49 protein-coding genes and 2 tRNA genes (2 of these 51 only partly in view) are annotated in these 57,394 nt (G+C 71.2%); 23 read left to right on the top strand and 28 right to left on the bottom strand.

Annotation, left to right across the window (positions count from 1 at the left end):
* From A4R43_RS39630 to A4R43_RS44485, 4 genes are all read left to right on the top strand, one after another.
* Window positions 1-1,497: the 3' portion of a fatty acid desaturase gene (locus A4R43_RS39630; protein ID WP_162788763.1), read on the top strand. Its footprint begins 303 nt before the window's first position; the window shows 1,497 of its 1,800 coding nt (coding positions 304-1,800); the start codon falls outside the window, past its left edge; the stop codon is at window positions 1,495-1,497.
* 344 nt (window positions 1,498-1,841) lie between these two features.
* Window positions 1,842-4,052 carry a hypothetical protein gene (locus A4R43_RS39625; RefSeq protein ID WP_162788762.1) on the top strand — a complete coding sequence of 737 codons (2,211 nt, stop codon included), beginning with the start codon at window positions 1,842-1,844 and terminating at the stop codon, window positions 4,050-4,052.
* Between the two features lie 10 nt (window positions 4,053-4,062).
* The gene (locus A4R43_RS39620; RefSeq protein WP_113696768.1) at window positions 4,063-5,406 is read left to right on the top strand and encodes an FAD-binding protein; all 1,344 of its coding nucleotides are present in this window, start codon (window positions 4,063-4,065) and stop codon (window positions 5,404-5,406) included.
* A 5-nt stretch (window positions 5,407-5,411) separates the two neighbouring features.
* A complete protein-coding gene (locus tag A4R43_RS44485) occupies window positions 5,412-5,546 on the top strand; it encodes a hypothetical protein (RefSeq protein ID WP_257791785.1) in 135 nt (44 codons plus the stop codon).
* A gap of 278 nt (window positions 5,547-5,824) precedes the next feature.
* On the opposite strand, the gene A4R43_RS39615 is transcribed toward A4R43_RS44485, so the two are convergent.
* The gene (locus tag A4R43_RS39615) at window positions 5,825-8,323 is read right to left on the bottom strand and encodes a helix-turn-helix domain-containing protein (RefSeq protein ID WP_113696767.1); all 2,499 of its coding nucleotides are present in this window, start codon (window positions 8,321-8,323) and stop codon (window positions 5,825-5,827) included.
* Window positions 8,320-9,633, bottom strand: coding sequence for an Hsp70 family protein (locus A4R43_RS39610; RefSeq protein ID WP_113696766.1), 1,314 nt, complete (start codon window positions 9,631-9,633; stop codon window positions 8,320-8,322). Before A4R43_RS39610 ends, A4R43_RS39615 begins: the two co-directional genes overlap by 4 nt.
* A 230-nt stretch (window positions 9,634-9,863) precedes the next feature.
* Between A4R43_RS39610 and A4R43_RS39605 the strand changes: the two genes are divergently transcribed.
* The 3 genes from A4R43_RS39605 (at window position 9,864) to A4R43_RS39595 (ending at window position 14,580) form a co-directional block, all read left to right on the top strand.
* The gene (locus A4R43_RS39605) at window positions 9,864-11,165 is read left to right on the top strand and encodes an IniB N-terminal domain-containing protein (RefSeq protein WP_113696765.1); all 1,302 of its coding nucleotides are present in this window, start codon (window positions 9,864-9,866) and stop codon (window positions 11,163-11,165) included.
* Window positions 11,166-11,302: 137 nt separating this feature from the next.
* Entirely contained in the window at window positions 11,303-13,141 is a 1,839-nt protein-coding gene (locus A4R43_RS39600) for a dynamin family protein (RefSeq protein WP_113696764.1), read from the top strand.
* Window positions 13,138-14,580: a hypothetical protein gene (locus tag A4R43_RS39595; RefSeq protein WP_113696763.1), complete on the top strand. Its 1,443-nt coding sequence runs from the start codon at window positions 13,138-13,140 to the stop codon at window positions 14,578-14,580. The genes A4R43_RS39600 and A4R43_RS39595 overlap by 4 nt, the downstream gene beginning before the upstream one ends.
* On the opposite strand, the gene A4R43_RS39590 is transcribed toward A4R43_RS39595, so the two are convergent.
* On the bottom strand, window positions 14,577-15,575 hold the full coding sequence (locus A4R43_RS39590; RefSeq protein WP_113696762.1) for an autoinducer 2 ABC transporter substrate-binding protein: 999 nt from the start codon (window positions 15,573-15,575) through the stop codon (window positions 14,577-14,579). The genes A4R43_RS39595 and A4R43_RS39590 overlap by 4 nt on opposite strands.
* Window positions 15,576-15,803: 228 nt before the next feature.
* Between A4R43_RS39590 and A4R43_RS39585 the strand changes: the two genes are divergently transcribed.
* Entirely contained in the window at window positions 15,804-16,193 is a 390-nt protein-coding gene (locus tag A4R43_RS39585; RefSeq protein WP_113696761.1) for a VOC family protein, read from the top strand.
* On the opposite strand, the gene A4R43_RS39580 is transcribed toward A4R43_RS39585, so the two are convergent.
* Both A4R43_RS39580 and A4R43_RS39575 read right to left on the bottom strand, forming a co-directional pair.
* Window positions 16,190-16,768 carry an LURP-one-related family protein gene (locus A4R43_RS39580; RefSeq protein ID WP_236808542.1) on the bottom strand — a complete coding sequence of 193 codons (579 nt, stop codon included), beginning with the start codon at window positions 16,766-16,768 and terminating at the stop codon, window positions 16,190-16,192. The genes A4R43_RS39585 and A4R43_RS39580 overlap by 4 nt on opposite strands.
* Before the next feature lie 20 nt (window positions 16,769-16,788).
* Window positions 16,789-17,736, bottom strand: coding sequence for an RNA polymerase subunit sigma-70 (locus tag A4R43_RS39575; RefSeq protein WP_113696760.1), 948 nt, complete (start codon window positions 17,734-17,736; stop codon window positions 16,789-16,791).
* Between the two features lie 89 nt (window positions 17,737-17,825).
* On the opposite strand from A4R43_RS39575, the gene A4R43_RS39570 reads away from it, so the two are divergent.
* The 3 genes from A4R43_RS39570 (at window position 17,826) to A4R43_RS39565 (ending at window position 20,791) form a co-directional block, all read left to right on the top strand.
* Complete coding sequence (locus tag A4R43_RS39570; protein ID WP_236808541.1) at window positions 17,826-18,389, top strand: TIGR03086 family metal-binding protein; 564 nt, start codon at window positions 17,826-17,828, stop codon at window positions 18,387-18,389.
* A gap of 76 nt (window positions 18,390-18,465) precedes the next feature.
* Window positions 18,466-18,588, top strand: a complete 123-nt coding sequence (locus tag A4R43_RS44480; protein WP_257791784.1) for a hypothetical protein — start codon at window positions 18,466-18,468, stop codon at window positions 18,586-18,588.
* A gap of 37 nt (window positions 18,589-18,625) precedes the next feature.
* Window positions 18,626-20,791, top strand: coding sequence for a hypothetical protein (locus A4R43_RS39565; protein WP_162788761.1), 2,166 nt, complete (start codon window positions 18,626-18,628; stop codon window positions 20,789-20,791).
* A 13-nt stretch (window positions 20,792-20,804) separates the two neighbouring features.
* Here A4R43_RS39565 and A4R43_RS39560 read toward each other — a convergent pair.
* Window positions 20,805-20,878: transfer RNA gene (locus tag A4R43_RS39560), tRNA-Pro, on the bottom strand.
* Between the two features lie 76 nt (window positions 20,879-20,954).
* Here A4R43_RS39560 and A4R43_RS39555 point away from each other — a divergent pair.
* Window positions 20,955-21,028: transfer RNA gene (locus A4R43_RS39555), tRNA-Gly, on the top strand.
* An 82-nt stretch (window positions 21,029-21,110) separates the two neighbouring features.
* Here A4R43_RS39555 and A4R43_RS39550 read toward each other — a convergent pair.
* From A4R43_RS39550 to A4R43_RS39530, 5 genes are all read right to left on the bottom strand, one after another.
* Window positions 21,111-21,557, bottom strand: a complete 447-nt coding sequence (locus A4R43_RS39550) for a nuclear transport factor 2 family protein (RefSeq protein WP_113696758.1) — start codon at window positions 21,555-21,557, stop codon at window positions 21,111-21,113.
* Complete coding sequence (locus tag A4R43_RS39545) at window positions 21,554-22,438, bottom strand: TIGR03619 family F420-dependent LLM class oxidoreductase (RefSeq protein ID WP_113696757.1); 885 nt, start codon at window positions 22,436-22,438, stop codon at window positions 21,554-21,556. The genes A4R43_RS39550 and A4R43_RS39545 overlap by 4 nt, the downstream gene beginning before the upstream one ends.
* A 21-nt stretch (window positions 22,439-22,459) precedes the next feature.
* Window positions 22,460-22,777: a transcriptional regulator gene (locus A4R43_RS39540; protein WP_113698191.1), complete on the bottom strand. Its 318-nt coding sequence runs from the start codon at window positions 22,775-22,777 to the stop codon at window positions 22,460-22,462.
* The gene (locus tag A4R43_RS39535; RefSeq protein ID WP_162788760.1) at window positions 22,774-23,403 is read right to left on the bottom strand and encodes a hypothetical protein; all 630 of its coding nucleotides are present in this window, start codon (window positions 23,401-23,403) and stop codon (window positions 22,774-22,776) included. Before A4R43_RS39535 ends, A4R43_RS39540 begins: the two co-directional genes overlap by 4 nt.
* Window positions 23,404-23,475: 72 nt before the next feature.
* Window positions 23,476-24,009 carry an AAA family ATPase gene (locus tag A4R43_RS39530; RefSeq protein WP_113696755.1) on the bottom strand — a complete coding sequence of 178 codons (534 nt, stop codon included), beginning with the start codon at window positions 24,007-24,009 and terminating at the stop codon, window positions 23,476-23,478.
* Between the two features lie 82 nt (window positions 24,010-24,091).
* Here A4R43_RS39530 and A4R43_RS39525 point away from each other — a divergent pair, with 82 nt between their 5' ends.
* From A4R43_RS39525 to A4R43_RS39515, 3 genes are all read left to right on the top strand, one after another.
* On the top strand, window positions 24,092-24,901 hold the full coding sequence (locus A4R43_RS39525; RefSeq protein ID WP_113696754.1) for a class I SAM-dependent methyltransferase: 810 nt from the start codon (window positions 24,092-24,094) through the stop codon (window positions 24,899-24,901).
* Between the two features lie 235 nt (window positions 24,902-25,136).
* Window positions 25,137-25,679 carry a C40 family peptidase gene (locus A4R43_RS39520; protein WP_418190784.1) on the top strand — a complete coding sequence of 181 codons (543 nt, stop codon included), beginning with the start codon at window positions 25,137-25,139 and terminating at the stop codon, window positions 25,677-25,679.
* A 120-nt stretch (window positions 25,680-25,799) separates the two neighbouring features.
* Window positions 25,800-26,579 carry a hypothetical protein gene (locus tag A4R43_RS39515; RefSeq protein WP_113696752.1) on the top strand — a complete coding sequence of 260 codons (780 nt, stop codon included), beginning with the start codon at window positions 25,800-25,802 and terminating at the stop codon, window positions 26,577-26,579.
* 4 nt (window positions 26,580-26,583) lie between these two features.
* On the opposite strand, the gene A4R43_RS39510 is transcribed toward A4R43_RS39515, so the two are convergent.
* Together A4R43_RS39510 and A4R43_RS39505 are read right to left on the bottom strand one after the other, a co-directional pair.
* Entirely contained in the window at window positions 26,584-27,393 is an 810-nt protein-coding gene (locus A4R43_RS39510; protein ID WP_113696751.1) for an Fpg/Nei family DNA glycosylase, read from the bottom strand.
* Entirely contained in the window at window positions 27,393-27,860 is a 468-nt protein-coding gene (locus tag A4R43_RS39505; RefSeq protein WP_205215166.1) for a ribose-5-phosphate isomerase, read from the bottom strand. The genes A4R43_RS39510 and A4R43_RS39505 overlap by 1 nt, the downstream gene beginning before the upstream one ends.
* Window positions 27,861-27,919: 59 nt before the next feature.
* Between A4R43_RS39505 and A4R43_RS39500 the strand changes: the two genes are divergently transcribed.
* Together A4R43_RS39500 and A4R43_RS39495 are read left to right on the top strand one after the other, a co-directional pair.
* On the top strand, window positions 27,920-28,684 hold the full coding sequence (locus tag A4R43_RS39500) for a 2-phosphosulfolactate phosphatase (RefSeq protein WP_113696749.1): 765 nt from the start codon (window positions 27,920-27,922) through the stop codon (window positions 28,682-28,684).
* Window positions 28,681-29,415: an MBL fold metallo-hydrolase gene (locus A4R43_RS39495; protein ID WP_113696748.1), complete on the top strand. Its 735-nt coding sequence runs from the start codon at window positions 28,681-28,683 to the stop codon at window positions 29,413-29,415. Before A4R43_RS39500 ends, A4R43_RS39495 begins: the two co-directional genes overlap by 4 nt.
* On the opposite strand, the gene A4R43_RS39490 is transcribed toward A4R43_RS39495, so the two are convergent.
* The 3 genes from A4R43_RS39490 to A4R43_RS39480 form a co-directional block, all read right to left on the bottom strand.
* Window positions 29,387-30,214, bottom strand: coding sequence for a CPBP family intramembrane glutamic endopeptidase (locus A4R43_RS39490; RefSeq protein ID WP_113696747.1), 828 nt, complete (start codon window positions 30,212-30,214; stop codon window positions 29,387-29,389). The genes A4R43_RS39495 and A4R43_RS39490 overlap by 29 nt on opposite strands.
* 71 nt (window positions 30,215-30,285) lie before the next feature.
* Window positions 30,286-31,572 (bottom strand): MFS transporter, encoded by a 1,287-nt coding sequence (locus tag A4R43_RS39485; protein WP_113696746.1) that lies wholly within the window; start codon window positions 31,570-31,572, stop codon window positions 30,286-30,288.
* Window positions 31,573-31,861: 289 nt separating this feature from the next.
* Entirely contained in the window at window positions 31,862-32,485 is a 624-nt protein-coding gene (locus tag A4R43_RS39480; RefSeq protein WP_113696745.1) for a mycothiol-dependent nitroreductase Rv2466c family protein, read from the bottom strand.
* Window positions 32,486-32,629: 144 nt separating this feature from the next.
* Here A4R43_RS39480 and pepN point away from each other — a divergent pair, with 144 nt between their 5' ends.
* Window positions 32,630-35,197, top strand: a complete 2,568-nt coding sequence (gene pepN / locus A4R43_RS39475; protein ID WP_113696744.1) for an aminopeptidase N — start codon at window positions 32,630-32,632, stop codon at window positions 35,195-35,197.
* A 54-nt stretch (window positions 35,198-35,251) separates the two neighbouring features.
* On the opposite strand, the gene A4R43_RS39470 is transcribed toward pepN, so the two are convergent.
* Window positions 35,252-35,749, bottom strand: coding sequence for a DUF5130 family protein (locus A4R43_RS39470; RefSeq protein ID WP_113696743.1), 498 nt, complete (start codon window positions 35,747-35,749; stop codon window positions 35,252-35,254).
* A complete protein-coding gene (gene ctaJ / locus A4R43_RS39465) occupies window positions 35,736-35,984 on the bottom strand; it encodes an aa3-type cytochrome oxidase subunit CtaJ (RefSeq protein ID WP_205215165.1) in 249 nt (82 codons plus the stop codon). Before ctaJ ends, A4R43_RS39470 begins: the two co-directional genes overlap by 14 nt.
* 373 nt (window positions 35,985-36,357) lie before the next feature.
* Between ctaJ and A4R43_RS39460 the strand changes: the two genes are divergently transcribed.
* On the top strand, window positions 36,358-36,858 hold the full coding sequence (locus A4R43_RS39460; protein WP_205215164.1) for a hypothetical protein: 501 nt from the start codon (window positions 36,358-36,360) through the stop codon (window positions 36,856-36,858).
* 46 nt (window positions 36,859-36,904) lie between these two features.
* On the opposite strand, the gene A4R43_RS39455 is transcribed toward A4R43_RS39460, so the two are convergent.
* Window positions 36,905-37,624 carry an HNH endonuclease gene (locus tag A4R43_RS39455; RefSeq protein ID WP_236808539.1) on the bottom strand — a complete coding sequence of 240 codons (720 nt, stop codon included), beginning with the start codon at window positions 37,622-37,624 and terminating at the stop codon, window positions 36,905-36,907.
* 213 nt (window positions 37,625-37,837) lie between these two features.
* Between A4R43_RS39455 and A4R43_RS39450 the strand changes: the two genes are divergently transcribed.
* From A4R43_RS39450 to A4R43_RS39440, 3 genes are all read left to right on the top strand, one after another.
* The gene (locus A4R43_RS39450) at window positions 37,838-38,848 is read left to right on the top strand and encodes a mechanosensitive ion channel family protein (RefSeq protein ID WP_418190783.1); all 1,011 of its coding nucleotides are present in this window, start codon (window positions 37,838-37,840) and stop codon (window positions 38,846-38,848) included.
* Between the two features lie 13 nt (window positions 38,849-38,861).
* Window positions 38,862-39,266 carry a globin gene (locus tag A4R43_RS39445; protein WP_113698189.1) on the top strand — a complete coding sequence of 135 codons (405 nt, stop codon included), beginning with the start codon at window positions 38,862-38,864 and terminating at the stop codon, window positions 39,264-39,266.
* Between the two features lie 67 nt (window positions 39,267-39,333).
* Entirely contained in the window at window positions 39,334-40,935 is a 1,602-nt protein-coding gene (locus A4R43_RS39440; RefSeq protein ID WP_113698188.1) for a glycoside hydrolase family 13 protein, read from the top strand.
* Window positions 40,936-41,014: 79 nt separating this feature from the next.
* On the opposite strand, the gene A4R43_RS39435 is transcribed toward A4R43_RS39440, so the two are convergent.
* Window positions 41,015-42,406 (bottom strand): LVIVD repeat-containing protein, encoded by a 1,392-nt coding sequence (locus A4R43_RS39435; protein WP_236808537.1) that lies wholly within the window; start codon window positions 42,404-42,406, stop codon window positions 41,015-41,017.
* A gap of 175 nt (window positions 42,407-42,581) precedes the next feature.
* On the opposite strand from A4R43_RS39435, the gene A4R43_RS39430 reads away from it, so the two are divergent.
* Window positions 42,582-43,271 carry a DUF305 domain-containing protein gene (locus A4R43_RS39430; RefSeq protein ID WP_113696739.1) on the top strand — a complete coding sequence of 230 codons (690 nt, stop codon included), beginning with the start codon at window positions 42,582-42,584 and terminating at the stop codon, window positions 43,269-43,271.
* On the opposite strand, the gene A4R43_RS39425 is transcribed toward A4R43_RS39430, so the two are convergent.
* The 8 genes from A4R43_RS39425 to A4R43_RS39390 all read right to left on the bottom strand — a co-directional run.
* Window positions 43,259-43,543, bottom strand: coding sequence for a hypothetical protein (locus A4R43_RS39425; RefSeq protein ID WP_113696738.1), 285 nt, complete (start codon window positions 43,541-43,543; stop codon window positions 43,259-43,261). The two genes, A4R43_RS39430 and A4R43_RS39425, sit on opposite strands and share 13 nt — an antisense overlap.
* Window positions 43,544-43,612: 69 nt before the next feature.
* Window positions 43,613-44,257 (bottom strand): DUF8010 domain-containing protein, encoded by a 645-nt coding sequence (locus A4R43_RS39420; protein WP_113696737.1) that lies wholly within the window; start codon window positions 44,255-44,257, stop codon window positions 43,613-43,615.
* Window positions 44,250-44,675, bottom strand: a complete 426-nt coding sequence (locus A4R43_RS39415; protein ID WP_113696736.1) for an acyl-CoA thioesterase — start codon at window positions 44,673-44,675, stop codon at window positions 44,250-44,252. Before A4R43_RS39415 ends, A4R43_RS39420 begins: the two co-directional genes overlap by 8 nt.
* On the bottom strand, window positions 44,675-49,684 hold the full coding sequence (locus A4R43_RS39410; RefSeq protein ID WP_113696735.1) for an NAD-glutamate dehydrogenase: 5,010 nt from the start codon (window positions 49,682-49,684) through the stop codon (window positions 44,675-44,677). Before A4R43_RS39410 ends, A4R43_RS39415 begins: the two co-directional genes overlap by 1 nt.
* A gap of 238 nt (window positions 49,685-49,922) precedes the next feature.
* Window positions 49,923-53,009, bottom strand: a complete 3,087-nt coding sequence (locus tag A4R43_RS43070) for a hypothetical protein (protein ID WP_162788759.1) — start codon at window positions 53,007-53,009, stop codon at window positions 49,923-49,925.
* Window positions 53,010-53,080: 71 nt separating this feature from the next.
* On the bottom strand, window positions 53,081-54,757 hold the full coding sequence (gene ettA / locus A4R43_RS39400; RefSeq protein ID WP_113696734.1) for an energy-dependent translational throttle protein EttA: 1,677 nt from the start codon (window positions 54,755-54,757) through the stop codon (window positions 53,081-53,083).
* Between the two features lie 74 nt (window positions 54,758-54,831).
* The gene (gene ssb, locus A4R43_RS39395; RefSeq protein WP_113696733.1) at window positions 54,832-55,287 is read right to left on the bottom strand and encodes a single-stranded DNA-binding protein; all 456 of its coding nucleotides are present in this window, start codon (window positions 55,285-55,287) and stop codon (window positions 54,832-54,834) included.
* A gap of 113 nt (window positions 55,288-55,400) precedes the next feature.
* On the bottom strand, window positions 55,401-57,394 hold the 3' portion of the coding sequence (locus A4R43_RS39390; RefSeq protein ID WP_418190782.1) for a bifunctional copper resistance protein CopD/cytochrome c oxidase assembly protein. Its footprint extends 37 nt past the window's final position; 1,994 of the gene's 2,031 nt are visible here — the last part of the coding sequence; its start codon lies off the right edge, out of view — the gene reads right to left on this strand; it ends in the stop codon at window positions 55,401-55,403.

Genomic DNA, 57,394 nt, shown 5'->3' with positions numbered 1-57,394 from the left:
GTCCGCCACCTCCACCTGGAGCACCACCGCAGCCCCGGGAGCCACGGCGACGTGGCCGGGTGGACCGCCCGCGCGCCCGGCTGGCAGCTGCCGCTGCGCTGGCTGACCGTCGACTTCTGGTTCATGCGCCACTACCTCGGCCGGATGCCCCGCCGCCCGGCACGCGAGGTGCACGAGACCACCGCGGTCGCCACGCTGGCCATCGGCGCGCTCTGCACGCTGGTCGCCGGCGGGTACGGCGTGGAGCTGCTGGTGGCCTACCTGATCCCGCAGCGGATCGGGCTGGCGCTGGTGGTGGTGCTGTTCGACTGGTTCCCGCACCGGGGACTGCCGGACTGGCCCGGCCCCGACCGGCTGCGGGTGGCCTGGGCGCACGTGGGGCTGGAACGGCTGGCGAGCCCGCTCACCCTCGGCCAGAACTACCACCTGGTGCACCACCTGCACCCGGCGATCCCGTTCTACCGGTACCGGCGGGTGTGGCGGCGGAACGTGGAGGCCTATCTCGGCCTGGGCGTGCCGGTGCGCGCGCTCGGCGGGCGTGAGCTGAGCGCGGCCGAGTACCGGGCCTCGCGCTGGTTCCCGCCGCGACCGGCCGCCGAGCCGCCCGCCGAGCCACCACCGCGGCGGCTGCGGGTGTTCCACTCGCTGCTGGTGACCGAGGTCGAGCGGATCGGCTCGGACGCGGCGGCGGTCCGGTTCGCCGTGCCCGACGAGCTGACCGACGCCTTCGAGTACGTGGCGGGCCAGCACGTGACGGTGCGCGCGCTGGTCGACGGGGTGCCCTTGCGCCGGAGCTACGCGCTGTGCCCGGCGCCGCGCGGAGAACTGCGGATCGCGGTGAAGCGCGTCGAGCGGGGGCCGTTCTCCACGGTGGTGACGAACACGCTGCGGCCGGGCGACCGGCTGGACGTGCTGCCGCCGACCGGCGAGTTCACCCTGGAGCCGGACCCGCGGCGGTCGCGGCACTACGTCGGGCTGGCCGCGGGCAGCGGGCTGCCGCCGATCCTGACCATGTTCACCCGCGCGCTGGAGACCGAACCGCACAGCCGGGCCACGCTGCTCTACGTCAACCGCAGCGGATCGACCACGATGCTGGCCGACGAGGTTTCGGCACTGGCGAAGCGATTCGACGGCAGGCTGCGCGTGGTGCACTACCGCACCGACGAGCAGGACCCCGAACTGCGGCGGGGGCGCGACTTCCAGCCGGTGGACGCGATCAGCGAGGTGCTCGCGGTGACGCACGAGCAGTTCGTGCGCGGACGGCTGGACACCGCGAGGCTGTCGGCGCTGCTGGAAGGACGGCTGCACCCGGCGAAGGTGGACGAGTGGTTCGTGTGCGCGCCGCGGACGCTGGCGGAGCACACGCTGCGGGTGCTGGCGGAGCACGACGTGCCGTCGGAATGCGTGCACCACGAACTGTTCGATGTGGACACCGAGCCGGTGCCGGCCGCGGAACTGTCGAACCGGCGGGCCGATCCGCCCATCCGCCTCGCCTGAGGGAAGCCGCGCGGCCGGCGGCTTCGGTCGCGCCAGTGTCACGAATGTGGCTTTCGAGACGCCAAACGTCTCGAAAGCCACATTCGTGACACCGCGACCCCGCCCCAACTTTTCGGCGAATGGAAACGAGGTGATTCAGTAACCGCGACCGGCAGCCGCGTGGTGAATTGCCAAGAATGCCACCGCTTCACGAAAAACCGCTGGTCAACTGGGCCATCCGGGTACATACCGGCGGGTTTCGCCGCCGCCGGGGTGAAACAGTCGTAATCTCACTCCGCCATGTCGGCGCTCAATTGTTCTACGCCCTGGCGCTCATGCTCATCCTGCCCAGGAAGGGGCGCATCATGCTGGGTATCTCCGATCCGACGGTAGGCGGTGCGAACACCGAAACCGGCGTCATCGACCGGCCAGTGGAGGCCGAGCCGGAGGTGATGGCCACCAACGGCCACGGCACGGCCGCGGCGGACGGAACGCGCGCCCCCGCCGCCGAAACCGAGGACACCGCGGCGGCGCCGCCGGTGCCCATCCCGATCCCGCCGATCGTCATCCGCAAGCGGCTGGTGCGCGGCCGCTACCGCAGCACGAGCGGCAGCTGGCAGCTGGCGCTGCGGGTAGACGTGGACGGCAACCGCCCGACGCGCCGGGTCAGCGGCGACTTCTTCACCGTTTCCGGTGCCACCACCACCTATTTCGGTTCCTTCATCGTGCATTCGCCGACGGTGACCACCACCGCGAGCCAGGTCAAGATCGAGGGCACCGGCACCTTCACCTGGTCCGCCGGCGCGCCGAAGATCCGGCTGACCATCGGCCGCGCGAATCTCTTCGAATCGCCGAAACCGGGCACGCTGGAATTCCTGACCGCGTCGAACAGCCCCGGCGCCACCTATTTCTGCCCGTTCGAGTCGGGATTCTTCCGCACCGTTTCCTACGAGCAGGACTCCGTCGCGGGCACCGTGCCGTTCCTGTCCTACAACACCGGTTCGCTGCCGCAGCCGGCCGGTAGCCCGGCCCGCGTGCTCACCGTGCCCGGCGCGTTCGCCGAAGCCGGGATCGAGCTGCTCACCACCGGCGGCACGAACGTCATCCCGGTCGGCGCGGCGGGCGCGAACGCCAAGTGGAACGACGCCGAACTGCACGCCGCCATGGTCAACCACTTCAGCGGCTTCACCAACACCCCGCGCTGGCAGGTGTGGATGCTGGTGGCCACCTCCCACGACGGCGGCTACCGCGGCATCATGTTCGACTACGGCGACGCCTTCCAGCGCCAGGGCGCGGCGGTGTTCTACGACGCCATCGGCGGCGCCGACGCGGCCACCCAGCGCTCGCAGCTGCGCACCTACGTGCACGAACTGGGCCACGCGTTCAACCTGCTGCACTCGTGGCAGAAGAACCTGGCGAACCCGCCTGCCCCGCTCGGCCCGAACGGCGGCCTCGGTGACCTGTCCTGGATGAACTACGACTGGAAGTACCAGCAGTCGGCGAACGGGCCGGGCGGCGCGGCCGCCTACTGGGCCGCTTTCCCGTTCCAGTTCACCGAAAACGAGCTGGTGCACCTGCGGCACGGTTACTACCGCAACGTGGTGATGGGCGCGAACGCGTTCGGCACCGGGGCCGCCGAGGTGGATCCCGACCTGTTCGACACCCCGCTGGTGGACAACTCGGGGCTGGCGCTCGACCTGCGCTCGCCGAAGTCCGGGTTCGCCTACGGGGAGCCGGTGGTGGTCGAGCTGAAGCTGTCGGGCACCGAGCTGCGTGGCCGGGACACCCACGGGTACCTGCACCCGAACGACGACCTCGTCTCGATCGCCGTGCAGCAGCCGTCCGGCCGGACCGTGCGCTACCGCCCCATGCTGCGTCACTGCGTGGACGAGGACCGCGCGGTGCGGGTGGGCGTGGACAAGCCCGCGCTGTACGAGAGCGCGTACATCGGGTTCGGCGCCGACGGGTTCCTGTTCGAGGCACCGGGCACCTACCGGCTGCGGGCCACCTACATCGCCGGTGACGGCTCGCGGATACTTTCGCCGGTGCTGCGGCTCCGCGTGCGCCCGCCCGCCACCCGTGCCGACGAGGCCGCGGCCGAACTGCTGCTCGGCGAGGAGCAGGGCCAGCTGCTGGCGTTGCTCGGGTCGGACGCGAGCCAGCTCGGCAAGGGCGTCTCCGCGATCGAAACGCTGCTCGACCGCTTCCCCGACCACCCGCTGGCCGTGTACGGCAGGCTGGTCAAGGGGATCAACCAGCAGCGCGACTTCAAGGAGCTGACCACCGACAAGACGCTCCGCGTCCGGGAGGCGAACGGTACCGAGGCGGCCAGCCTGCTCGGCCAGGTCGCCGAGGCTTCGCTCGCGCCGGAGGACGGCGTGGACAACGTGACGCTGAACCTGGCCATGCGGACGCAGGCCATGGCCGAGGCGAAGGCCGGGCACCCCGAGCAGGCACACGACGTGCTGCGCCAGCTGGTCCGGACCTTCGAGAACAAGAACCTCAACCCCTTGGTGCTGGACGGAATCCGGCAGCAGGCACGCGAAACGGCGGAAGCCATCGACGCGGCCGGGTAATCTGCCCGGTATGCAGCCAGGACAGCCAGGCGACCACGGTTCGGGGCCGATCATCGCCTGGCTGTCCGTCCCGGACGGCGAAGTCGACCGGACAGACTGCGCGCTCGCCGCTGCCGCGCAGGACTTCGGCCACCTGGTGCATTCCCGCCCGGCCGCGGTGGTGCGCCCGGCTTCACTCGCCGACGTCTCCGCCGCGATCACCTTCGCCACCGAGCACGGCCTGCCGGTGTCCGCCAGGGGCGCCGGGCATTCGCCGTTCGGCCAGGAGCAGGCCGAAGGCGGCATCGTACTGGACGTGCGGAGCCTGCCGCCGATCCGCGAGGTCGACGGCACCGAGGCGATCGTCGACGCGGGTGCGCGCTGGCGCGAGGTGCTCGACCTGACGCTGCCGCTCGGGCTGACCCCGCCGGTGCTCACCGACTACCTGGAGCTGACCGTCGGCGGCACGCTGGTGGTCGGCGGGATCGGCGGCGCCGCCCCCCACCACGGCACGCAGACCGACAACGTCACCGAGCTGGAGGTGGTCACCGGCACCGGCGAGGTCCGCACCTGCCGCCCCGGCGACGACCTGTTCGACGCGGTGCGCGGCGGGCTGGGCCTGTGCGGGGTGATCACGCGCGTGAAGCTCCGGCTGGTGCCCGCGCCGCCGACCGCGCGGCGGTGGAAGCTGTACTACCGCTCGCTTCCCGCGTTCCTGGCCGACCAGCGCACGGTCGTGCGCGACGGCCGGTTCGACTACGTGGAGGGCCAGCTGATCCTCGACGAAGGCGACTGGACGCACATGCTCGAAGCGGTCACCTATTCGACCGCTTCGCTCGACGACCTGCGCTTCGACCGGATGGAGGTCGAGGACACCACCTACTTCGACTTCCTGAACCGGATGGAGGAGGGTGAAGCGGCCCTTCGCGCGGAGGGCAGCTGGTTCCACCCGCACCCGTGGCTGAACGTTTTCCTGCCGGACGAGGTGGCCGGCGGGGTGGTGGCGGAAACACTGGCGAAAACCCGCCGGGAGGACCTCGGCGGCAGCGGGCTGGTGATGCTGTACCCGGTCCGCGCGAGCGCGTTGCACACCCCGCTGCTGCGGGTGCCCGATGGCACGCTGGTGTGGCTGTTCTCCTTGCTGCGCACCGGAAAACCCGCCGACCCGATGGAGAACGCACGGCTGACCGAACTGAACCTCCAGCTGTACCGGCAGGCGAAGGCACTCGGCGGCACGGTGTACCCGTCGAACGCGCTGCCGATGTCACCGGCGGACTGGGCCGAGCAGTTCGGCCCGGCCTGGGAAAGCCTGGAACAGGCCCGCCGCCAGTACGACCCCCACCGCATCTTCGGCGCCGGGCAAGGGCTCCGCTGACTGGGATGTCCACTTCGGACGTCCCCGCGCATTTCGCGGAAGTGGGCCAGCAGTTCCGCCCAGCCTGGGAACGCATCGAGCACGCCCGCCGCCAGTACGACCCCCACCGCATCTTCGGCGCCGGGCAAGGGCTCCGCTGACTGGAATATCCACTTCGGACGTCCCCGCGCATTTCGCGGAAGTGGGCCAGCAGTTCCGCCCAGCCTGGGAACGCATCGAGCACGCCCGCCGCCAGTACGACCCCCACCGCATCTTCGGCGCCGGGCAAGGGCTCCGCTGACTGGAATATCCACTTCGGACGTCCCCGCGCATTTCGCGGAAGTGGGCCAGCAGTTCCGCCCAGCCTGGGAACGCATCGAGCACGCCCGCCGCCAGTACGACCCCCGGCGCCGGGCAAGGACTCCGCTGACCCCGCTGTCTACTTCGGACGGTCCCCGAGCAGCTCGCGGAGCTGCGCCAGCAGTTCCGCCCGGCTCCCCGCACCCAGCCGCTGCCGCATCCGCGCCATGTGGTGCTCGACCGTCTTCGCCGAGATAAACAGCCGCGCGCCGACCTCCTTGTAGGTCATGCCGCCCAGCACCAGCTCGGCCACCTGCAGCTCGCGGTCGCTCAGCCGCGCCGCGCCCGGGCTGTCCTCGGTGGCGGCGCCTTCGGCGGGCGGTGACGGCGAAGCCGCCGACGTACCCTGCAGCATCCGCGCGCAGTCGAGCAGCGCGACCATCGCCTTGCGGTCCGTGGTGCGGATCGCCGCCTGCCCGGCCAGCCGCGCGCCGTCCCACCAGAGCCCGCTGCCGCGCAGCGCGTGCGCCGCCGCTTCGACCTCTTCGGCGTCGATGTCGCCCGCGAGCACCTTCAGCCAGCACGCGGCCGCGTCCGCCACCGCGGTGAAGTACGCGCCGTGCCCGGCGCAGGCGGCCAGCGCGGCGGCGTGGTCCTTCGCCTCACCGGCGCGTTCGGCGATGATCGCCGCGTGGAGTTCGCTCCAGTGCAGGGAAGCCGCCCACAGCGGCGGGTCGCCGAGGCCCCTGAGCACGGCGTGCGCCTGCGCGAGGTGCGGGGCGAGGCGGTCGCGTTCGCCGAGCCGGGCGGCGGCCATCGCGAACTCGCCGAACGGCAGGAACGAGAACAGGTCCACCGGGTGCCGGATCACCGCTTCGCAGGCCACGCCCCAGATCCGGCGCAGGGCGGTCAGGTCGCTGGTGCGCCGCGCCAGGCCGACCTCCAGCCCGACCGCGAACAGCCAGTCACGCGGCTGCCGGACCTCCTCGGCGGCGTTCAGCCGTTCCGCGGCCAGCGCCGCGTCCCCGCGCACCATCGCGATCCAGGCCAGCAGCAGCTGGTGCCGTGCCTGCAGGGTGACCCCGCCGGTGCGCGCGGCCAGCGCGCGTTCCAGCAGCGGTTCGGCGATGGTCAGCTCCCCGCTGTGCAGCGCGACCAGCGCGCCGAGCGCGGCCGGGCTGTCCGGCAGCAGCACCGCGCGGCCCACCGGCTCCAGCATCTCCGCCGAGCTGACCAAAGTGGACAGTGCGGCGGTCGGCGCGCCGCCGACCGACTCCACCACCCCGCGTGCCACCGCGGACAACGCCCCCGAGAGCAGCGTCGGCGGCTCGTCGCCGTCGCCTTCGGCGGCCTTCTCCAGTTCCCGCTCGGCTTCGGCACGACGGCCGGTGGCGATCAGGCTGATCGCGGCGAACGCCCGCGACCGCCGGGTGCCCGACCACTGCAGCAGTTCCGCGCTCCGGCCCAGCTGACCGCGGTGGGTCAGCGCGGTCGCCGCCACGCGTGCGCCGTCGGCCCGGCCGGTCGCCGCCGAAGCCGCGATGACCTCGTCGGCCAGCCGCAACGCCCCGTCCAGGTCACCGGCCAGCGCCACCGCCTCGGCCCGGCGGGCCCCCAACTCGGCGGCTGGGCGCCCGGCCGCGACCGCCGCCTCCAGCAGCCGGGCCGCCAGCGCCGGGTCCGACCCCAGTGCCTCGTCGGCCGCCGCCTCGAACGCCTTCGCCACGCTCGGCCCGGCGATCGCCTTCCCCAGCCACGGCCGCACCAGCCGCAGCACCGGCGCACCGCGCTCCAACTGCAGTTCGACCAGCCGCTGCCGCACCGCCGCGTGCCGTTCGGCAGGCACGAGCGCCCGCAGCGCGGCGAGGGTGATCGGCAGCAGCGTGCCGTCGGCGCCGAACAACCCGGTCGCGCGCGCGAGGTCGATCACCGTGCTCACGCCCTCCGGGTCGCGCCCGAGCAGCCCGCCGAGCAGGTCGATGTCCGGCCCGGCACCCGCCTCCACGGCGAGCAGGAAGCGCAGCACGCCCGGCTCGGCGCGGTCGAGTTCCTGCCGGATCCCGCCGAACGCGGCGGGCGGCAGCTCCCCGCGCTCGGACGGCGGCACCGCGGCCAGCGCGGTCACCACCCGGTGCACGTGGCCGGGCACACCGCCGGTCTGCGCGCGGACGAACTCGGCCAGCTCGATGGACACGCCGTACGCCGCCAGGTGCTCGGCGACCTGCGGCCTTTCCAGCGGGCGCAGCAGGATCTGGCCACGCAACCGGCTCAGCACCGCGTTCAGCCCGGCCGGGCGCGGCCGCGGGCGCGCGGCCACCACCACCCCGGTCCGCTCGTCACCGAGCAGCCGGGCCAGCGCGGCCAGCTCCGCTTCGCCGTAGGTGTGCGCGTCGTCGGCGAGCACCAGGTCGACGGGCTCGTCGTCGGCACGCGCCGGGTCGAACCGCGCCACGGTCAGCCCGGCGGCCGTGCACAGCGCCCGCAGGTGGTCCAGCAGCGCGGTCTTGCCGTGGTCCCCGGCCGCGACCACGGCCAGGCGCACCTGCGTGAGCCGGCGCTCGGCGATCGCGGCGCACAACTGCCGGGTCGGCTCGTCCAGCACCGGTTCGGCGCCCCGGGTCGACGCGGGTCGGGTCAACGGCTGTCCTCTCGCTCGGGTTCTCGCTCGGACCGCCGTCGCAGCGGGTTGGTGAACCGCTTCGGCGCTTCCAGCGGGGTGACCTCCACCGGCGGCCGGGGCGGCGGCGGGCCCAGTTCGTCGTCGTCCACCCCCGCGAGCAGCGGCGGTTCCAGCGTCCGCGGGATGAGCGCGGTCGACTCCTCCACCGGCGCCCCGCGTGGCCGCGGTGACGGCCGGCGGCCCTCTCCGGCCAGTCGCGGCCGGGCGACCAGCGCCGCGCCGCGGCACACCGCCGCGGCCGGATCCGGATCGGCCAGCACCGGGCAGCCCAGTGCCGATTCGGCGAGGAAGGTGACCAAGGGTATCCGCGCGCCCCCGCCGACCAGCAGGGCGGCGGCCAGCTCCCCGTCCGGCACCGGCTCGGCCAGCCGCTTCAGCTGCGCCACCGCGGCGGTCAGCACCGGCCTGGCCAGCTCCTCCAGCTCGGTCCTGGTCACGTGCACCTCGGGCGTCTCCACCCCGGGCAGCGGCACGGTCAGCGAAGCCGACGGGGCCACCGACAGCCGTTCCTTGGCCAGCACGCCCGCCATCCGGAACCCGGCCATCGGGCCACGCAGCGCGGGCTCGGCGTGGGCGGGCAGCTTGGCCCCGGACCGCGCGAGCACGTGCTCGGCGAGCAGTTCGTCGATCCGCGCGCTGCCCCGGCCCGGCGCGCTGCCGGTGTGCGCGAGCAGGTCGAACCCGGCGTGCGTGCGGCGCACCAGCGCCGAGTCCACGTGCTCACCGCCGATCCGGCAGACCGCCAGCACCGAGCCCGGCTCCAGCTCGTCCCCGGCTTCGCCCGCCACGTGGTTCTCCGCGGCGGCGACCGGCTTCGGCAGCAGCAGCACCCCGGGCAGCCCGGCGGCCTCCAGTCCGGTCCGCAGCGCCGCGCGGCGGTGGGGACCCCAACCGGCGGGGTGCGCCACCACGATCCGGTCGGCCGGGCCACCGAAGGACTCCGCGACCTGGTCGGCCACCCACCCGGCGAGCGAGGCCGTCAGCACCTCGGCGGTGTAGAGGTGCTGGCCGAGCACCAGCGGCACCGCGTCGCCGGTCCGGCCGAGGAAGCCACGCGCCGCGCTCTGTGGCTCGGCCAGCGCGCGCCGGGCGGCTTCCTGGCCGAACACCACCGAACCGTCCTGGGCCACGTGCAGCACCGACTCCACCCAGCGGGCGTCGCCGTCGAGGGCGACCACCTGGGGCTCCCCCCACGCGGCCCCCACCCGGCGGCAGACCGCGGCGGTGGTGCGGGTGTGCCCGAGGTCGATCCCCAAGACGTACGGCATGCGGGCTGAATCCCTCACGAGCTTGCGCGGACAGTAGTTCTTCCTACCAAGAACACACCGCGTGCAGGGGTCCCCCATGCGAAAGAGTGAAACGGCCCCTAATCCCCTAACCGCCGGGCGGGCGTCCGAAGTGCGGGTTAGGGCGGCGCGACCGGTGTCATCCCCGATGCGCCGGGCCGCCCCCCTTACCTAGCGTGAACCGCAGCACCCCCCGCCCTAGGAGTAACGAGTTGTCCCCCACCGGCCAGACCCTGCACGACTTCGTGCTGAACCTGCTCACCGACGACGCCGCGCGGTCCGCCTTCGGCGCCGACCCCGCCGCGGCCCTGTCCGGCGCGGGCCTGCAGGACATCACCGCCCAGGACGTCCAGGAGGTCGTCCCGCTGGTCCTCGACTACGCGCCCGGCGGGCTCACCCCGGAGTCGCTCGGGTCCGGCCTGCCCACCGGTGACCTGGCCGGCACCGACGCCATCGGCCAGCTGCAGGCGCTCGCGCAGGTCGCCGACGGCGGTTCGCTGCCCGAGCTGCCCGTGCTCGGTGACCTGACCGCCTCCTCCTTCGCCGAGGAAACCCCGCTCGGCTCGGTGGCCGGCGCGCACCAGGTCTCCCCCGAGGGTTTCGCCGCCACCGGCACCTACGCCGGTGAGCAGCTCACCGGGACCGCCAGCGGCGAGGCCAGTGCCGAAGGCGCCGCCGCCTCGCTCGCCACCGACAGCGACGCCGCCGACCTCGGCGGCTCGGTCTCCGGCACCACCCAGGGCGCCGCGGCGGCCGGTGGCTTCGCCAGCGAGCAGCTGTCCGCCGGTGCCGTCGGCGCGGGTGGCCTCGACGGGGTCAACGGCGCCTTCGGTGCCGCCTCCCCGGCCGGCGAGTTCGGTGGCGACCTGTTCGCCTCCACCGACGGCTTCGCCGGTTCGCTGAACATCGCGGGCCAGCACTACTCGGTCGACAGCGACCAGCTCGCCGACCTCGGCGGCAACCACCTCGCCGGTCTCGGCGAGCCCGTCGCCCTCGACGCCGCCATGCCGCGCAGCGGTGAGGAAGCCGCGTCGGCCACCTCCGGCACGCTCGCCGGGTACGTCACCACCGGTGGCGAGGTGCTGGCGGACGGCGTGGCCACCGGGGGCACCACCCTCGGCGGTTACCTGACCGGCGCGGCCCCGGCCGACCAGGTGGTCACCGACGGCGCCGCCTCCCTGTCCGACCAGATCGCCACCGGCACCGGCCAGCTCGCCGGCCAGCTGGAGAACCTGCCGATCGAGGTGCCCGAGGCGGACCTGCCCGCGGAGCTGCCCGCCGAAACCCCGGTGGACACCCCGGCCGACCTGCCGACCGACCTGCCCGCGGACGTGCCGTCGGACCTGCCCGCCGAGCTGCCGGTGGACCTGCCCGAACTGCCCGAGCTCCCGGTGGCGAACCCGCTGCCCGGCGGCAGCACCGGCGGTGCCTCCGAAAGCCCGCTCGGCCAGCTGAACCCCGGTCACTCGCTGCCGGACGTGGGTGACCTCACCGGCGGCCTGCTCGACTTCTAGATCACGGCGACTACCTCCCCTGTCGAGCCCGCGCCAGCTACACCCGCTCGGCGGTCGCCTCCCCGTGGCCCGGTCCGTTCACCTGAACGGACCGGGCCACTTTTGCATTTCGATTCGGACACGGCACACTCCTCCGGGTGATGGCTCCGCCCTGGCTCCAGCTGATGGACGACACCATCCGGGCCTGCGCCGCGCACGGAACCCCGGACCTGCTCCGCCGGCTGCGCGAAAGACGCGCCCAGCTGGTGGACCCGAAGCTGCGCATCCTGGTCATCGGCGAGACCGGGCAGGGCAAGAGCCAGCTGGTGAACGCGCTGGTCAACGCGCCGGTGTGCGCCACGGGTGACGACCTGACCACCACCGTGCCCGCGGTGGTGGAGTACGCCGAAGCCCCCACCGCGGCGGTGGTGCTGAGCGCTCCGCGCAACGACCGGATGATCGAGAGCGGCCCGTCGAACCAGCTGGTGCCCGCCGCGGTCGACTCGGTGACCGCCGACGCCAACCGCGAGGCCGCCCAGCCGGGCACCGAGATCGCCCGCGCGCACATCGGCCTGCCGCGGGCGCTGCTGGCCACCGGCCTGGTGCTGATCGACACCCCGCCCGCCGGGCACGCCGCCCGCTCGGCGCACGCGCTCTCGGAGATCCTGCAGGCCGACGCGGTGCTGATGGCCACCGACGCGACGAGCGAGTTCACCCCGAGCGAGCTGGACCTGCTCGGCCAGGTCTCCCGGGTCTGCCCGACGGTGATGGTGGCGCTGACCAAGATCGACATCGTGCCGGGCTGGCGGGTGGTGGCCGAGCGCAACCGCGCGCGGCTGGCCAAGGCCGGGGTGAGCGCCACGGTGGTGCCGGTCTCAGCCGCGCTCCGGCTGGCCGCGGCGAAGGCGGGCGACCGCGACCTCAACGCCGAATCGGGCTTCGAGGAGCTGCTGCACCGGCTCAAGCACGAGTGGCTGGACCAGGCCGACGTGCTGCACACCCGGTCGGTGGCCGCGCTGGCCGGGATGACCGTGGACCAGCTGGTGCCGCCGCTGCACGAGGAGTTCGCCACCACCCAGCGCGGGGACTCGCCGGAGGTGGTCGCCCGCTGGCAGGCCGCCGGCCGCAAGCTGGAGCAGCTCCAGCAGGACTCGGCGCGCTGGCAGACGCTGCTCGGCGACGAGATCGCCGACCTGATCGCCGACCTCGAGTACGACCTGCGCGACCGCACGCGGCAGATCCTGCGCGACGTCGACGAGTACTTCGACACCGCCGACCCCTCGCGCGACTGGGACACCTTCGAGGACTGGCTGCAGGACAACCTGGCCACCGTCGCCGAGACCAACTTCAACTGGCTGCTGGAGCGGTTCGACTGGATCGCGCACAAGCTGGCCAGGCAGGTCGCGCCGGGCGACGAGAACCTACTGCACGAGCTGCTGGTCGCGGACGCGCCGCCGGACCACGCGAGCGGCATCCGCAAGCCGCGGGTCGAGCGGTTCACCGTCGGCCAGAAGCTCTTCGTCGGCATGCGCGGGTCGTACACCGGCCTGCTGATGTTCGGCCTGGCGACCACGGTGGCCGGCATGCCGCTGATCAACCCGATCTCGCTGGGCGCCGGTGCCGCCTTCGGTGCGAAGAGCGTGTTCGAGGAGCGCGGCAACCGGCTCAAGCGGCGGCAGGCCACCGCGAAAACCGCCGCGCAGCGCCACGTCGACGACTTCTTCCTGGCCTACGGCAAGGAGAGCAAGGACGCCGCGCGACTGCTGCAGCGCGCGCTGCGCGACCGGTTCACCGCCTACGCCCAGCAGCAGCGGCAGGAGATCACCGCGTCGGCCAAGGCGATCAAGCAGGTCATCGACAACGAGGCCGCGCAGCGCAAGCAGCGCGCGCAGGAGATCAGGACCGCGGTGAACGAGCTGGCCGCGATCAAGCAGCGGATCAAGGCCCTGTCGGCGACGCGGATCGTGCCCAGTTCCCCGCGGGGGCTGATCGCGTGATCGCCGAGGCCGCCGGCGAACTGCTCCAGCGCGCCCTCTCGCTCTACCAGGACAACGCCCGCGCGACGAGCTGGCTGGAACGGCACCTGGCGCGGTTCGCCGAACCGCTGCGGCTGGCCGTGGTCGGCTCGTCCGGTGCCGGGAAGTCGAGCCTGCTCAACGCGCTGGCGGGGGACGAGGTGGCGCCGCTCAAGCTCGGTGACCGCCAGGTGATGACCTGGTACCAGGGCGGGTCGGCGCCGCGTGCGCTGGCCTATCCGCCGGGTGGGGCCGCGCCGTGGGAGCTGGGCGCCGAGCGCACCGACCGGCGGCTGCGCGTGGACCTGTCGCCGCTGTCGGGGCAGCAGGTGGACCGGCTGGTGGTCGATTGGCCGAGCCGCCAGCTGCGTGACCTGGTGCTGATGGACACGCCCGCGCTGGATCCCGAGGCCGGACCGCAGGCGCTGGCCGGTGGGCTCACCGACGCCGACGCCGTGCTGTACCTGGTGCGACGGCCGCACGGCCCCGAGCTGGACGCGCTGCGCTCGCTGCACGGCCCGCCGAGCGGCTGGGCCCTGCCGGTGCACGCGATGGTGGTGTTGTCCAGGGCGGACGAACTCGGCGCCGGCCGGGTCGACGCGTTGATCTCGGCCCGGCAGGTGGCTCGCCGCTACCGCCGCACCGACGAGGTGCAGGACCTGTGCCAGGACGTGATCGCGGTCGCCGGGCTGGTGGCGAGCGCGGGCCGCACGCTGAGCGAACCGGAGTTCGCCGCGCTGTCCGCGCTCGCGCAGGTCCCCCGGCCGGATCTGGAAAGCAGGCTGCTGTCGGCGGACCGGTTCGTCCGCGCCGACGCGCCACTGCCGCTGAAGCCCAGCGCCCGCGAATGGCTGCTCGGCCGGTTCGGCCTGTTCGGGCTGCGCCTGGCGACCACGCTGATCCGCCGCGGCGCGAACACCGTGCCCGCGCTGGCCGGTCAGCTGGTGCAGCGCAGCGGGCTCGGCGAGCTGCGGGACGCGATCGGGCTGCAGTTCGCCGCCCGCGAGGACGTGCTGAAGGCCCGCGCGGCGCTGCTCGGGCTGGAGGTGCTGCTGCGCCGGGAACCACGGCACGGCAGCGAGCAGCTGGCCGCCGAGCTGGACCGCCTGGTGTCCGGCGCGCACGCGTTCGCCGAGCTGCGCGTGCTGGCGGCGTTGCGCGGTGGCCGGACCGAGCTGCCGGACGAACTGGCGGAGGACGCCATCCGGCTGACCGGCGGCCACGGCGTCGGCCTGCTGGAACGACTGGGCATCGAGGAGGAGGTCTCCCCGGCTGAACTGCAGGAGGCCATCCAGGACGCGCTGTGGCACTGGCGGGAGCAGGCGGTCAACCCGGCGCTGAGCGGCGTCGCCCGGCGGGCCGCCGAGGTGGTGCTGCGCAGTTGCGAGGCGATGCTGGCGCGGGATCCGGTGGCGCCCTAATAGTCGAACTGGTCCACGTTGTCGTTGGTGATCAGCAGCGGGTCGCCCAGGACCAGGGTCTTGTCGGCGCCGCTGTAGCGCACGGCTGGCAGTTCGGGGCTGACGTTGTTCATCGGCTCCGGGACCTTGCCGTCGGCGGCCAGCTTCGCCGCCCACGCGGTCAGGTAACCGAGGTTCTCCACGTCCCACAGCACCGACGCCGACGCCGAGCCGTCACGCAGGTACTCCTTCATCGACTGCGGGGTGCCGACGCCCACGGTGAAGACCTGCCCGATGCGCCCGGCCTCGCGGACCGCCTTCGCCACGCCCGGCGCGGAGGTGGTGCACTCGCCGACCAGCCCGGTGAGCTGGGGGTGCGCGGCCATCAGTTCTTTGGCCTTGGCGGCGGCCGCGTTCTGGTCCTCGCCGACGTAGACGATGTCGACGATCTGCGCTTCGGGGTAGTTCTGCGCGGTGTAGGCCTTCTGCACGGCGATCCAGGCGTTGAGGTTCGCCGCGGCCGGACCGCAGGACACGATCGCGTACTGCCCGGCGCCGCCGGTCTTGCGCATCAGCGCGTCGGTCAGCGCGCGGCCGACGCTTTCCGCGCCCGCCTGGTTGACGAAGAGTTCGCGGCCGGAGTTGGGCGCGTCGGTGTCGGTGGTGAGCACGCGGACGCCCCTGGCCTTGGCCTCGGCGACCACCGGGGCGAAGGACTCCGGGTCGTTCGGGGCGACCACCACCACGTTCACCCCGCGGCCGACGAACTCGCGCACGATGGCCGCCTGCTCGGCGGCGTCCGCGGTGAGCGGGCCGCGGTAGGTCCAGTTCACGCCGAGCAGCTGCGCCGCGCGCCTGCCTCCCTCGTTCATCGCGTCGAAGTAGGCGATGGACTGCACCTTGGGCACAAAGGCGACCTCGACCGGCCGCGCCTGCTGCTCTGGCGGCGGCTCAGCCCCGCACGCGGCCAGGAGCAGGCAGGCCGCGATCGCGGCGAGCCGTCTCGGCAGCCTCATCGATGGGTCCTTTCGTCGGGCGCACGCGCAGGACAGAACGAACGTCCACCACGTGGGTTGCGGGCGAGTAACCAAACCGCCGCGTTCTGATCAGGGTTGCGGGTCCGCCGGGCCGGGCGTGCGCGAACACGGAGTGTACGCGGACGGGCTCGTACCGCCGTCAACGGGCCGCGTTCCGGACGTGACCGGCGTCACGCCCATCCGGGCGTACCGCCTACCATCGGGCGAATGCTGAGAGACGCGCGGATCGAAGCCCGCATCCCCACGCAGGACCTCGAACGAGCACGACGCTGGTACGCCGAAAAGCTCGGCCTCGAACCGGTCGAGGAGCGCGAGGGCGGCCTCCGTTACGAAGGCGCCGCCGGGGTTTTCTGCCTGTTCGCCTCGGCCGGTGCCGCCGACGGCTCGTTCACCCAGCTGGCGTTCAACGTCGACGACATCGACGCCACCGTCGCCGCGCTGCGTGCCCGCGGGGTGGTGTTCGAGGAGTACGAGGGCACCGTCGGCGGCATCATCGAAATCGACGGCAACTATCCGAGCAAGGGCCGCGGCGAGCGCGGTGCGTGGTTCCGCGACAGCGAGGGCAACATGCTCGGCATCGGCCAGGCGGTGCGCTAGCGGGCCTGCAGCGCGTCCACCGCCACCGCCTGCGCGATCACCAGCCGGTGGTCGATCCCGGCGTCGGCGATGTCGATCCGGTAGTGGTCGCGCAGCCAGGTCTTCTTGTCCACGCTGAACACCGGGCCGTTTTCGCCGGCGAAGTCGAAGTGGTAGCGGAACGGGAACGGGATGTTCTCGATGATCGGCAGGAAGTTCCACACCCGCCGCAGCACGGCGATGCCGCCGTGGCGCTCGCGGCCGGTGACCGTGGGCCTGCCCGGCTGGTCGAGGTGCCAGGTCGAGTTGACCAGCGACTTGCCGAAGTCCTTGCGGAACAGGCCGATCGACCGGCCGTCGGCGTCGGTGACGTCGTAGCCGCTGCCGAGGTCGATCACCTTGCGGGCCTTGAACCTGGCCAGCACGGCGCGCTTCGACGAGTCGGTGTAGATGGTCACCTCTTCCTTGAACTTCAGCCGTTTCTGCTCGACGAACGCGATCAGCTCGCCGGGCTCGCCGCCCTGGTCGGCGAAGATCTGGTAGCGGTTCACCGCGAAGGTGACCTTCTGGTGCATGTGCAGCGTGGCTTGGGTCACAACCGCAGTCTCTCACCCGGTCAGGTGACGGTCGCGGGCAGGCCGAACCGCGGCCGGAGACCGTCGTGGAGGAACCAGGTCAGCGCGCTGATGCCGTCGCCGGTGGGGGTCAGCACAAAAAGCCCGGCCGGTTTGCCGTCGAGGTAACAGCCGAACGCGGGCTGGGTGTTCGCGCGCGTCGGCACCAGACGGCGGATGCGCGGCCCGCACCAGGTGGCGAACGTGGTGAACAACGCGGCGATCCCGTCGCCCTGGTATTCGTGCGGCGCGGGTGGCATGGACAACCACGCGTCGTCGGTCAGCAGGGCGAGAATGCCGTCCACGTCACCGGCGGTGAACGCGTCGGCGAAGCGCCGGGTCAGTTCGCGCTCAGCCGGGGAGTCCGGTAACGGCGTGTGGTCGGGGTCGGCGGGCCGGTCGAGCTGGGCGCGGGCGCGCTGCAGGGCGCCCTTGACCGCGGTCGGGCTGGTGCCGAGCAGTTCGGCGGCCTCGGCGGTCGAATAACCGAGCACGTCACGCAGCAGGAGCGTGGCGGTCTGCCGCGGCGGCAGCCGTTGCAGGGCCGCGATGAAGGCGAGTTCGACGGTTTCCCGGCGGTGGTAACTGGTTTCCGGGCCCAGCACGGCGTCCGGGCACGGCTGGAGCCACGTCACGTCCGTGCGGCGACTGGGCTCCGGCGGCTCGAACGACGGCGTCGGCTCGGGCGGGCGCCGACGGCTGGCGTCCCGCATGGCGTTGAGGCAGCGGTTGGTGGCGATGCGGTAGAGCCAGGTCCGCACCGAGGCGCGGCAGGCGTAGCCGTCCAGCCCGCGCCAGGCCGCGAGCAGGGTTTCCTGCAGCACGTCCTCGGCGTCGGTGAGGGAGCCGAGCATGCGGTAGCAGTGGACGCGCAGCTCGTGGTGGTGCGGTTCGGTCAGCTCGCGGAAGGCCCGCTCGTCCCCGCGGCGGGCGCGGTCCAGTACGTCCACGCGCGGATCTTCGCACGGCGGACCGTTCCGTCCGGGGCGCGAGTGGTGTCAGCACAGGAGTCCACCGATGATCAACCCAGGAGGAACCCGTGACCGACCCACTCGACGACCTGACTGCCGCCACCGCCCGCGTGGCCGAGCTGATCGACGGCATCCGGCGCTGGGACGCGGAAACCCCGTGCCCGGCGTGGAACGTGCGCGACGTGGTCAACCACCTCGTGCTCGGCAACCGCCTGTTCACCGGCATCCTGCGTGGTGAGGCAGCCGTGACGCCCGAGGCACTGGACCCGGCCAAGTCCGACGCGCTCGGCGACGCCCCGGCGGACGCGTATCGGAAGGCCACCGGCGAACTGCGCACCGAATTCCGGCAGCCCGAGATCCGGACGCGGATCTTCGAGGTGCCGGTCGGCGCGGTGCCGGGAGTCGCCGCGATCCTGCTGCGCACCACCGAAGAACTCGTACACGGCTGGGATCTGGCCCGCGCCACGGGACAGCCGCCGGGGTTCCCGGAGGACGTCGCGGAGCGCGCGCTGGAGTTCAGCCGGGCCAAGCTCGCCGACGTCCCGCCGGACCGAAGCCCGTTCGCGCCGCCGAAGCAAGTGCCGTCCGGGGCTCCGGCCATCGACCGGCTCGCCGCGTTGCTGGGCCGCTGACGCGGTGGCGAGATCTTGGCGGTAGTTGTCGTCGGCGTCCGTGTTGCCTGCCGTGTTTCCCCGTCATTCTCGGGAAATGCGCAAAGCCATCGTTTCCTTGACCACCTTCTGCAAGGACTTCGCCTACGGCATCCACGCGGGCAACGCGATCCGCCACGGGCTGGCGGTGCCGCGGCGCAGGCGGAAGATCCGCCGATAACAACGCGGAACCGGGCGGGATGCTCGACGATGGGCGGGTGACCGACGTCGAGCCCGTGCCCGTCCTGACCGAGCTGTCGGCGCGTGAGCGCGAACTGGTGCGCGCCGCCCGCCACGGCGACGAGCTGGTGTGCGGCGAGGTGAGCAGCAACCTTCTCGCCGCCACCAGCGATCCGGATCAGCAGGTCCGGGCCCGGCTGATCCGTGAACTGCTCCGCGGGGAGCACGGCGAACTCGATCCCCACGGGGTCCGGCTCCGGGGTGCCCGCATCGTCGGGCACCTCGACCTGGACCACCTCGAAACCAGCGCCGGGCTCGAGCTGACCGGTTGTGCCTTCACCTGGCCGATCACCGCGTTCGGCGCTCAGCTGCCCCGGTTGATCCTGACGGGCAGCCGCATCATCGGGCTGTACGCGCGCGGCCTGCGCGTCACCGGAGACCTGGTACTGGAAGACGGTGACGTGCGGGACTCGGTCCAGTTGTCTGGCGCGCACATCGACGGCGCGCTCCGAGCCTCGCGACTGCGCGGTGGCACCTTCGACGCCGACGATGCGAAGGTCGACGGCGACCTCCGCCTGGCGCACGCAAACATCATCAGCACCAGCGCACACGGCGCGATCCGCCTGCACGGCGCGCACATCGGCGGCCAGCTCTCCGCCGAGCACCTGCGCTGCGACAACCCCTCCGGCATCGCCGTGAACGCCGAGCACCTGGACATCGGGGGTGGTCTGTACCTGGACAACGCGCACCTCACCGGCCACAGCCCGCTCGGCGCGATCCGCCTGCACAGCGCCCGCATCGGCGGCCAGCTCAACCTGACGCGCCTGAACTGCGCCAACGCCGGCGGGCCGGCGCTGAGCGCCGAGCGCATCCAGGTGACCGGGAGCCTGCACCTGGCCGGGGCACGCTACGCCGGCCGCGGCGAGAACGGCACGGTCCGCCTCGTCGACGCGCACATCGGAAGCCAGGTCAACGCCGAGCACCTGCACTGCGACAACCCCTCCGGCGTCGCGCTGCTCAGTGACGACCTGAAGGTTGACGGTGATCTGCACCTGACGCACGCGCGGCTCACCGGCAACAGCGCACAAGGCGCGATTCGCCTGCACAGCGCGCACATCGGCGGTCAGCTCAACGCGGAAGGCCTGCACTGCGACAATCCCGGCGGCAGCGCGTTCGTCGGTGCGAACCTGACCGTGCTCGGCAATCTGTACCTGATCAGCGCGTGGTTCACCGCGAACAGCGAGCACAGCGCCGTCTGCCTGCACGACGCCCAGATCAGGGGTTTGCTGAACGCGCGGTGGTTGCGTGGTGAGAACACCAGCGGGTCCGTGCTGTGCGCGGATCGCCTTCGCGCGGAGCGGAGCGTGACGCTGCGGCACGCGCGGCTCACCGGCGATCGCCAGGCAGCGGCCGTGCACCTGCTCGGCGCGCACATCAGCGGTCAGCTCGTCCTCCGCGACACCGGGATCGACAACGGGTCGGCGATCGGGCTGGATCTCGAAGACACCCGGGTCGACGGCACGGTGTTCTTCCCGGCCGAGCTGGTCTGCCCCGAGCCGTGGGGCGGTTCGTGCCGGTACTCCCGATCCGTTGGGCTGGACGGTTTCACCTTCGACGCACTGTCCGATGTCGACTGGCCGGAGTGGGTGCACCTGATCCGCTTCCACACCGGTTACTACGCGCCGTCGCCGTACCAGAAGCTGGCCGTCGCGGAGCGGGCGGCGGGGCACGACAGCAACGCCCGGCACATCCTGATCGCGCAGCAGCGGGACCTGCACCGGCGGTCACCCGGGGCGCTGGGCGGGCCGCTGGCTCGCTGGGGTCACCGGCTGTGGGGCGCGCTGACCGGTTACGGCTACCGCACGCGCCGCACCGCCGCCGCACTGCTGCTGGCGCTCATCGCGGCGGGCGGCTTCGGCCTCTGGGCGGGTCACGTCGACACACGGCCCGGCTACGCCGCGGAACGCACCGCCGCCTCGGGAACGCCCGGGCAGCAGTGCACGCCTGTCGAACTCATCGGTTTGGGCCTGGACCGCGGGCTGCCGCTGGCCCCCACCGGCCTCCGCACGCGCTGCGATCTCGACACCGCGACCACGCCGGGACAGTGGTTCACGGTGGCCATCTGGCTCGTCCAGGCGGCGGTCTGGGGCCTGGCGACCCTCGCCGTCGCCGGCTACACCGGCCTCGTCCGCAAAACGGCCTGATCGCGGCCTGCGGTCGGGATGACAGGATTTGAACCTGCGACCCTTCGCTCCCAAAGCGAATGCGCTACCAAGCTGCGCCACATCCCGTAAGCCACCCGGGTGGCTTGCACCCAGCTTAGCGGCAACCGGTAAGCTGCCTGTGCACCCGGTACCACGGGCGCACGCGGGCGTAGCTCAATGGTAGAGCCCCAGTCTTCCAAACTGGCTACGCGGGTTCGATTCCCGTCGCCCGCTCCAACCACGAAAACCGCAGTTCAGGCACAACAGTGAAGCGGCGGCCCCGGCCAAGGGAGCCGCCGCTTCCGCCGTTCTACCGGGGTCAGTCCTTGACCTCACGCGCCGTTGCCATCGCGCGGTCGGTTTCCCAGAAGGCACGCATCGAGCGGATCAGGCCGTCTTCGCCGACGCGGTAGACGAAAACGCCGTCCGTGTCGACGCGGTAGTTGCCGGGCAGGTAGGTGGTGATGGTGCCGACGTTGGCCACCTCGTCCCCCGCCGCGTGGGAGTCGCGGATGGTGAATTCGAAGCGCTCCACCTGCCCGATCGTCTTGTCCCAGAACGCCGAGATGCCTTCCCGGCCGTGGTGCCCCTTGCCCTCTTCGTCGAAAAAGGACGGGCCGACCGGGTCCTCCACGGTCGCGTCGTCGGCGAACAGGGACAGCCACTCCTCCTTCGCCCCGCGCACCACCGCGTTCATCGACCGCCACGCCGCCACGCGCGCCGGCGGCTGCTCGGCCTCGGGATCCCAGCTGACCGTGATGCTCATCCTCGCTCCCCTCCGACCACCGCGATGACCTCATCCCCGAACCGGCGGATCGAATCCTTCTTCGCCGACAGCTCACCGTCGAAACCGATGCCGTCGAACATCCACGGCATGGTGATCACGTCCGTCACGCCGATGTCCGCCTGCGCGCGATACCCGTCCACGCCGAAGCTGTCGATGCACACCGCCTGGTATTCGAACGGCGCATCCGCCCGGCCCGCCTCCGCCAGCAACTCACGCAGCCGCCCGATCGTGGACCGCAGGTCGTCGAACTTCATCATCGCCGACGACCAGCCGTCCGCGTACTTCGCCGCCCGCTTCAACGCCACCTCGGTGTGCCCGCCCACGTAGAACGGCACCCGCTTCGGCGGCGTCGGGCTCATGCGCAGCTTGCCGAAGTCGAAGAACTCCCCGTGGTACTCGACCATCCCGCCGTCGAGGATCAGCCGCAGCACCTCGATCGCCTCGTCCACCCGCTTGCCGCGCCGGGCGTACGGCGCGCCGCACCATTCGAACTCCTCCGGCGACCAGCCGACACCGAGCCCCAGCCCGAACCGCCCGCCGGTCAGCGCGGCCACCGAGTTCACCTGCCTGGCCAGCAGCACCGGGTTCCGCGACCCCAGCTTCAGCACCGACGTGTAGAACTCGATCGTCGAGGTGACCGCGCCCATCGCCGCGGTGGCGACCAGCGGATCGGCCCACGGCGTCTCCTCGTTCCAGAACCTGTTCCCGTCCGGCGTGTACGGGTAGTCCGCCGACACCTCCTCGGAATAGAACAGCGAGTCCGGCAGCACGACCGAGGAAAAACCGCTCTGCTCAGCCGTGACCGCCAACTCGGTGAGCTGGTCCAGCGGGCTCATGGCAATCGAGAGGGAGAACTTCACAGCGCAGAACTATAACGTGTTCTAGTCGCGCTGGCTATCCCGTCCACTTCCGTTCAGCAGCGCCTTCAGCGACGCCGTGTAGTCCTCGAAGGCCAGCCGCCCGCGCCGGGTGAGCGACACGTACGTCACCGGCGTGCGGCGCTGGTGGGTCTTGGTGATCTCGACGTACTCCGCGTCCTCGAGCTTGCGCAGGTGCGTGGACAGGTTCCCGGCGGTCATGCCCAGCAGTTCCTGCAACCGCGGGAACGAGATCGAGTCACCGTCGGCCAGCGCGGCGAGCGCGACCGTCACCCGCAACCGCGCCTGCGCGTGGATCACCGGGTCCAGTTCCACGCTCATCGGCACCGCCGCTGCTCGACCAGCCACGCCGACCCGAACGAGAGCAACCCGCCGACGGCCACCACCGCGTTCTGGTAGTCCACCCCGGCCAGCACCGCGCCGACCGCGGTCAGCAGGAGCACCACCCCGGAGCCGTAGAACAGCACGTCGCGGTACATCGCGCCGCCCGCCAGGCACAACGCCCCGGCCAGGCCCATCATGGTGCCCGCCCACAGCGGCGGGATCAGCTCCTCGGGCATGCCCTTGGCCATCAGCAGCAGGTTCACCGCGATCACCGTGGCGAAGGCGATCGGCCAGCTGAAGCCGTACATCGCCCCGGCCTTCGAGGACGTGCCGCGCACACCCCGGCCCGAGCGAATGCCGACCACCGCGCTGGTCACCGAGCCGGTCGCGAACAACACGGTCATCACCACCCCCGGCACCCAGAGCGGGAAAACCGGCCCCGGCCAGCCGTTGCCCGCCAGGTGGAAGGTGCCGAAGGCGAGGAACCACAGCACGGCCCACAGGCCGGGCAGGTGCCTGCCCCCGCCGTGCAGCCGCTTCGCGGCCACCGCCGACTCCCGGTTGATCAGTTCCAGCGACTCCCGCGCCGACAACGGCGGGCTCTCTCCGGACATCGTGGTCACGTCCCCTCCAACTTTGCGATTCAAAGTACTTGGACTTTGTATCGCAAAGTTGTTGGCCGGAGCAACCCTCGGTTACCGCACCTGACCCTCGGTCCAGCCGCGCGCGAGGATCTCGGCGGCAGTCTCCGCGGGGGTCTGCCGCGAGGAATCCAGCCAGAGCCCGACCTTCGGGGTGTTGCGGCGAAGTTCGTCGTCGAGCATCTGGGGCGTATAGCCCACGTACGCGCTTTTGGCCCGGCCCCGCTCACGCTCCGCGACGACCGCCGGATCGGGCGCGAGCACCACGACGATCAGGGGACGGCTGCGCAGCAGGCCGATCACCTCCGGCAGGTACTCGCCGAGGATCACGTCCTGGAAAACCACGTCGAACCCGGCGTCGAAGTAGCCGTCGGCACAGGCCGCGGCCAGGCGGTACCGCAGCCGCAGCTGCGCGATCGCCTCCGGGGTCGGCTCGGCCGACATCTCGTGGCGGCCGGTCACCACCATCCTGCGGAAGGTGTCACCCCGCAGGTGCACCGCGGCGGGCAGCGAGGTGGCCAGTTCCTGGGCCACCGTGGACTTCCCGGCGGCGGAGATGCCGGTGATCAGGTAGACGGCTTTCGACATGGCGGCGATGCTTCCAGCCCCGCCGCTCGCCCGCAGCTGAATTTGTTGCCGCCGCCCGATTCCGCCGACCACAATCCCACGCATGGGTACAGCTGGGGTATTCGACGGGGACACCGCGGACAACTACGCCGAATACCGGCGCGGATATCGACCGGCCGAGATCGAATTCCTGGCCACCCGGTTCGCGTTGGGCGAACACGCGAAGGTGCTCGATCTCGGGTGCGGTACCGGGCAATTGACCATCCCGCTCGCCGGGCACGCCGGCTGCGCGATCGGCCTCGATCCATCCGCCGACATGCTCACCCACGCCCGGCGGAAAGCCAAAGAAGCCGGGGTGGGCAACACGGCGTGGCTGGTCGGTTACGACAGCGACATCGGTGACCTCGAAGCACTGCTGGGCGAGGAAAGCCTGCGCCTGGTCACCATCGGGCAGGCACTGCACTGGATGGCTGCGGAAACGGTGTTCACCGCGCTCTGGCCACTGCTCGAACCGGGTGGCGGCATCGCCGTCGTCGCCAACGGGACGCCGGTCTGGACCCAGGACGCACCCTGGGCGCCGGCGCTGCGCGAAACCGCGTCGAAATGGCTCGGCCCGCTGAGCTTCCCGACCTGCGGGACCAGCCGCGCCGAACGCGACCGGTATGCGGAACTGCTGGTCAGGACCGGGTACACCGAGGTCGGCGAGCATCGGGCCGACTACCGCGAAGTGTTCGGCATCGACGAGTTCATCGGGTCCTTCTACTCGGCCGCGCCCCGGGACCGGCTGGCCCCGGAGCAGTGGGATTCCTTCGACCAAGATCTTCGCCAGGCATTGGCCGCCGCGCAACCGGACGGCCGGTTCACCGAGGCGGTACCGGTACGAATACTGACCGGCCGTAAACCGAAAGGGTGAGCCAAAACACCTCCCGCACTGTGATCTGCGTCACAGCGATTTCTTTATCGGTGTGCAAGTTCGGTCCCCTGGAGCTGGGAATTCACCCTGATATCCGGTCGTGATCTGTAGCCCGCATCACCTGAACCGGGAATCCCCATATTTCGAAATCCGGGGTCAGTCGTGTTTATCGTCCCGTGATCGGTCGTTTCGGCCGATGTCCCCGACACGCACGAAACACCCTGGAGGACGAATAGTGTCCACCGCATCGCTGCCGCGCCGCACCCGGCGGCTCGGCACCGTGACCGCAGCTTTCGTGGCCGGCGCGGGAGCGCTTCTCACCCTGCCCGGCACCGCGTCCGCAGCGGACGCCCCCGCCGTCCCCGTCCCGGTGGAAGCCCCCGACCACCGCGGGGTCACCCACACCGAAGCCGCGCCGCCCAAGCCGGCCGGGCAGAGCCTGGTCGAGAAGGCGGCCGAGCAGCAGGGCAAGCCGTACAGCTACGGCGCCACCGGCCCGGACAGCTTCGACTGCTCCGGCCTGACCCAGTTCGTGCACCGCCAGCTCGGCATCGAGCTGCCGCGCACCTCACGCGACCAGCGGGCCGCCGTGGCCTCGGTGGACAAGTCCGCCATGCAGCCCGGCGACCTGATCTTCTTCGCCAACTCCGGCGGCAGCGTCTACCACGTGGGCATCTTCGCCGGTGACGGGCAGATGTGGGCCGCGCCGGAGTCCGGCGACGTGGTCCGCCTGCAGAAGATCTGGACCGACTCCTACACCGTCGGCCGCGCCTGGTGACCACCTGACCACTGGCCCGGCTCACCATCCCCCGGGTGAGCCGGGCCACCCGTCAGGGGGAACCTCCGCGGTGACGTCCGCGTTGTCCGGTTCAGGAGACCGACAACCCAGGGAGTCACCATGGGCACCGCGATCGTGCTGATCGTTCTCGTCGTTCTGGTGGTCGGCGGCGGGGTCTACCTCGCCAGGAAGAACGCGGCGGCCAAGCAGCAGCGCCTCGACGACGCCAAGGCCGACGCCCGCCGCCTGCTCGAACGCCTCGGCGGGCAGGTGCTCAACCTCACCGGCTCGGACACCGCCTCGCAGCAGGCGCTGGCCGACGCCGCCGAGCGCTACAACGCGGCCGGCTCGCAGATGGAGCAGGCGCAGACCGAGGAACAGGCCAGGCTGGTCAAGGAAACCGCCGTCGAAGGCCTCTACTACGTGCGCGCGGCGCGCCTCGCGATGGGCATGGATCCCGGTCCGGACCTGCCGCGCGACCCCGAGCGCGAGAACGCGGGCAAGGTCACCGAGTACCGCTCGGTCGACGTCGAGGGCCAGCACTACGAGGCCTCGCCCGACCCGACTTCGAACACCCCGCACTACTACCCCGGCGGCCGCGTGGCCGGGCGCCCGGTGCCGCAGGGCTGGTACAGCGAGCCCTGGTGGAAGCCGGCGCTGGTCGCGGGTGCCTGGGGTCTCGGCTCGATGCTGCTGTTCAGCGCGATGTTCTCCGGCATGGCCGGGATCGCCAGCGCGTCGGCGTGGGAGTCCGGTTACGACGCCGGTCAGGAGGACGCGGCGGCCGAGGCCGACGCGGGCGGCGGCGACATGGGCGGCGACGCCGGTGGTGGCGACTTCGGCGGCGGCGATTTCGGTGGTGGCGACTTCGGCGGCGGGGACTTCGGCGGCGGTTTCTGACCGCTCACGAAGGCTGGCAGGCCGGGCACCAGTACAGCTTGCGGCCCGCCAGTTCCTGGAAGGCCACGGGCGTACCGCAGACCAGGCACGGCTGACCGGTGCGGCGGTAGACGTAGACCTCTCCGCCGTGCCGGTCCCGCCGCGGCGCGCGGCCGGTGACCTCGGGCAGGTGCTCGTCGGCCACCGTGTCGATCCGGCCGGTGCGCACGCCCTCGCGCATCAGCACCACCAGGTCCGCCCACATCGCGTCCCAGAGCGAGCGGTCCAGCGTCTTCCCGGGGAGCATCGGGGCCACGCCGTGCCGGAACAGCACCTCGGCGCGGTAGACGTTGCCGACCCCGGCCAGCACCGACTGGTCCATCAGCAACGCGGCGATCGAGGTCCGCGAACCGGAGATGCGCTGCCACGCCAGTTCCGGCTTGGCGTCGCGGCGCAGCGGGTCCGGCCCGAGCCGTGCCTTGATCGCGTCGGCCTCGCCCTCGGTGAGCAGCTCACAGCGCGTCGGCCCGCGCAGATCGGTCCAGTGCGTGCGGCCGACCAGCCGCATCCGCACCTGCCCCACCGGTTCCGGCGCGGGCAGCTTCGCCTCGCCGAAGGTGCCGTACAGCCCGAGGTGGACGTGCACCACGCCCGCCGGTCCGTAGTCGTGGAACAGGTGCTTCCCGTACGCCTCGGCGGTTTTCAGCACCTGACCGTCCACAACGGACGCTTCGGCGGCGAACCGGCCCTGCGGGCTGGACACCTCGACCGGGGCACCGCCGTAGCGCCGCTTGTGCAGCCGCGCCAGGCGGTGCAGGGTGTGCCCCTCCGGCATCAGGGCAGCGCCGGGGGCGTTCCGGTGCGCTCGTAGTCCAGCAGCTGCCGCACCCGCCGCCCGTGCCGCTCGTCCGGCGACGGCTCGGTGGCGAGGAACGCCTCGACGATCTCGACGGCCTGCTCGGTGGTGTGCATCCGCGCGCCGACCCCGATCAGCTGGGCGTGATTGTGCTCACGCGTCAGCTTCGCGGTCTCCACGCTCCACGCCAGCCCGGCGCGGGCGCCGGCGACCTTGTTCGCGGCGATCTGCTCACCGTTGCCGGAGCCGCCGATGACGATGCCGAGGCTGCCCTCGTCGGCGACCACCCGGCGGGCGGTCTCCACGCAGAACGCGGGGTAGTCGTCGGCCGGGTCGTACTCGGCCGGACCGACGTCGGTCACTTCGTGGCCCTGCTCGCGCAGGTGCTGGACCAGGTGGTTCTTCAGGTCGAAGCCCGCATGGTCGGCTCCAAGGTAAACACGCACGGGGTCAGAGTCTGCCATCCGGCGGAGCACGGGGCGCGCCCGCCCGGCATGCTGTGACGATGAGCATCTTCGGGCAGCCGGGGCACGACATCAGGCTCGAATGGGGCGAGTCGGGGATCACCGCACTGGGCGCGGAATGCGCGGTGCTGATCATCGTGGACGTGCTCTCGTTCTCCACCACCGTGGACATCGCGCTCAGCCGCGGCGCCCGCGTGCTGCCGCTGCGCTGGCGCGACCAGCGCGCGGTGGAGGCCGCACGCGAGGCGGGGGCCGTCCCGGCCGGTGAATGGGAATGGAACCTGCGACCGGCGTCGGTGCTGACCATTCCGGCGGGCACGCTGCTGGCACTGCCGTCCCCGAACGGCGCGACGCTGTGCGCGATGGCGGCCAGCGCGGGCACCCAGGTGCTCACCGGCTGCCTGCGCAACGCGCGCGCGGTGGCCAGGATGGCGCGCGTGCTGGCGCAGGGCGGGCCGATCGGCGTGGTGCCCGCCGGGGAGCGCTGGGGCGTCGACGTGCTCACCGATCTCGGGTCCAGCGGGCCGCTGCGGCCGAGCGCGGAGGACCTGCTCGGCGCCGGGGCCATCGTCGACGCGCTGATCACCGCGGGCGCGCAGTGGCCGTCGGCCGAAGCGAGCCTGGCCGCGCGCGCCTACCGGGCCGCGGGCGCCGACGTCGGCGCGGTGGTGGCCAGTTCGTCGTCGGGCAAGGAACTCAGCCAGGCCGGGCACATGCGCGACGTGGATCTGGCGATCGCGGTGAACTCGTCCAAGATGGCGCCCTATCTCGACGAAGGCGTCTTCGTCGACGTGACCCCGAAGTGACCGTGCGCTGGGACGAGGTCGCGGACGGCGTGTACGCCCGCCGCTACCGCGAATGGGACCTGACCGTCGGGCTGGTCGTCGGCGACGGCGCCTGCCTGGTGATCGACACCCGCGCCAACGCGGAGGAAGGCGCCGAACTGGCGGGCGCGGTGCGCGAGGTGACCCCGCACCCGTGGACCGTGGTGCTCACGCACGACCACTTCGACCACTCGTTCGGCGTCCCGGCGTTCCTGCCGTGCGAGGTCTGGGCGCACGAGAACTGCCACCGCGAGCTGGCCGCGCGCGGCCGGCTCGCGCTGCCCGACCGGCTGCTCAGCGACCGGGCCGAGCTGCACGTCGGCGGCCGCCGGGTCGAGCTGGTCCACTTCGGGCCCGCCCACAGCGACAACGACGTGGTGGTGCACGTGCCGGACGCGTCCGTGGTGTTCGCCGGCGACCTGGTCGAATTCGCGCCGCCAGGCTCGTTCACCGCGGAATCCTTCGGCACGGACACCACGCTCGGAGGCTGGCCGGGCGCGCTCGACGGTGTGCTCGGGCTCGGCGCCGAGGTGATCGTGCCCGGTCACGGTGCGCCGGTTGACCGCGACTTCCTGGTGGCGCAGAAGGAGATCCTGCGTCGTCTGATCACTTTGGACAGTGCCGTGCGCGCCGGTGAACTCGACGCGGCGGCGGCCATCGCCGCCTCCCCGGTGGCCGAGGACGTCACACGGGCCGCGTTGCGCCTCGGCTGACCGCCAGCGCCGCGGCGAATCCGCCGAGCACCAGCCAGCCGGTCCAGCCGAGCAGGCCGGTCTGCAGCGGGTCCACCACGTGCCCGCGACCGGCCAGCGTGCCGGTCAGCCGCGGGCCGACGTCGCTGACCACGCTGTGCGCGACCACGGTCGGCCAGACCGAGCCGGTGCGCAGCCGCAGCCACCCGATGTACACGCCGATCAAACAGCCGCCGGCCAGCACCGCGGGCACGGTCAGCCACGCGGGATGACCGGGGAACTGGCCGCCGAGCAGCACCGTCGGCAGGTGCCACAGCCCCCAGATCGCGCCCATCAGCAGCAGGGCGCGCCAGTACCCCAGCGGGAGCAGCCGCGGCAGCAGATAACCCTGCCAGCCGAGTTCCTCACCGAGGAACAGCGGCAGCGACAGCACGAACCCGGCCGCGTTCACGGCGAAGAACGACAACACCGAGAAGCCGGAGAGGTCGGGCTCGTACACCCCGGCCATCGTCGCCAGCGCCAGCGACGCGACGGACAGGGCGAGCGTCGCGAGAAAGGCCAGCACGCAGCTACCCGGCCGCGGCCGGGTCATGCCGAGCAGCCGCGGCAGCTCGCGTGGGCGGTGGTCCCGCGACAGCACGAGGATCGCGGCCAGCGCGGGCGTCAGCATCATCAGCGCGATGGACACCTGCGCGCCCAGGCCCGCTTCCTCCGCACCGTCCGCCCGCTCGAACCCGCTCAGCCACAGCGGCGTCATCACCAGCCACGCACCGCCGTAGGCCAGCAGGAGGAACCGGCGGACACCCCAGGAATCGATCATGCCCGGAACGCTAGAACCGCTGCCGGGCAAGGGAAATCGCGGCAGCACCCGGATCGGGGGTGTAGCCGGTGCTACCCCGCCAGGTCGCTGCGGTAGGTCTCGGTGAGCAGCGCCACGCAGCCCGCGGCCACCACGGACACGCCCACCAGGTACAGCGAAGTCGGCCACGACGACCCGGCCGCGGCGTAGAACTCGGTGGCCAGGATCGGCGACACCGCACCGCCGACGATGCCGCCCATGCTGTACGCCACCGACGCGCCCGAATAGCGGTACCGCGTGGCAAAAAGCTCCGGCAGGAACGCGCCCATCGGCCCGAAGAACAAGCCCATGATCACCATGCCGCCGCTGAGCGCCACCGTGATCAGCACCGGGTTCGCGGTGTTCATCAGCCAGTACATCGGGAACGCCCAGAGCACCGAAACCGCGGCCGCGCCGAGGCAGACCCGCTTGCGCCCCAGGCGGTCCGACAGCCGGGCGGAGGCCAGCGTCGCCAGGCCGAGGCAGACCGCGGCGATCACCGTGCAGGTCAGCATGGCGCTGTAGGACAGCTTCAGCACGGTCGTGCCGTAGGACAGGTTGAAGGTCATCACGGTGTAGAAGAGCGTGTGCGCCAGCACCATCGCGCCCGAGGCCAGCAGCAGCACCCAGCCCTGGCGGCGGACCACCTCGAACAACGGCACCCTGGCGCGCCCGGCCTTGTCCATCGCCTGCTGGAAGACGGGCGTCTCGGCGATGGTCATCCGGATGTAGTAACTGACCACCACCAGCACGGCGCTGAGCAGGAACGGGATGCGCCAGCCCCACGCGCGGAAGTTCTCGGTGGACAGCACCGAGGTGAGCAGCAGGAAAACCCCGCCGGAGAGGAAGAACCCGACCGCGGGGCCCAGTTGCGGGAAACTGGAGTACAGCCCGCGCTTGCCCTCGGGCGCGTATTCGACCGAGAGCAGCACCGCGCCGCCCCACTCGCCGCCGAGCCCGATGCCCTGGAGGAAGCGGAACACGGTCAGCAGGACCGGCGCGAGCACGCCGAGCGTGGTGTACCCCGGCACCAGGCCGACCGCGACCGTGCTCAGCCCCATCAGCAGCAACGACACGACCAGCATCCGCTTGCGGCCGATCCGGTCACCGAAATGTCCGAAAAGGACGGCTCCGAGCGGCCGCGCGACAAAGCCGACGCCGAAGGTGGCCAGCGAGGCGATCGTGCCCGCCGTCGCGGAGAACTTCGGGAAGAAGACGTCCCCGAAGACGAGCACGGCCGCGGTGCCGTAGATGTAGAAGTCGTAGAACTCGATGGTGGTGCCGATGAACCCGGCGATCGCCACCCGTGACCGCGACACCGGCGTGGAAACGGCTCCCATTCAGCGAGCCCTTTCCAACCTGGTGGCCCAGCGCCGACGATGGCGACCACCGATCGGGGATGTCACGAATGTGGCTTTCGAGACGTTTGGCGTCTCGAAAGCCACATTCGTGACACCGAGCACCGCACGCCAGGCGCGGTTCGAAACGGCTCCCATTCGGGGAAGCCTACCGACCGGAGTCAACCGGTCACCGCGCCGAGCCGCCCCGGACTGGACACGAATGTGGCTTTCGGGGCACTTTCCGCCCCGAAAGCCACATTCGTGTTCGCTCCCCGAGCCCGGCCCCGGCTCAGTCGAAGTTCAGCGCGTCCGTGCCCGTGCGCGTCCGCTTCAGCTCGAAGAAGTCCGGGTAGGACGCCAGTGCGTACGCCCCGTCGAACACGCGCAGCGCGTCCTCCCCGCGCGGGATGGACGTCAGCACCGGGCCGAAGAAGGCGACCCCGTTGATGTGGATGGTCGGCGTGCCGACGTCCGAGCCGACCGGGTCCATGCCCTCGTGGTGGCTCTTGCGCAGCGCCTCGTCGTACTGGGTGGACTTCGCCGCCTCGGCCAGGTCCTCCGGCGCGCCGATCTCCCGCAGCGCCTCGCGGATGACCTCGTCGCCGTAACCGCGGCCCTGGTTGTGGATGCGGGTGCCGATCGCGGTGTAGTAGTCACGCAGCACCGCCTCGCCCTTGGCCTCGGCGACCGCGATCGCCACGCGCACCGGGCCCCAGCCCTGGTCCAGCAGCGCGCGGTACTCCTCGGGCAGGTCGTCGCGGTTCTCGTTCAGCACCGACAAGCTCATCACGCGGAACTTCAGGTCGATGTCCCGGTGCTTTTCCACCTCGAGGATCCAGCGCGAGCTGATCCAGGCGTACGGGCAGATCGGGTCGAAGTAGAAGTCCACCTCGGCCTGCTTGGCTGCGGTCATCACGTCTCCCTGCTCGGTGGGGCTCTCTGCTCCAGCGCAACAGCACACGCCCGGCCGTTGTTCCCCATCGTCAGCGAGGCAGCTCACATGATTGGATGCCGTGGTAAGCGAACCGATAACCGATATCAACGACCAGAGGTGCCTGTGCCCGCCCCGAACCTGACGCGCGACCAAGCCCAGCAGCGAGCCGGACTGCTCGAGGTCGAGTCCTACGACATCGAGCTCGACCTGACCGACGGCCGCGGCGGACCGGGCGAGAAGATCTTCGACTCGAAGACCACCGTCCGGTTCTCCAGCGCCCGGCCCGGCGAGGGCTCCTGGGTCGACATCGTCGCCGAGCAGGTGCGCTCGGCCACGCTCAACGGCAACAAGCTCGCGATCGAGAACTACCGCGAGGAGGACGGCATCGCGCTGCCCGAGCTGGCCGCCTCGAACGAGCTGGTGGTGGAGGCCGACTGCCGCTACATGAACACCGGCGAGGGCCTGCACCGGTTCGTCGACCCGGTCGACGAGGGCGTCTACCTCTACACGCAGTTCGAGACCGCCGACGCCAAGCGCATGTTCGCCTGCTTCGACCAGCCGGACCTGAAGTCGGTCTACCGGCTCACCGTGATCGCGCCGCGCGACTGGAAGGTCGTCTCGAACGCGCTGGTGGAGTCCACCGAGGACACCCCGGAGGGCGCGGTCCGCACCGTGTTCGCCACCTCCGAGCGGATCTCCACCTACCTGGTCGCGCTGATCGCCGGCCCGTACGCCGAATGGCGCGACACCTACACCGACGAGCACGGCGAGATCCCGCTGGGCATCTACTGCCGCGCCTCGCTCGCCGAGCACATGGACGCCGAGCGCCTGTTCACCGAGACCAAGCAGGGCTTCGGCTTCTACCACGAGAAGTTCGGCACCACCTACCCGTTCAGCAAGTACGACCAGCTCTTCGTGCCCGAGTTCAACGCGGGCGCGATGGAGAACGCCGGCGCGGTCACCTTCCTGGAGGACTACGTCTTCCGCTCGCGCGTGACCCGGTACGCCTACGAGCGCCGCGCCGAAACGCTGCTGCACGAGATGGCGCACATGTGGTTCGGCGACCTGGTCACCATGCGCTGGTGGGACGACCTGTGGCTGAACGAGTCGTTCGCCACCTTCGCCAGCGTGCTCGCCCAGGCCGAAGCCACCGAGTACACCAACGCGTGGACCAGCTTCGCCAACATCGAGAAGTCGTGGGCCTACCGGCAGGACCAGCTGCCCTCCACGCACCCGATCGCCGCGGACATCGTCGACCTGCACGCGGTCGAGGTGAACTTCGACGGCATCACCTACGCCAAGGGCGCCAGCGTGCTCAAGCAGCTGGTCGCCTACGTCGGCCAGGACAACTTCCTCGCCGGGCTGCGCCTGTACTTCGGCAAGCACGCCTGGGGCAACGCGACGCTGGCCGACCTGCTGGCCGCGCTCGAAGAAGCCTCCGGCCGCGACCTGTCGTGGTGGAGCGCCGAATGGCTGGAGACCACCGGGCTCAACTCGCTCACGCCGCGGTTCGAGGTGGACGGCGACGGCCGGTTCAGCTCGTTCGAGGTGGTGCAGTCGGGCGCCAAGCCGGGTGCCGGTGAGCTGCGCACGCACCGCATCGCGGTCGGCGTCTACGACGAGGACGAGGCGGGCCGGATCACCCGGAGCAAGCGCGTCGAGCTGGACGTGACCGGTGAGCGCACCGCCGTGCCGGACCTGGTCGGCGTGCCGGCGGGCAAGCTGGTGCTGGTCAACGACGACGACCTGACCTACTGCACGATGCGGCTGGACAGCGGTTCGCTGGTCACCCTGATCGACCGGATCGCCGACATCACCGACCCGCTGCCCCGCACGCTGTGCTGGTCGGCGGCCTGGGAGATGACCCGCGAGGCCGAGCTGAAGGCCCGCGACTTCGTCACCCTGGTGTCGCGCGGCGTGCACGCCGAGAGCGAGGTCGGCGTGGTGCAGCGGCTGCTGCTCCAGGCGCAGACCGCGCTCAACTCCTACGCGGAGCCGGAGTGGGCGATGTCACAGGGCTGGCCCGCCTTCACCGGCAAGCTGCTCGAGCTGGCGAAGTCGGCGCAGCCGGGTTCGGACCACCAGCTGGCCTTCGTCAACTCGCTCGCCGGTGGGGTGCTGGACGAGACGGCGCTCACCGCGGTGGCAGGCTGGCTCGACGGCTCGGCCCCGCTCGAGGGCCTCACCGTGGACACCGACCTGCGGTGGCGGCTGCTCCAGGCGCTCGTCGCGCACGGCAAGGCCGGTGACGACGAGATCGACGCCGAGCTGGCCCGCGACAACACCGCCACCGGCCGCCGCCAGGCCGAGGGCTCGCGCGCGCTGCGCCCGACGCCCGAGGCGAAGGCGGACGCCTGGCAGCGCGCGGTCTTCGACGACGAGCTGCCCAACGCCGTCAGCAACGCGCTGATCGGCGGGTTCTCGCACCCCGGCCAGAAGGCGCTGCTCGGGGCGTACGTGGAGAAGTACTTCGCGCAGATCGACGAGGTGTGGCAGCGGCGCTCCAGCGAGCGCGCGCAGCCGACCGTGATGGGGCTCTTCCCGTCGTGGGCGGTGGTGCGGAGCACGGTCGAAGCAGCCGACGCCTGGCTCGCCGGTGACCACCCGGCGGCGCTGCGGCGGCTGGTGTCGGAGGGCCGGGCGGGCATCGTGCGCGCACTGGCCGCCCGCGAGTTCGACCAGCAGGCGTAACGCAAAACGGGGCGTGACCACCGGCTCGGTGGTCACGCCCCGTGACGCGTTGCTCTAGTTCTTGGGCGCCGGGCCCGCCTGGTCGGTCATCATGCGCAGGCCGCTGACCAGGCCACCGACCAGGTCGCCCTCCTTGAAGGAGGCGACCATGCTCATCACCGCGAGCTTGGCCCCGCGGTCGGGCAGGCGGTGGAAGGCGCGCTCCCCGGTGACCACCTCGACCACGCGCTCACCGGGCGAAACGGCGATCAGCACCGCGTCCGTGGCGCCCTCGCCGATGGAGGCGTGCAGCCGTTCGGCCGCGGCGCGGCTGTCCTCGCCCAGTTCACCCAGGTAGACGCTGAAGTCCAGGCCCGTTTCGCGGGTGGCCAGGGTGAGCGCCTCGTCGAGGCGGGCCAGCTGGACGGCGTTGAATGGGCCAACCGGACCAGCGGGCTCGTACATCTTGGCGGCGCTGATGCGGCCGGTCGGCAGCACCACGGTGCCGGCGGGCAGGTCACGCTCGTCCACGGCGGTGCTCGCGCCGCCGTGGGTCAGTTCACCAGCTCCCACGAGCCCCTCCTCGTGCCGTGACGGCGGTGGCGCCGCCTTCCTCGGTCCCGGCGGCGAGCCGGCGACCGGCTCCCTCGGGGTTCGCGCTCCACCAGATCGGCGCGTATTCCCAGGGCTGGCCGGGGCGGTACCTCGGCGCACCGGAGAATTTCGACCGCAGCGTCACCAGGCTGACCACCAGGTAGATGGCCAGCGGCGCGGCCGCGAAGACCAGAAGCGTCTCGACCAAGTTCACGCGCGCAGCGTAGCTGATGGCCCAGCCGGGTGTGCCGGGACGCCGTGGTTGGCCAAGCATTCACGGGGCGTCCCCCGCTTGCCTCGTCGGCAACCGGCCAACAGGGGGAAGCGGGGTGGCCGAAAGATGGCAACTCAACGTACGTGCGGCGGTACTCACCGCTGTTGTCTTGTTCCCACGGTGAAATCCTCGTACTTTTTTCACCTGTACGGGCCTTGCCGCCTCGCTTCCCAGCTTCAATTGTCACGGAACGGTCCCAGGAGGACACGTCATGCAGAGCGCCCCCACCCCCGCCCAGGCGACGTACGACCGTTTTTCGTCACTCAACGAGATGACCCGGCTGAGTCTTGACTCGGACGGGCGTGGCACGAGGGTGACGCGGGACACACGCGTCACCGCCGGTACGCGAGTCACCCGTGGCACCCGCGTCACGCGCGGTACCCGGGTCACCGCGGGCACCAGGGTCACCTGCGGTACCCGCGTCACCGCTGGTACCAGGGTCACCGCGGGCACGCGGGTCACCCGGGGTACGCGCGTCACCAGGGGTACGCGGGTCACCTGCGGCACCCGGGTCACGCGAGGCACCCGCGTCACGGCCTGCACGCCGGGCACCCGCGTCACGGCCTGTGCTCAGGGCACCCGGGTCATGGCGGAAGCAGGCACGCGCGTCACGGCAGCGGCGGGCACCCGGGTCACGGCCTGCGCTCAGGGCACCCGGGTCACCGCGGCGGCGGGCACCCGGGTCACCGCGGCAGCGGGCACCCGCGTTACGGCAGCGGCGGGCACCCGCGTCACCGCGGGCACCCGCGTCACCAGGGGCACCCGCGTCACGCGTGGTACCCGGGTCACCTGCGGCACGCGCGTCACCAGCTGAACCACCAGCACCGACCGGCAACGGCCCACCGGCGCCCCGGCTGCCCTCAGGCGGCCGGGGCGCCGAGGTACTGGCGCCAGAGCGGATCCGCGTCCGTGGTGTGCGCGAGCAGCCGCCAGTGCGGACCGTGCGGTGCCCTCGGCACCACCGGCAGCCGCCAGCCGATCTCGCTGAGCAGCGAATCCGCCTTGCGGTGGTTGCACTTCGTGCAGCACGCCACGCAGTTCTGCCAGCTGTGCTCGCCGCCCTTGCTGCGCGGGACCACGTGGTCGATGGTCTCCGCGCGGCCACCGCAGTACACGCAGCGGTACCGGTCGCGGTGCATCAGCCCGGCCCTGGTCAGCGGCACCTGCGCGCGGTAGGGCACGCGCACGTAGGTGCTCAGCCGGATCACCGAGGGCACCGGCACGGTCATCGTCGCCGCGTGCAGGATCAGCCCGGCCGGATCACCGTGCACCACCTCGGCCTTGCCGCACAGCAGCAGCACCACCGCGCGCCGCAGCGGCAGCGCGGTCAGCGGCTCGAAGGTGGCGTTGAGCAGCAGCACCCGACGCCGCCCGCCCAGTGGCGTGGCCGGCCCCGAACCCCCCGGATCGCGTCCCTTGCGCTGGCCGTGTACGCGGGTCACACGCCCGCCACGGCTCGGCGGACCACTGGGCTGGGGTCCGGTCGACCCGCCCGAGTGGACGCAGGACACAACCTCCGGCGCCTGCCCGGCCAATTCCCGGCCCGGCGCGCCGAAGGGGATCGGTTGTCGGTCTGGCACTCGACCACCTCCACCGGTTCAGCCATAGAAGACCACAGATCACACCCATCGCGCACGTGTGTTATCCGACGTGTCATCGACCGGTACCGTGGTGGCCGGTTCCGGCGACCCCGAGCGCGTGGCTCACCCGCCCTTCCCGGAACACTCGCCGGAGCGCGTGAAATCCACGTGACGATGAGCGAAACACCCACGGAAAAGGAGTACCTCTCAGCCGTGAACGCACTGCTCAGCCAGCAGCCCACCGACCCGATACCGCTCTGCGCCCAGGAAGCGGGCAGCTGGTGCCGCTGGGTCTACGACACGACCGGCAACGCGTGGCTGGCCGGATCGGCGAACTGGCTGCTCGAGAAGCCGGTGCGGATCCTGCTGATCCTCGTCATCGCGTTCCTGGTCCGGCTGCTCGCCCGCAGGCTGATCGACAAGGTCACCACGCTGCCCGAGAACAACGGCGCGAGCAGCGGCAAGCTGCCCACCATCCTGCGCCCGCTGCGCGAGCGCGCGCCGGAGATCCTCGGCCCGCTGGTGGCCGAACGCCGCCGCCAGCGCGCCAAGACGATCGGCTCGGTGCTCAAGTCGCTGACCACGTTCCTGGTCTACGGCCTCGCCTTCATCCTGGTGCTCGGTGAGCTGGGCATCAATCTCGGCCCGATCATCGCGTCGGCGGGCATCGTCGGCGTGGCGCTCGGGTTCGGTGCGCAGAACCTGGTCAAGGACTTCCTGTCCGGCATGTTCATGATGCTCGAGGACCAGTACGGCGTCGGTGACGTCGTCGACCTCGGTGAGGCCACCGGCACCGTGGAGGCGGTCGGGCTCCGGATCACCACCGTGCGTGACCTGAACGGCACCGTCTGGTACGTCCGCAACGGCGAAGTGCTGCGGGTCGGCAACTCCAGCCAGGGCCACGCCGTCGCCGTGGTCGACGTGCCGCTGAACTACAACGCCGACGTCAGCCGGGCGACCGCGCTGCTCGCCGAGGTCGCCGAGGACGCGGTCAAGAGCGAGCCGCTGGCCTCCGACGTGCTCGAAGCGCCCGAGGTGCTCGGCGTGGAGGCCGTCACGCCCGAGGGCATGCAGCTGCGGATGACGGTGAAGGTGCGCCCCGGCAGGCAGTGGGCCGCCCAGCGCGCGCTGCGCGCCCGGATCATGAGCGCGCTGGAGGACGCCGGGTTCGAGCCGCCGCTCGGCCGGTTCTTCGGCGGCTCGACCACGAACAGCCAGGCATGATGGAGTGGTGGAAGTGAGCCCAGCGACGTCCGACACGCAGGAACCCCAGACGTTCTACGAGGCCGTCGGCGGTGAGCCGACGTTCCGGTTCATCGTCGGGCGGTTCTACCAGCAGGTGGCCGAGGACGAGATCCTCCGCCCGCTCTACCCGGAGGAGGACCTCGGCCCGGCCGAGGAGCGGTTCCGGCTGTTCCTCATGCAGTACTGGGGTGGTCCGCACACCTACTCCGACCAGCGCGGGCACCCGCGGCTGCGGATGCGGCACGCGCCGTTCAAGATCGGCCCGATCGAGCGCGACGCGTGGCTGCGCGCGATGCGGGTCGCCGTGGACGAAGCGAACCTGCCCGAGCCTTACGCCGAACAGCTCTGGGCGTACCTCGAAATGGCCGCACAGAGCATGATGAACAGCTGGATCTGAAGCCAGGAAAGAAAAAACCGGACGCTGCTGGACGAGCCCCGCCGTGGAGGTGGAAGGATTGCGCCTCGTGCGCAGAGCTGCCGACAGCAAAACCACCGCGGCGGGCGAAGGCCAGTGGTGGCGTGACAGCGTTTTCTACCAGGTGTACGTGCGTTCCTTCGCCGACTCCGACGGTGACGGGGTCGGTGACCTGGACGGAATCCGCAGCAGGCTCGGGTACCTGGAACTGCTGGGCGTCGACGCGCTGTGGCTGACCCCGTTCTACCGCTCGCCGATGGCCGACAACGGTTACGACATCTCGGATCCGCGTGACGTCGACCCGTTGTTCGGTGATCTGGCCGCCTTCGACCGGCTGGTCGAGGAGGCACACGGGCGCGGCATGAAGGTCACCATCGACCTGGTGCCCAACCACACCAGCGACCGGCACGAGTGGTTCACCGCCGCGCTCGCGTCGCTGCCGGGCAGTCCCGAGCGGGAGCGCTACATCTTCCGCGAGGGCCTCGGCATCACCGGTGAGCACCCGCCGAACAACTGGGTCAGCGCGTTCGGCGGTCCGGCGTGGACCCGCGTGCCGGACGGGCAGTGGTACCTGCACCTGTTCGCCCCGGAACAGCCCGACCTCAACTGGGGCAATCCCGAGGTGCACGCGGATCTCGAGCGCACGCTGCGGTTCTGGCTGGACCGCGGCATCGACGGTTTCCGCATCGACGTGGCGCACGGCATGGCGAAACCGCCCGGCCTGCCCGACATGGACCTGCGCGCGGCCGGTGCGGACGCGCTGATCAGCGGTGAGTACCGCGACATCCCGGACCGCCGCTTCGACAACGACGGCGTGCACGAGATCCACCAGATGATCCGCAAGGTGCTCGACGAGTACCCGGGCACGATGGCGGTCGGTGAGATCTGGGTGTCCGACGAGGAGCGCTTCGCCCGCTACCTCCGCCCGGACGAACTCCACCTCGGCTTCAACTTCCGCCTGGTGCTCACCCATTTCGACGCCGACGCGATGCGTGCGTCGATCGAGCGCTCACTGGCGGTCGCGCGCAGCGCCGGGGTGCCCGCCACCTGGACACTGTCCAATCACGACGTCTGGCGGCAGGTGAGCCGGTACGGCGGTGGCGAGCAGGGTTTGCGGCGGGCACGCGCGATGGCGCTGGTGGAACTGGCCCTGCCCGGCGCGATCTACCTGTACAACGGCGAAGAACTCGGCCTGGCCAATGTGGACCTGCCGGTGGAGGCGATGGTCGACCCGCGGGCACGCACGGCGGGCCCGGACCGCGGCCGTGACGGCTGCCGCGTGCCGATTCCCTGGGAGGGCGAGGAACCGCCGTTCGGCTTCTCCACCGCGGAGCGGGCCTGGCTGCCGATGCCCGCCGAATGGGCCGGGCTGACCGTGGAGGCGCAACTGGAGGACGCCGGTTCCACGCTCTCGCTCTACCGGCACGCGCTGGAACTGCGGCACCAGCATCCGGCCTTCGACGGCGAGGAAGTCGAGTGGTACGGCGCGCCGGCGGGCTGCTTTGCCTTGCGCCGCAAGCCAGGCGGCCTGGTGTGCGCGCTGAACACCTCGGCGGCGCCGGTGGACCTGCCGCCGGGCGAGGTGCTGCTGTCCAGCACTCCCCTGGTCGACGGCAAGCTGCCGCCGGACGCCGCCGCCTGGCTCGTCTAGTTCCCCTTGCACGTCACGAATGTGGCTTTCGAGACGTTGGGCGTCTCGAAAGCCACATTCGTGACAGGGCGTTCCCCGATCAGCGGCCGTAGCGCGGCTGCGTCTGCGGGTTGAACTCGTCGAACTTCACGGACTTCCCGGGCGCGGTGGCGCGGTCACGCACATCGAGCACGTCGAGGCCCTTCTGGATGTCCGAGGAGTAGATGTAGCCGTTGTAGTAGTACGCCGACCACGAACCACCGGTGATGTTCTCCGTGTTCGACAGCGGGCCGCGCTCCCACCAGGCGATCTCCTTGGGGTTCGCCGAGTCGGTGAAGTCCCAGACCGAGATGCCGCCCTGGTACCACGCCTGCACCATGATGTCGCGGCCCTTGACCGGGATCAGCGAGCCGTTGTGCGCCACGCAGTTCTCGGTTTCGGCCTGGTAGCGCGAGATCTTGTAGTAGCTGCGGAACTCGAGCTTGCGGTCGTCGCCGGTGCCGGTGATGTCGTAGATGCCGTCGGCACCGCGGTTCGGGCCGAACTTCGCGTTGCAGGTGGCCAGGCCGCCGCCGCCGAGCTCGTCGGTGAAGACCACCTTGGTGCCGTCGTTGTTGAAGGTGGCCGAGTGCCAGAACGCGAAGTTCACGTTGTCCTGCACCCGCTCGATCACCCGCGGGTTCAGCCGGTCGGTGATGTCGATCAGCACGCCGTCACCCATGCACGCGCCGCCCATCAGGTTCTTCTCCGGGAAGGCGGTGAGGTCGTGGCAGCCGGTGGTGGCCGAGCGGCGCGTGCCGTCCGGGTTGTCGCCGCCGGGGTTGCCGCCGTCCGGGAAGAGCACCGGGGTGGCGATCAGCGCGGCGTCCTGCGGGGCCTGGTTCGGCACCTTGACGATGGAGATCTTGTCGTGCGGCGGCTGGCAGTCCGGCAGGTTCGCGGCCGGCGCGTACGACGAGACGTAGAGCAGCGTGGAGTCGGTCTTCTCGTCCGGCACCAGCGTGTGGGTGTGCGAACCGCAGTCGGTCTCCACCGCGGAGACGTACTTCGGGTTCTTCAGGTCCGAGATGTCGAAGACCTTGATGCCCTCCCACGCACCCTTGTTCGAAGCGGGCAGCGGGGCGCTCTGGCAGGAGTTGTCGCTGCGTGAGGAGTCGGTGGACAGGAACAGCAGGTTCCCGGAGACCGAGACGTCGTTCTGCGAGCCGGGGCAGAGCACCTGGCTGACGATCTCCGGCTTCGACGGCTGCTTGATGTCGTAGATGACGAAGCCGTCGTAGTTGCCGACGATCGCGTGGTCGCCGGTGAACGCGATGTCGGTGCCGAGCGCGTTCGTCGTGTTGAACGGCGCCTGCTTCGGGATGTTGGCGATCTGCCGGATGTTCGGGCTGTGCACGATCTGGTCCACCGGCGGGATCCCGCTCTGGGCGACCGCGCCCGGGACGCCGGCGAGCCCGGACAGCGCGAGACCTGCCGCACCGGCGGCTGCCACGAACACACGGGAAAGGCGGTGGGTCCGGAAAATCCTGTTCACCACACGAGCCCCCAATCTTTCACTGGTCGGAGCAGATTATGTCCTTTCGGACAGATGGTCGATAGCTACTTAAGAAGGGGTCCGGTTCCTGGGAGGATTGACGAACCGGCCGCCGAGGCGGTTCGCTGGCGACATGACACGAACAGTGACCGCCGCGGTCGCCGCGGGGCTCGCCTGCGCGCTGCTGGCGGGATGCTCGAACGAGCCGGTCCCGCCTCCAGAGGCTGCACAGCCCTCGGTGGGCGTGCTGGTCCCGGGCAAGCCGGGCGAAAGCGCCACCGCGGTCCCGCCGGGCGAAGCGGGCGGGCATCAACAGGAAGTGACGCTCAGCGAAGTCGACGTCAACTACGTCACGAACATGATCCCGCACCACCGGCAGGCGATCGTGATGACCGATCTGGTCGCCGAGCGGGCGAGCAACGAGCTGGTGCGGGGCATCGCGAGCCGGATCGACGCCGCGCAGGGCGCCGAGATCGACCAGATGACCGCGTGGCTCACCCAGCACGGCAAGCCGGTCCCGCCCGAAGAAGACCCCACCAGCCACAGTGGACACGCTGGGCACGGCGGACACGGGGGTCACGATCACGCGACGATGCCGGGCATGGCCACGCCCGAGCAGCTCGACCAGCTGCGCGCGGCCAAGGGCACCGACTTCGACCGCCTGTTCCTGGACCTGATGATCCGGCACCACGAGGGCGCGCTGACCATGGCCGAGCAGCAGCTCGCCGGCGGGCTCAACGACCGCGCGCAGGAGATGGCGCAGGAAGTGATCACCGGGCAGACCGCCGAGATCGAGCGGATGCGCGCGGTTCAGCTCCCGTAGCTCTCGCCGCCGGCGCCCGCCTCGAACCCGGCGTCGTAGCCGTCCTCGTAATCGTCGTTGTCGGACAGCGCCGCACTGGCGATCCAGCCCGCCGCCGCGCCCGCCTGCAGGTAGGGCGCGGCACGGCGCCAGCGCGACGGCTTCTCGATCGCCGGCTCCGGGCGCTCCTGCTCGGCGGGACGCTCCGTCCGCCACGGGGTCTCCTCGGCGCGCACGCCGTCGAGGAACTCCCTGGTGGGATCCGGTTCAGCGGGCTTCTCGCGCTCGGTCATGCCACTACGATGACACCAGGGCCGCCCCGGATCCACCGGAACGGCCCTGGTAACACCCTCGTAAGAAGCTCAGTGCGCGCCGAACAGCAACGGCAGCAGCGCGTGCCGCCGCCGCACGATCGCGCCGTACCGCGCGTCCATCCGCAGCCACGAGTCGGTCGCCGTCACGCGCACCACGTCGTCGGTGATCGACGAGTCCAGGAAGCCCATGCCGGACAACGCGAACAGGCAGCGCATCTGGACCTTGACCTCCAGCTCGCCCCCGCTGACGGTGAGCACCGCCTGGTCCATCAGCGAAGCGGGCGGGTTGCCGTGCGGCCCGGCGTTCTCCCTGGCCAGCGACACGCCGCGGTCGGCGAGATCGGCGACCACGCCGACCGGCAGGTCGTCCACCGGCTGCCACCGCCCCGCCGCGGGCAGCTCCGAATGCCACAGCAGGTCCCGCGACGGGCCCGGGTCCATCCGCTCACCACCGGCCACGGTCAGCGCGGCCAGCAGCTCGGACCCGGACACGGTCACGTCCGACGGGCTGATCTCCCCGGCCACCGCCCTGGTCGCCAGCACGTCGAACGGCGTGGCCACCCAGGCCTCGACGATCCCCGGCGCGCGGTTGCGCAGGCGCACCGCCACCTGGCCGTCCAGCCGGACCGCCCGCGCGACGAACGCGCCGAGCGTCTCGCGGTCCGCGGGATCGGCGATCCGCAGTTCAGGCATCCGACTCCCCTAATCCGCGCCGCAGGAAATCGCGCTCGTCCTCGGTGAGCCGGCGCGGGCGCTCGGTGGTCACATCGTAGGGCGCGAGCTTGGTCTCGGCGGTCACGGCCACCTTGTCCGCCTCGTCCGGCCCGGCGTGCACCCGGTAGCCGATGGTGAAATAGGAGTACCGCAGCTCGGTCAGCGACATCTCCACCAGCACGTCGGTGTTGCGTGCCACCACCGGCGCCCGGTAGTCGACCTGCAGCCGGACCACCACGATGCCCTTGGCCAGCTCGGTCAGCCCGGCCGCGGCCGACTCGCCGAACAGCAGCGGCACCCTGGCCTCTTCCAGCAGCGTGACCATGTTGGCGTGGTTGACGTGGCCGTAGACGTCCATGTCCGACCAGCGCGGCCGGACCAGCGCGCGATGAGCCATCAGCGGACCGTGCTCCGCATCTGCCGCGCGGCCACCGAAAGCGTCGCCAGGTCGAGCCTGCCGGAGCGCTGGATCTCGTCCAGCGACACCCGCGCCCGCGCCAGCCGCGAGGCGTTGGTGTGCTCCCACTGCTCGATCTTCTGGTCGGCGGTGTCGTCGGAGTCGCTGTGCCGCAGCGCGTCCAGGGTGATCGCCCGCAGCGACGCGTACAGGTCGTCCCGCAGCGCCAGCCGCGCCAGCGCGTGCCAGCGGTTGCCCCGCTCCAGCGCGCTGATCGAGGTGAGCATCTTGTCCACGTTGAGGTGCTCGGACAGCGCGTAGTACAGCTCCGCGGTCTCCGCCGGGCTGCGCTCGACGTCGATGCCGACCTCCTGCTCGGCCAGCTCGGCGACCTCGGTGACGTCCAGCAGGCCGTAGGTGTGCAGCAGCACGCCGACCCGCCTGGCCACCGCCTCCGGCACACCGTGCGACATGAGCCGCTCGACGTACTCGCGGACCGACTCCGCCTCGCGTCCGCGCAGGAAACCGCCGACCTGGGTGGCCAGCTGGGCCACCGTCTCGCCAAAGCGGTTGATCTCCGCGCCGACGGCCAGCGGCTGCGGGCGGTTGGTCAGGAACCAGCGCGCGGCCCGGTCGAGCAGACGGCGCGTCTCCAGCATCATCTCGTCGGCGATGTCCGACGGCACCAGGTTGTCGAGCGCGTCGATCTCCCGCCACAGCGACGGCAGGTCGTACACCGAGGTGACCACCGCGTAGGCACGCACGGCGTCGGTCGCGGTCGCGTTCATCTCCTCGTTGAGCCGGAAGGCGTACGACAGCCCCGCCCCGTCCACCACCTCGTTGACCAGCAGCGTGGTGACGATCTGGCGGTGCAGCGGGTGGTCGGCGATCGCGTCGCCGAACCGCTCGCGCAGCGGCTTCGGGAAGTAGTCGGGCAACCGGCGCGCGAACACCTCGTTGTCCGGCAGCTCGCTGGCCAGCAGCTCGTCCTTGAGGTCCAGCTTCACGTGCGCGAGCACGGTGGCCAGCTCGGGCGAGGTGAGGCCCTTGCCCTCCTTCTCCAGCTGCTTGAACTCGGCCGGGCTGGGCAGCGCCTCCAGCTTGCGGTCGAGCTTGCCGTCGGCCTCCAGGTCGGCGATCAGCCTGGCGTGCACCGACACCATCGGCGCCCGGTGGGCCCGGCTGACGCCGAGCACCGCGTTCTGCCGGTAGTTGTCCGCGAGCACCAGCTCACCGACCTCGTCGGTCATCTCCAGCAGCAGCTGGTTGCGCTGCTCGCGGTCCAGCGCGCCGGCGGCGACCTGCTGGTCGAGCAGGATCTTGATGTTCACTTCGTGGTCGGAGCAGTCCACGCCGGCCGAGTTGTCCAGCGCGTCGGTGTTGATCTTGCCGCCGGCCCTGGCGAACTCGATCCGGCCGAGCTGGGTCAGCCCCAGGTTGCCGCCTTCACCAACAACCTTGACCCGGAGGTCCGCGCCGTTGACGCGCAGCGCGTCGTTGGCCTTGTCCCCGGCGTCGGCGTGCGACTCGCTCTCGGCCTTGACGTAGGTGCCGATGCCGCCGTTCCACAGCAGGTCCACCGGGGCGAGCAGGATCGCGCGCATCAGGTCGGCCGGGGCCAGCTTCTGCACGTCCTCCGGCAGGCCGAGCGCCTCACGCACCTGCGGGGTGATCGGAATGGTCTTCGCGGCCCGCGAGTAGACCCCGCCGCCCTCGCTGATCAGCGACCGGTCGTAGTCCTCCCACGAGGACCGCGGCAGGTCGAACAGGCGGCGCCGCTCGGCGTAGGACGCGGCCGCGTCCGGGTTCGGGTCCAGGAAGATGTGCAGGTGGTTGAACGCGGCCACCAGCCGGATGTGCTCGGAGAGCAGCATGCCGTTGCCGAACACGTCCCCGGCCATGTCGCCGATGCCGACGACGGTGAACTCCTCGCTCTGGGTGTCCACGCCGAGCTCGCGGAAGTGCCGCTTGACGCTCTCCCACGCGCCCTTCGCGGTGATGCCCATGGCCTTGTGGTCGTAGCCGACCGAGCCACCGGAGGCGAAGGCGTCGCCGAGCCAGAAGCCGTAGCTGACGGCCACCTCGTTGGCGATGTCGGAGAACTTCGCGGTGCCCTTGTCCGCGGCGACCACCAGGTAGCTGTCGTCGCCGTCGTAGCGCACCACGTCCGGCGCGGGCACGGTCCGGCCCTCGTTGAGGTTGTCGGTCAGGTCGAGCAGGCCCGAGATGAACATGCGGTAGCAGGCGATGCCCTCGTTGAGCTGGGCGTCGCGGTCGATCCCGGCGTCACCGGTGGGGGCAGGCGGCCGCTTGACCACGAACCCGCCCTTCGCGCCGACGGGCACGATCACCGCGTTCTTCACCGCCTGCGCCTTGACCAGGCCCAGGATCTCGGTGCGGAAGTCCTCCCGGCGGTCGGACCAGCGCAGCCCACCCCGCGCGACCGAGCCGAAGCGCAGGTGCACGCCCTCGACCCGCGGCGAGTAGACAAAAACCTCGAACTTCGGCCGCGGCTCGGGCAGGTCCGGCACGCCCTGCGGGTCCAGCTTGAGCGCCAGGTACGGCCGCGGCACGCCGTCGGCCGACTTGACGTGGTAGTTCGTCCGCAGGGTCGCCCCGATCACCGCCATCAGGCGGCGCAGGATCCGGTCCTCGTCCAGGCTGACCACGTCGTCGATCAGGTTCGCGATCTCGGCGGCCTTCGCGGCCGCCTCCTGCTCGCGCTGCTCGGGGTCGAGGCCGAGGTCGAACCGCGTCTCGAACAAGCTGACCAGCGCGGTCGCGATGTCGGTGTGCGCGAGCACGGCGTTCTCGATGTACTCCTGCGAGTACGGGCTGCCCGCCTGGCGCAGGTAGCGCGAGTAGGCGCGCAGCACGGCCGCCTGCCGCCAGGTCAGCCCGGCACGCAGCACCAGCGCGTTGAAGCCGTCGACCTCGCATTCGCCCTTCCAGGCCGCGGCGAACGCGTCCTGGAAGCGCACGCGCAGGTCCTCGACGTTGTCGTCACCGATCTCGTCGAGCACCCGCTGGTCCATGCGCAGGCCGAAGTCGTAGATCCACGAGCGCGAGCCGTCCTCGCGGCTCAGCTCGTACGGCCGCTCGTCGACCACCTCGACGCCCATGCGCTGCAGCAGCGGCAGCACGGTCGACAGGGTCACGCCCTCACCGAGCAGGTACAGCTTGAACCGCCGCTCCCCCGGCTCGGCGTCGGCGGGCAGGTAGAACGACATCGCCAGGTCGTCCGGGCCGGACAGCGAAGCCAGCCGGTGCAGGTCGGCCAGCGCCTCCTCGGCGCTGTAGTCCTCCTTGTAGGCCTCGGGGAACACCGAGGCGAACCGCTGGCCCTGCTCGGCCGCCGACTCCTCGCCGCCGGGGCCCGCTTCGCTGTCGCGCGCGCGGCGCTCGGCCAGGATCGCCTCGACCATGAGGTCGTCCCAGCTGCGCACGGCGTCGTTCAGGCGTTCCTGGATGCGCAGGGTGTCCGGCTCGGTCCGCGCGCCCGGCTCGGTGTGCACGGTGAAGTGCACCTGGGCCAGCAGCGTCTCGCCGACGCGTGTGCTGAACTCGAGGTGCGTACCGTCGAGTTCTTCCAGCAGCACCTCCTGCATGGCGACCCGCGAGCGGGTGCTGTACCGGTCGCGCGGCAGGAACACCAGGCACGAGTAGAAGCGGCCGTACGGGTCGCGGCGCAGGAACACCCGCAGCCGGCGCCGGTCGGCCAGCGTGATCGCGCCGGTGGCGGTGGCGTACAGCGAGTCGACGTCGGCGGAGAACAGGTCCGCGCGCGGCCAGTTCTGCAGCACCTCGAGCATGCGCTGCCCCGAGTAGGACTCCATCGGGAACCCGGCGCGGTGGATCACCTCGCGCACGCGGCTCGCGACCACCGGGATGTCCAGCACGTTCTCGTGCAGCGCGGTGGTGGTGAACATGCCGAGGAAGCGGTGCTCGCCGGTGACGCGGCCGCGGTCGTCGAAGGTCTTGACGCCGACGTAGTAGGGGTAGATCGGGCGGTGCACGGTCGAGGGCGCGCTGGCCTGGGTGAGCACCAGCAGCGACGGCTCCAGCGCCGCGGCGGCCGAATCCGGTCCGGCGGTCAGGCTCCGCGCGGCGAGGCTGTCCTGGCGCAGCACGCCGAGCCCGGAGGCCAGCACCGCGCGCAGCGCGGGCTCGTCCCCTTCGACGGTGGTCGCCTCGACCAGCTCGTACTGCCGGTAGCCGAGGAAGGTGAAGTGCCCGTCGGCCAGCCAGCGCAGCAGTTCCGCGCCCTCGCGGACCTCGTCGGCGGGCAGCGACGGCGGCTCGTTTTCCAGCCCGGCGGCGAGCGAGAGGGCCGCCTCGGCCATCTTGTCGGCGTCCTCGACGACCTCGCGCACGTCACCGAGGACCGAGGTCAGCCGGTTGTCCAGCTCGCGGGCGCGCTGCGGGTCGGTGATGCAGTCGATCTCCAGGTACATCCAGGATTCCGCGGCCGCGCCCTCGGGCGGTTCGGCCACGTCGGCGCTGGCGTGCACCTCGCGCAGCTCACCGGTGATCTCGCGGGTCACCACGACGATCGGGTGCACGATGCGCTGCACCTGGACGCCGGTGCGCGCCAGCTCGGCGGCCACGGAGTCGACCAGGTACGGCATGTCGTCGGTGACCAGCTGGACCACGGTGGCTTCCCGGGTCCAGCCGTCCTCGGCGGTGGTCGGGTTGAGCAGGCGGACCACCGGGCGCCCCGGCACGCGCTCCTGCGCGAGCTGGAGGTGGGTCCGCACCGCGCCGACCAGGTCGGCGGGCTGGTCGTCGACGATCTCTTCGGCCGGGGTGTGCCGGTAGTACAGCCGGATCAGGTCCTCGATGTCCGGCGCCTGCGCGGCGGCCGCGTCGACGAGCTCGTCCCGGATCTGCTCGGGGCTGGCCGAGCGCCGCTGGCTCGCGCGCTCGGAGCGGTCCAGCGTGGTGCTGGTGCCCGCTCCGGACGGGTTGGAGGCCCCGCCCACGCTGATCGAAGACGCCGTCGAACTCATTGCAGGCAACTCTCCCGTTCCCGACACCACGCTGTGTCTCTCGCTCGCCCCAGTATGGGCATTACGTGGCAAGAAAATACTGCCTTCACCAGAAGCCGGGACGACCGCCATCGCCGGGGAAACGCCCGTTCCCCGCCCGGGGCTGGCGGCTTCGATTCAGCCTTCGATTCAGTAGGTGGCCGCGAGAAGTTCCGGTGTGCGAGACCACACCGGAAACTAGCCAGGCACCTAGCCCCGATCAGGCCTCCCCACCGGCTTGGCGGCGACCGTGGTCGTACTCGCCGCGGCGCGAACTCCCGTTGACCGGCTGCGCCGATTCCCCGTCGGCCGGCGTCCCCAGCCGCTTCACAAGCGCGGCCGCACTCGACGTCCCAGCCCGATGCTCGGCGAGCGCCAGCGCGAGCAACTCGGCCAGCCCCGCATCCGGCGGCGGGTCCTCAGCCGGAATCACAAAGTCCGCCGGCGGCGCGGGTGGCGTGTAGTCGCCGTTGGTGAGGTCGTAGTTGGGCTTGCCGTAGTCCGAGGTGGACTGCGTGTACTCCTCGACCGGCGCCAGGGACGGTGGCAGCCGCAGCTTGGGCAGCCAGCCGCCCTCTTCCTGCTGCACTGGTTCCTGCTGCACCGGCTCCTGCCGCTGGACCGGCTCCTGCTGCTGCACCGGCTCCTGCTGCTGGACCGGCTTCTCGGGCTCCGCCGCCCCGGCCGCCTTCTCCTGCTGCCGCTCGTGCTGCTGCCGTTGTTCTTGCTGCTGCTGCGTTTCCACCGGCCGATCCCCAGCCCGGCGCCGCCCGCCCCCGGACCCGGATGCGGACACGCCCAGCCGGTCCAGCACCGACCGCGCCGCAACGGACCCGTGCTCAGCGTCATGCCGCGTGGTGACGTGCGGCTCCTCGTGCCGAGGCGCCGCCTCCCCCCGAGACACCGCCTGCGAACCCGATTGAGAGCCCTGCTGGGAGACCGCCGTCATCGCCGGCTGCTGCTCACCCGGCTCCGCGGCAGGCGCCGGCGCCAGCAACGGCTCCGGCGGCAGCAACACCCGAGCTGCCTCGGGCTGCTGTTCATACCGCTGCGCCTCAGCGGCCGGCTCATACCGCACGGCGCCAGACGCAGCCTCCTGCCCATACCGCGCCGATTCAGCCTGCGCATACCGCTGTGCCTCACCCGCGGGCTCATACCGAGCAGCTTCCGCCGCAGGCTGCACGTAGCGCTGGCCTTCCGGGGCGGTTTGCTCATACCGGTGCGGGGCCGCAGCCTGCTCATACCGAGCGGCCTCAGCCGCCGACTGCGAGTACCGGGCTGCCTCAGCCGCAGGCTGCTCATAGCGAACGGGTTCCGCCGCGGGCGGTGCGTAGCGCGCAGACTCGGCCCCAGCCTGCTCATACCGAGCAGGTTCAGCGGCCGACTGCGCATAGCGCGACGCTTCGGCCGCGGGTTGCTCATACCGGGCCGGTTCAGCCGCGGGCTGCGCATAGCGCGGTGCCTCAGCAGCCGGTTGCTCATAGCGGGCGGGTTCGGCCACGGGTTGCGCATAGCGCGGCGTGTCGGCCGCGGGCTGTTCGTACCGACCAGGTTCGGCTGCAGGCTGCCCATAACGAGCCGCCTCAGCGGCGGGCTGTTCGTATCGGACGGGTTCAGCCGGAGGCTGCGCATAACGCGGAGCATCAGCAGCCGGTTGCTCGTAGCGCGCGGGTTCGGCGCCGTAGCGCGCGGGCTCGGCCGCAGGCTGCTCGTACCGAGCGGGCTCGGCAGTCGGTTGCGCGTAGCGCGGAGCCTCGGTCTGCGAGTACCGCGCCGCATCGCTGGTGGGCTGCGGGCGTTGCCCAGCATCAGCAGCGGGTTGCGCATAGCGCGGCGCCTCGGCGGCTTGCTTCTCGTAGCGAGGTGCCTCGGTGGCCTGCTCGTAGCGGGGTGCCTCGGCGGGCTGCCGCTCATAGCGCGCGGACTCCGCCGCGGGTTGTTCGTAGCGAACCGGTTCCGCCCGAGGCTGTTCATAGCGCGGCTGCTCGTACCGCGCAGCCGCCCCCCGCTGCGGGTCGTAGCGCGGCAGATCCGTCTGCGTCAGCTCCTCCGGCGCGAACTGCGGCGCCTCGGTGCGGACCGGCGTGCGTGCGGCCGTTTCGCGTTGCGGCTGCGGGCGGGCGACCTCCCGCACCTGCACCAGTTGCGAAGGCGGCGGCGTCGCATCGGTGATCCGCGGGATGACCGTGGTGTCCTGCGCGCCGGCGGTTCGCGGCGAGCGCGCGAGCACGTCGGTCAGGTCGACTGGCGCCTGCTCGCCGCCACCGAACTCACCACTGAGCACCGCACACGCCTGCCGCCGCATGCGCAGGTGCACCTGCTCGGCCGCCCGCGATCGCCGCAGGCATTCCAGCGCGTCGGCGGGCCTGCCCAGTCGCTCCTCGACGTGTGCCAGTTCCAGCAGCAGTTTCGCGGTCAGCGAGTGCAACCCGTGCCGGTCCGCGTCGTAAACCGCTTCGCGCAGCAGCAGACCGGCGGCCTCGGGCGCACCGGTGCTCAGGTGCACCCGCGTCGCCACGGCGAGCCGCAGCCAGCTGGCCGGGCCGATCACCCCGGCGCGAGGCGGCGAGTCGAGCACCGGCTCGGCCAGTTCGAGCGCCATCTCGATGTTGCCGCGGTCGAGCAGTGTGCAGACCAGTTGCAGCACCAAGCGAGCCCTGGCCAGGCCGCCGTCAGCGGACGGGTCCCGCAACTGCTCGATGAAGCCGAGCCCGGTGCGTGCGGCATCCGCCGCACCGGTCAGGTCGCCGTGCCGACGCCGGTGCCCGGACATGCCGACCCGCACCAGCGACCGCATCACCAGCCGCGAGTCGCCGTCCGAACTCTCGTCGGACAGGCACAGCCGATCCGCCTCGAGCAGCACCCGGTCCAGTTCCTGTTTCCGGCCCAACTGCGCCATGCAGCCCACCAGGTGGCACAACGCCGTGGCCCGCTCGCCGGGCGTCAGTCCGGGTTCGGCCAGCACGGGACGCAGCAACGCCAGCCCGGTCAAGGGCATGCCGACGCTGCGCGCGCACACCGCGAGATCGGTCCGCAACCGCGCCGAGAGCAGCGAGTACCCGAGGTGCTCAGCCGACCGCAGCGCCGCCACGGCCCGTGCCGTCACCGAAGCACGGTCACCGAGCCGCACCCGCGCGAAGACCACCAGCGATTCCGCGCGCAGCCACGCCTGGTCCGAACCAGCGGCCTCGCCGAGCGAGGCGGCCCGCTCGCCGAGCACCAGCGCGAGTTCGGGCGCGCGCAACCGCAGGTCCGAGGCCCGGTCGAGAAGTTGCTCGACCGGCCGGATCTGGTTGCTCGCTACCACGGCACTCTCCGGTCGGTTGATCGTGGCGGTCGGGCTCGCCTTGTGCGGACTTCAGGCCTATCACGAACCACTCAGTCGCGGGTCAGCTTCCGGTGGGTGACCCGGTGCGGACGAGCCGCCTCGGCACCCAGCCGCTCGATCTTGTTCTTCTCGTAGCCCTCGAAGTTGCCCTCGAACCAGAACCACTTCGCCGGATTCTCGTCGGTGCCTTCCCAAGCCAGGATGTGCGTCGCGACGCGGTCGAGGAACCACCGGTCGTGCGAAATCACCACGGCGCAGCCGGGGAACTGCTCGAGCGCGTTCTCCAGCGAACCGAGCGTCTCGACGTCCAGGTCGTTGGTCGGCTCGTCCAGCAGGATCAGGTTCCCGCCCTGCTTCAGGGTCATCGCCAGGTTCAGCCGGTTGCGCTCGCCACCGGACAGCACGCCGGCCGGCTTCTGCTGGTCAGGCCCCTTGAAGCCGAACGCGCTGACGTAGGCCCGCGACGGCATTTCGGTCTGCCCGACGTGGATGTAGTCGAGCTTGTCGGACACCACCTCCCACACCGTCTTCTTCGGGTCGATCCCGGCCCGGTTCTGGTCTACATAGGACAGTTTGACCGTTTCACCGATCTTCACGCTGCCCGCGTCCGGCTTCTCGAGCCCGACGATGGTCTTGAACAGCGTCGTCTTGCCGACACCGTTCGGCCCGATCACGCCGACGATGCCGTTGCGCGGCAGGTTGAACGACAGGCCGTCGATCAGCACCCGGTCGTCGAAACCCTTCTGCAGGTCGTCCACCTCGACGACCACGTTGCCCAGCCGGGGCCCCGGCGGGATCTGGATCTCCTCGAAGTCGAGCTTCCGCGTCTTCTCGGCTTCCGCGGCCATCTCCTCGTAGCGGTCGAGACGGGACCGCGACTTGGTCTGCCGCGCCTTGGCGTTGGACCGGACCCAGTCGAGTTCGGTCTTCAGCCGCTTGGCCAGCTTCGCGTCCTTCTTGCCCTGCACCTCGAGCCGTTCGCGCTTCTTCTCGAGGTAGGTGGAGTAGTTGCCCTCGTAGCCGACGACGCGGCCCCGGTCGAGCTCCATGATCCACTCGGCGACGTTGTCCAGGAAGTACCGGTCGTGCGTGACGGCCAGGACGGCACCGGCGTAGCTGGCCAGGAACTGCTCCAGCCACAGCACGCTCTCCGCGTCCAGGTGGTTGGTGGGCTCGTCGAGCAGCAGCAGGTCCGGCTTCGACAGCAGCAGCTTGCACAGCGCCACCCGGCGGCGCTCACCACCGGAGAGGTGGGTGACCGGCTCGTCCGGCGGCGGGCAGCGCAGCGCGTCCATCGCCTGCTCGAGCTGCGAGTCCAGCTCCCACGCGTCGGCGTGGTCCAGTTCCTCCTGGAGCTTGCCCATCTCCTCCATCAGCGCGTCGCTGTAGTCGGTGGCCATCAGCTCGGCGATCTCGTTGAAGCGGTCGAGCTTGACCTTGATGTCGCCGAGGCCCTCCTCGACGTTGCCGCGGACCGTCTTCTCCTCGTTCAGCGGCGGCTCCTGCTGGAGGATGCCCACCGAAGCGCCCGGCTGCAGGAACGCCTCGCCGTTGCTCGGCTGGTCGAGTCCGGCCATGATCTTGAGAACGGTCGACTTACCGGCACCGTTCGGCCCCACCACGCCGATCTTGGCGCCGGGGTAGAAGGCGGTGCTGACGTCGTCGAGAATGACCTTGTCCCCGACGGTCTTGCGCACCTTTTTCATGGTGTAGATGAACTCGGCCATGCAAGCGATCGTAGAGCCGTCGTACTGACGCCTCGACGCCGGTCACCTCGGGGCGCGCTCGGCTGACACCTCAGTCACGCCGCGTTCATCCCCTCGCCGGGGGAAAGAGCCCTGCTCACCTCCCCTTCTCCGTTCTCCTCCCACAACGGCACCGGTTGCTCCGGCCTGCCCTTGCGGCGGACCACCGCCCCGCAGCGGCTCAGGTTCGGCCCGATCGCGTAGGCCTCAACTTCAAGTAGAGATTTGCTCTGCCCGTCGTGCGTGTACTCCCGGGTGTACAGCCGGCCGAACACGATCACCGGATCACCCTTGACCAGACTGTCCCCGGCGCTCTCGGCGAGCCGCCGCCAGCAGGTGACCCGCGCGGTCAGCTGTCTGCCGTCGACCCACTCCGCGGTCTCCTTGTCCCGTCTGCGCTCGTGGCTGCGCACCCAGAAACTGGCCACGTGGTGCCCGTTGCCCACCTTGCGGGTGCTCAGGTCGCTCAGCACGGTGCCCACCAGCGTCACCGGGGTTTCTCCAACAGCCATGGCTCCTCGCCCTCCTCGTGCGGCTCGTCCGTGCTTCCAGGTTGCGGGAAGAACGGACGCCGTGGGGCGGGGCGAAGGGCGGCCTGTGGACAACCGGTGGGGTTGTGGACAACTCAGCCGCCGGGCGGCTTGCCTTCACCGCGTTCCGCCAACTGCTTCAGCATCGCGTTGTACGCGGCCAGATCCGCCTCACCACTGGCATCGGACCGCCGGTCGAGGCGCTTCGCCTCGCGCTCGTCCGCCCGCGCCCACTGCACCAGCAACGCCACCAGCACCAGCAGCACGGGCACCTCGCCGGCCGCCCAGGCGATCCCGCCGCCGAGCCGCTGGTCGGTGAGCAGGTCGCCGGCCCACGGCAGCTTCAGCGCCTGGTAGAAGGACTCCCCGAGCACGGTCTGCGTGTTCATCAGGATCACCCCGAAGAACGCGTGGAACGGCATCGAAGCGAACATCATGCCGAGCCTGCCCAGCGGCGGCATCCGCCTCGGCGCCGGGTCCACGCCGATCACCGGCCAGTAGAAGACGTAACCCGACAGGATGAAATGGGCGTTCATCAGCAAGTGCGCCCAGTGGTAGTTCAGCGCGGCGCCGAACAGCCCGGAGAAATACAGCACGTAGAACGAGCCGACGAACAGGACCAGCGCCACCACCGGATGGGTGAGCGCCCGCGACACCGGCGAATGCACGAACGCCAGCAGCCATTCGCGCGGCCCCGGCGGGCCGTCCTTCCCGGCCGGCGGCAGCGCGCGCAGGGCCAGCGTGACCGGCCCGCCGAGCACCAGCAGCACCGGGATCACCATGGACAGCAGCATGTGCCCGCCCATGTGCACGCTGAACATCGCCGGCGAGTACCGCCCGATCCCGGACGACGTCGCCACCAGCAGCACCGCGCACCCGGCCACCCAGGCGACGGTCCGGCCGACCGGCCAGGCGTCCCCGCGCTGCCGCAGCCGGCGCACCCCCAGCAGGTAGACCACCGCCAGCGCGATCGCGAGCGTGCCGTAGACCAGGTCGAACCGCCAGTCCAGCAGCAGTCGCAGCGCGGTCGGCGGGCCGCTGAGGTCGTATCCGATGAGCAGTTCGGTGTTCGACGGCTGGCTGGTCACCTCCTGCGGTGGCGGCGTCCTGGCCAGCGCGGTGGCCAGGCCGATGGTGACGAACATGATCAGGATTTCCACCGACGCGAGCCGCAGCAGCTGACCGCCGCCCGCACCGTCGACGAGACCGCGCACCCCGCGCTGCCGTTGCTGGTGCCCGAACACGCCGAGCACCAGCAGGCCGATCACCTTCGCCAGGACCAGCAGCCCGTAGTCGGTGGTCAGCAGTTCCCCTGGCGCGACCCGGATCAGCGCGTTGACCACGCCGGACACCGCCATCACCACCCAGCAGACCAGCGCCAGCCGCGAGAACCGCTGCGCGGCCAGTGACAGGTGCCCGCCGCGGCGCCAGCCCAGTGCCAGCAACGCGATCAGGCCGCCGACCCACAGCGTGGCGGCGACGAGGTGGTACAGCAGGCTGTTGGTGGCCACGTCGTGCGCGCCACCGCTGGCCGAGTGCCCGGTGACCGCCACCGGCACCAGCCCGCCGACGGCCAGGAAGAACAGCGTCGCGGTCCACCCCCAGGACAACGCGAGACGGCAGCCGAGCGCGAGCAACAGGGCGATCAGCGCGGTGAACACCCAGGCTTTCGGCTGCTCGATGGCGTCGACCATCTGCAGCAGCGCCTGCGGGTCGAGCAGTTCGGTGACCGGGCGACCGGCGGCGTCGGCCGCGGAGAAGTAGATGGACGCCACCGAGGCGAAGAACCAGCCCCATGCGGCGATCCCGGCGGTGCGCAGTGCGGCGTAACCCTCCGGCCCGAGCACACCGGACTTCTGCGGCGGCACCAGGAACGCGGCCAGCAGCAGCGAACCGACACACAGCACGGACGCGGCCTCGGCGAGCACCCGGACCACCGTGATGCCGTACCGGGTGACCACCCCGGGGTCAGCCAATCCGGTGATCACCGAACCGGCGCCGCCGGTGAGCGCGACGAGCCCGGTGGCGACCAGCACCGCGAGCAGCACCCCCACCGTGACCAGCGGGCCGACGTTGCTTCGGGACACCG

Origin of the sequence: Amycolatopsis albispora, from assembly GCF_003312875.1 — a bacterium.
GTDB classification, from domain to species: domain Bacteria; phylum Actinomycetota; class Actinomycetes; order Mycobacteriales; family Pseudonocardiaceae; genus Amycolatopsis; species Amycolatopsis albispora.
This window is presented reverse-complemented; position numbering and strand designations above follow the sequence as displayed.

Excerpts from the sequence above, each read along its gene's own strand:
- A4R43_RS39625 (WP_162788762.1), top strand. The coding sequence starts at position 1,842 with ATGCTGGGTATCTCCGATCCGACGGTAGGCGGTGCGAACACCGAAACC.
- A4R43_RS39620 (WP_113696768.1), top strand. The coding sequence starts at position 4,063 with ATGCAGCCAGGACAGCCAGGCGACCACGGTTCGGGGCCGATCATCGCC.
- A4R43_RS44485 (WP_257791785.1), top strand. The coding sequence starts at position 5,412 with ATGTCCACTTCGGACGTCCCCGCGCATTTCGCGGAAGTGGGCCAGCAG.
- A4R43_RS39610 (WP_113696766.1), bottom strand. The coding sequence starts at position 9,633 with ATGCCGTACGTCTTGGGGATCGACCTCGGGCACACCCGCACCACCGCC.
- A4R43_RS39590 (WP_113696762.1), bottom strand. The coding sequence starts at position 15,575 with ATGAGGCTGCCGAGACGGCTCGCCGCGATCGCGGCCTGCCTGCTCCTG.
- A4R43_RS39585 (WP_113696761.1), top strand. The coding sequence starts at position 15,804 with ATGCTGAGAGACGCGCGGATCGAAGCCCGCATCCCCACGCAGGACCTC.
- A4R43_RS44480 (WP_257791784.1), top strand. The coding sequence starts at position 18,466 with ATGCGCAAAGCCATCGTTTCCTTGACCACCTTCTGCAAGGACTTCGCC.
- A4R43_RS39550 (WP_113696758.1), bottom strand. The coding sequence starts at position 21,557 with ATGAGCATCACGGTCAGCTGGGATCCCGAGGCCGAGCAGCCGCCGGCG.
- A4R43_RS39540 (WP_113698191.1), bottom strand. The coding sequence starts at position 22,777 with ATGAGCGTGGAACTGGACCCGGTGATCCACGCGCAGGCGCGGTTGCGG.
- A4R43_RS39530 (WP_113696755.1), bottom strand. The coding sequence starts at position 24,009 with ATGTCGAAAGCCGTCTACCTGATCACCGGCATCTCCGCCGCCGGGAAG.
- A4R43_RS39525 (WP_113696754.1), top strand. The coding sequence starts at position 24,092 with ATGGGTACAGCTGGGGTATTCGACGGGGACACCGCGGACAACTACGCC.
- A4R43_RS39515 (WP_113696752.1), top strand. The coding sequence starts at position 25,800 with ATGGGCACCGCGATCGTGCTGATCGTTCTCGTCGTTCTGGTGGTCGGC.
- A4R43_RS39510 (WP_113696751.1), bottom strand. The coding sequence starts at position 27,393 with ATGCCGGAGGGGCACACCCTGCACCGCCTGGCGCGGCTGCACAAGCGG.
- A4R43_RS39500 (WP_113696749.1), top strand. The coding sequence starts at position 27,920 with ATGAGCATCTTCGGGCAGCCGGGGCACGACATCAGGCTCGAATGGGGC.
- A4R43_RS39490 (WP_113696747.1), bottom strand. The coding sequence starts at position 30,214 with ATGATCGATTCCTGGGGTGTCCGCCGGTTCCTCCTGCTGGCCTACGGC.
- A4R43_RS39485 (WP_113696746.1), bottom strand. The coding sequence starts at position 31,572 with ATGGGAGCCGTTTCCACGCCGGTGTCGCGGTCACGGGTGGCGATCGCC.
- A4R43_RS39480 (WP_113696745.1), bottom strand. The coding sequence starts at position 32,485 with ATGACCGCAGCCAAGCAGGCCGAGGTGGACTTCTACTTCGACCCGATC.
- A4R43_RS39430 (WP_113696739.1), top strand. The coding sequence starts at position 42,582 with ATGACACGAACAGTGACCGCCGCGGTCGCCGCGGGGCTCGCCTGCGCG.
- A4R43_RS39425 (WP_113696738.1), bottom strand. The coding sequence starts at position 43,543 with ATGACCGAGCGCGAGAAGCCCGCTGAACCGGATCCCACCAGGGAGTTC.
- A4R43_RS39420 (WP_113696737.1), bottom strand. The coding sequence starts at position 44,257 with ATGCCTGAACTGCGGATCGCCGATCCCGCGGACCGCGAGACGCTCGGC.
- A4R43_RS39415 (WP_113696736.1), bottom strand. The coding sequence starts at position 44,675 with ATGGCTCATCGCGCGCTGGTCCGGCCGCGCTGGTCGGACATGGACGTC.
- A4R43_RS39410 (WP_113696735.1), bottom strand. The coding sequence starts at position 49,684 with ATGAGTTCGACGGCGTCTTCGATCAGCGTGGGCGGGGCCTCCAACCCG.
- ettA (WP_113696734.1), bottom strand. The coding sequence starts at position 54,757 with ATGGCCGAGTTCATCTACACCATGAAAAAGGTGCGCAAGACCGTCGGG.
- ssb (WP_113696733.1), bottom strand. The coding sequence starts at position 55,287 with ATGGCTGTTGGAGAAACCCCGGTGACGCTGGTGGGCACCGTGCTGAGC.